This is a genomic window from Cupriavidus sp. GW822-FHT03E04 (assembly GCF_058801495.1).
In genome coordinates, this window is sequence record NZ_JBXANI010000003.1 from 227,634 (window position 1) to 281,182 (window position 53,549).

Below are 53,549 nucleotides of genomic sequence, written 5' to 3' on the forward strand. Positions count from 1 at the left end.
ACGCCGCAGCGGCGTGTGTACGACGGCATCGGCCTGGTCACGCTGTCGCCCACCACGCCGAACACCGGCGCGGGCATCGCCACGCTCAACCCGGTTCCCGAGGTACCGCCGGGCGACATCGACCTGATCGCGCCGCTGGGCACCATCGACGCGGGCGAAGCCGGCATCCGCGTGTCTGGCAACATCAACATTGGCGCGCTGCACGTGGTCAACGCCGAGAACATCCAGGTGCAGGGCAAGGCCACCGGCATCCCCGTGCTGGCCGCGGTGAACGTTGGCGCGCTGACCAACGCCAGCGCGGCGGCTTCGCAGGCGGTGAGCGCGGCGCAGGACGCGCTGCAGCGCGAGCGCACGGCGGCGCGCCAGGGCTTGCCGTCGATCTTCACCGTGCGGGTGCTCGGCTTTGGCACGGATGCGGATGAGGCAGCGCCGAAGGCGAGGGAAGGCGCCAAGGTGGTGCCGGCCAGCTACGACCCCAACGGGGTGGTGCAGGTGCTGGGCCAGATGGAGCTGAGCGAGTCGCAGCTCAGCCAACTGAGCGCCACGGAGCGCCGCAATCTCCAGCGCTGAGCCCCTGGCGGGGGCGTTCCCGCGCGCGCGCCGGCTGCAATGGCGCCACCCGTGGTGGGCGTGGCAAGTGTTGTCATGGAGCGTGGCGACCTTGGCTGCGCCTACCTTCCTCACCATCGGCGTGCTGTTGATGCAGGACGCGCGCAGCGATCATCCGTTCTTCTGGCCGTCGCTGATGGGGATCGTGGCGGCAGCCAATGCCGTGGCGATCCTGCGCATCAACCACCTGCACCGGCATGCCGCCTTCACCGGACGCGCGGCACTGGCGCTGCGGTATTCGTGTGCCGGCATGTCGGCGGGCTGCGCCATGTTCCTGGTCCTGGGCTGGGGCACGGGCGTGCTGCCGGAGATGGTGGCGCCGATGGCGGGCACGGTCGACGCGGCCGCGCCCGTGGTGGCGACGGCGCCGTGGAGCGCGGCGATTGCCGTGCTGTTCGGCGTTGGCTCCTTCGCGCATGCTGGCGTGCTGCATGCATGGATCGGCTTTTGCCATGCGCAGGAGGGAGCCGGCTAGCGGATGGCTAGCCAGACTTGCGCACCACCGGCCGCGTGAAGATCAGCGCGGTCTCGGTGCCGGCGGTGTCGGGGTCGTAGAGGTCCCAGTCCAGCCCGCACAGCGAGAATCCCAGCGCGCGGTAAAAGCCGATGGCCGGGTAGTTGGTGTTTTGCGTTTCGGCGCGCAGGCAGCGGGCCGGCGTTGCTAGCAGCAGGCGGTTGATTTCCCCCAGCAGCACGCGGCCGATGCCGGTGCCGCGGAACGCGGGCGCGACGATGATGGCGCTCAGCAGCGCGGACCGGTTCCAGGCTTCGAGCCTGACGGCGGCAAAGCCGCCGATGTCGCCGCTTGCGCTCTCGAACACCAGCGCGTGGTCGGCCTCGGCGCAATCCTGCTCGAAGCCGGACGGGTCGTAGTGGTTGAGCACGGGCTGGCCCAGCACCTGCTCCACGAGCCAGATGCCCAGCGGGCCGCTTTTGACCGCGTAGATGCGATCGGTCTCGTAGGTGGTGTCGAGCTTGAGGATGCCGGCGCCGTCACGCGCCCAGTCGAGCGGTCTGATAGTCATGCGGTGATGCTTTCAAGTGCGGTGCGTGCCGGCCTTGACCCGTTTCCCATTCTAGGCGTACCGCCCTGGTTGTGCATTGCTGATGCGCCGCCCGGGCGCCGATGCCCTCAACGCCGGCGCAGCAGCGCCTCAAGCTCACCCGCGGCGTGCTTGAGCGCCGGCAGGTAGTGCTGCTCCAGGTGCGCCGCGCCACGGCTGCCCAGCACCATGCTCAGGCCCAGTCCCGCCACCACCTTGCCGGACTCGGCGCGCACCGGCACCGAGATGCCGGCGAAGCCGTCCACCAGTTCGCTGATCAGCGTGCAGTAGCCGTCGCCGCGCACTTGCTTGAGTGTGCGCGCCAGTGCCGTGCGCGAGCTGACCGTAAACGGGGTGAGCTTGCGTAGCTGCGCGGTGGCAAGGTAAGCCTCGAGCGCCTTGTCGTCCAGCCCGGCCAGCAGCACGCGGCCGAGCGAGTGGGCGTAGGCCGGCATGCGCCGCCCCACGCCCATGTCGACGCGCAGGATCTGCGGCGGCTCTTCGCGCGCCACCAGCGCCACCGATTCACCGTCCAGCACGCCCAGCGAGCAGGTTTCCCCCGTCTGCTCGGAGAGCGCCTTGAGGTAGGGCGCGGCCAGTTGCGGCAGGTTCATCGATGCAAAGTACGCGTAGCCCAGGTCCATCACGCGCGGGGTGATGGAAAAGTCCCGGCCGTCCTGCGCGACATAGCCATTGTGTTGCAGGGTCAGCAGCAGCCGCCGCGCCGCGGCGCGGGTCACGTCGAGCTGTTCCGCCACGTCCTGCATGGTGAGGCTCCCCGCGCCGGAGGCGAACAGGCGCAGCAGCGCCAGGCCATTGGTCAGCGAATCGAGCAGTTCTTCCTTTTTCTGCGGGTTGGCCAGGGGCGTGTCGGGGCTGTTCATAGCGTGAGGAGACGGAGACAGGGTGATTTTAGTGCGCTGAACGCACTTGCGCGATGTCGGCATGACTACGTATGATAGGTGTTTTGCGAACAAATGTTCGCGGAATATGTGGTGTGCAGCGCGGAGTGCGGTCCGGCGCAATGCGTGCAGGCAGCACGCCGCACGCCGCGCCGAGAAGAACACGATGGAGACAGCCATGAAGGTCATCAGCGCGCAGCAGGCGGCTGCGCTCGTGCAATCCCGGTGGACCGTGGCCAGCGCCGGTTTCGTGGGCGCCGGCCATGCCGAGGCGGTAACGGACGCGCTTGAGCGCCGTTTCCTGGACGCCGGCATGCCGCGCGACCTGACGCTGGTGTATTCGGCGGGGCAGGGCGACCGCGGCGCGCGCGGCGTGAACCACTTCGGCAACGCGGGCATGACCGGGCGCATCGTGGGCGGGCACTGGCGCTCCGCCACGCGCCTGGCCTCGCTTGCCATGGCCGAGGCGTGCGAGGGCTACAACCTGCCGCAGGGCGTGCTGACCCACCTGTACCGTGCCATCGCCGGCGGCAAGCCCGGCGTGCTGACCAAGATCGGCCTGCACACGTTCGTGGATCCGCGCACCGCGCAGGACAGCCGCTACCACGGTGGCGCCATCAACCGCAGCGCGCAGGCGGCAATTGCCGAGGGCCGCGCGAACTGGGTCGAGGCGGTCGATTTTCGCGGTGACGAATACCTGTTCTATCCGAGCTTCCCGATCCACTGCGCGCTGATCCGCTGCACCGCCGCCGATACGCGCGGCAACCTGAGCACGCACCGCGAGGCCTTTCACCACGAACTGCTGGCGATGGCGCAGGCGGCGCACAACTCCGGCGGCATCGTGATCGCGCAGGTGGAGTCGCTGGTGGATCACCACGACAACCTGCAGGCCATCCACGTGCCCGGCATCCTGGTCGACTACGTGGTGGTGAGCGAGAACCCGGCGCATCACCAGATGACGTTCGCGGAGCAGTTCAATCCGGCCTACGTGACGCCGTGGCAAGGAGAAGCTGCCGGCACTGTCAACGTCACCAGCGCACCGGCGCCAGCGGTGCCGGCAGTGCCCCCGGTGCTTGATGCCCGCACCATCGTGCAGCGGCGCGCGGTGCTGGAGCTGGCGCGCAGGCAGCCGCGCGTGGTCAACCTCGGGGTTGGCATGCCCGCCGCCGTCGGCATGCTGGCGGTGGAGGCCGGCGTTGACGGCTTCACGCTCACGGTGGAAGCCGGCCCGATCGGCGGCACGCCCGCGGATGGCCTCAGCTTTGGCGCATCCGCCTATCCGGAAGCGATCGTCGACCAGCCGGCGCAGTTCGATTTCTATGAGGGCGGCGGCATCGATCTCGCCATCCTCGGGCTGGCCGAGCTGGACGGGCACGGCAACGTCAACGTCAGCAAGTTTGGCGAAGGCGCTGAAGCGCTGATCGCCGGCGTCGGCGGCTTTATCAACATCACGCAGAGCGCCAAGGCCGTGGTCTTCGTCGGCACGCTCACCGCCGGTGGCCTGGAGGTGCGCGCCGAGAACGGCGCCCTGCGCATCGCGCGCGAAGGCCGCGTGAAAAAGATCGTGCCGCAGGTCTCGCACCTGAGTTTCAACGGCCCTTATGTGGCTTCGCTCGGCATCCCCGTGCTCTACATCACCGAGCGTGCGGTCTTTGAGATGCGCCCCGACGCCATCGGCGCGGAGCACCTGACCCTGATCGAGATCGCGCCGGGCATCGACCTGCAGCGCGATGTGCTGGACCAGTGCGCCACCGCGGTCACCGTGGCGCCCGACCTGCGCACCATGGATGCGCGATTGTTCCGCTCAGGTCCATTGAAGCTCTGAAGCTCTGAGGCGCGCCGCCGCCCGATAACAAACGACCGGCCATGACCGGTCATGGAGGAGGCCATCGAAGCTTTGTCCTGTCTTTCCCGTTAGTGTTGCTGGATCGCCGACGCGCGCGCGGGCTGTCAAGCCGGCACGCGTCATTGCTGGATTACGTTTCATACTCATCATGCAGAAGACAAGCCGTCGTATTTTCTCGCGCCGCCTGGGTGCGGCCATCCTGGGCGTTTCGCTGCCGCTGTGCGCGCCGCAGGCCTTCGCGCAAGCCTATCCGTCCAAGCCAATCCGCCTGGTGGTGCCGTTCCCGCCGGGCGGCCCGACCGATACCGCCGCGCGCATCATCGGCCAGAAGATGGGCGAATCGCTCAAGCAGACGGTGGTGGTGGACAACCGGCCAGGCGCTTCCGGCACGATCGGCGCGGAAGCCGTCGCCAAGAGCGCGCCGGATGGCTACACGCTGATGGTGCTGGCCACGCCCACGCTGCTGGCGCCGCACCTGATCAGCCGCAAGGGCTACGACATCTTCAAGGATTTCACGCCGATCGGTTCCGCCTACGACCTGCCCATTGTCATGGTGGTCAACCCGCAGGCCATGCCCGACGTGACCGACCTGCAGCAATACATCGCCCGCGCCAAGGCCAAGCCTGGCGCGCTCAACTACACCAGCGCCGGCAATGGCAGCTTTGGCCATCTGTCCACCGAACTACTCAAGAGCACTGGGCATTTCGACGTGCAGCACGTGCCCTACAAAGGCAGCGCGCCGGCGATCTCCGATCTGCTGGCCGGCCAGGTGCCGATGATGTTCTCCGACATGATCGCGGCGCTGCCGCACATCAAGGCCGGCAAGCTGCGTCCCATCGCCGTGGGCTCGGCCAAGCGCGTGAGCTTCACGCCCGATGTGAAGACGGTGGCGGAGCAGGGCTTCCCCGGTTTCGAGGCCACCGCCTGGGGCGGCCTGCTGGCCCCCGCCGGCACGCCCAAGGATGTGATCGCCAGGTTGTCGGCCGAGCTGAAGGCGGCGCTGGCCGATCCCGTGGTGCAGGAAAAGATGCTCGGCGCGGGCACGGTCGCTGCCTACCAGCCGCCAGAACAACTGGCAGCGCGCATGCGCAACGACTACAAGAAGTGGGGCAATGTGATCCAGGACAGCGGCATCAAGAGCGACTGAGTCTGGCAGGTGCCATCGAACGTTGCCGGCCAGGATTGGATCGGTAGTGGAGAAGGGCCGGACGCACGGGGTGTCCGGCCCTTATTCTTTTTGCTCCGCTTTGGGCGGCTACGAGGCGGGCAAGTCGGACAGGCCGGGCAGAGGCAGCTTGTCGTGCATCGCGGGCGGCCCCGGCAGGATCTGGTGAACCAGGCCGACCAGCGCCTGCGCCGCCGGCGACAGCGAGCGCCCGGCGAGCGAGACCAGCCCATACGCGGCCTTGAGATCGATTGGCGGCGTGACCTGCAGGGCCACGAGCGCGCCGCTGGCTTGCTCCGCGGTCATCATGGCCCTGGGCACCAGGCCGATGGCGTCGGTGTTGAGGATCAGCGTGCGCAGCGTGTGCATGTCGTCGCAGGTCACCGTGAGCAACTCGCGCGCGCCCTCGCCAGCCTCCGCCCGGATGCGCTCGCGAAAGAAGTCCGCCACCCGCGCCGGGATGCGCGGGCCGGCCACGGGAAACGCCAGCAGGCCGGTCAGCGCGGCCGCCCCGCGCGCGGCCAGCGCATGGCCGCTGCGCACGAAGAAGCTGGTCTCCAGCGAGCGCAGGCGGTCGATCCGCAACTGCGCTTCATCCTTCAGGCTCTGGCTCTCGCCCACAAAAAAATCCAGCTGCTCGGCCTTGAGCTTTTGCACCATCGAAGGCGTGTCCGCGATCTCGATGTCGATTCGCAGCTTGGGATAGCGCGCCAGCAGCGCCGTCAGCACGGGCTCCATCAGGATGGCCGCGGCAAACGGGCCAAAGCCTACGCTCACTTCGCCCATCTCCACGTCGCGCAGCAGTTCCAGGTCGCGCCGCAGCTCGCGGCCTTCGCGCAGCATGCGGCGCGCCCGCTCCAGCACGATGCTGCCGGAGGCCGTGGGGCGCGCCTTGCCGTAGCTGCGGTCCAGCAGCTGGCTGCCGAACTCGTCTTCCAGGCCCTGGATGCTGCGCGAGAGCGCCGGTTGCGACAGGTGCAGCGCGGTGGCGGCGCGGGCAAAGCTGCCTTGCTCGATCAGGGTGACGAAATGATGCAGGCGGCGCAGGCCCATGATTTTGCTTTTTCTGCATGGAAAACTGAAAAATATTGCATTGGACGTATTTTCTCAAGTCGGTAAGCATGTCCCGACCAATAAAAGAAGATTTCTGGAGACTAGGCATGGTTCGACGCGCTTTGCTTGCGCTTGCCCTTGGCGGCACTTCCCTGATGACTTCCCACGCCATGGCTGATGCTTACCCGGCCAAGCCGGTGCGCGTGGTGGTGCCCTATGCAGCCGGCGGCGGCAGCGATATCGTGGCGCGCGCGCTGGGCGAGAAGCTGAGCAAGAAGCTCGGCCAGCCCATCATCGTGGACAACAAGGCCGGCGCCTCCGGCATCATCGGCACGGACGCGGTGGCCAAGGCGGCGCCGGACGGCTACACGCTGCTGGTCACGATCACGCAGTCCGTGCTGACCAACCAGTTCCTCTACAACCGGCTGCCCTACGATCCGCGCAAGGACCTGACGCTGGTCAACGTGATCGCCGATGCGCCGCTGGTGCTGGTCACCACGCCATCGCTGCCGGTCAAGTCAGTCAAGGAGTTGGCCGACTACGGCCGCGCTCACAAGGGAAAGGTCAGCTATGCCTCCTGGGGTGTCGGCTCGTATCCGCACCTCGCCGGCGCGTATTTCAGCAAGGTCACGCATGGCGATATGGTGCACGTGCCGTACAAGGGCGAGGCCCCCATGCTGCAGGACCTGCTTGGCGGCCAGGTGCAGTGGGCCGTGGCCAGCGTGCTGTCGGCCAAGCCTTACATCCAGAGCGGCAAGCTCAAGGCCATCGCGGTGACGGGCACGCAGCGCAGCCCGGTGCTGCCGGACCTGCCGACCTTCGCCGAGGCGGGCATGGACGACAACGCGTTCAAGGTGTTGGGCTGGATTGGGTTGCTGGCGCCGGTCGGCACGCCCGCGCCGGTGGTGGCGAAGCTGGATGAAGAGGTGCGCGCGCTGATCCAGGCGCCGGACATGCAGGCGCGTTTCGCCGCGCTGGGCCTGCGCCCGGTGGGCAGCACGCCTGCCCAGTCGCAAGCCATCTTTGCGCGGGAATGGCCGGTGTGGAAGACGCTGGTGGCGGAGTCGGGCGCGAAACTGGATTAAGCCGCAATGGAAAAAAGGGCCGCATGCAGTGAATGCATGTGGCCCCCCGCTTGGCCGGTAAGCCTCTTAGCCCATTAGCCCATTAGCCCATTAGCCCATTAGCCCATTAGCCCATTAGCCTATTCGCCGGTCGGCCAGCCGTCAGTTGCTGGCGTTGCTTCCCGGTTCGATCTCCGGCGCGTTGGCGGCATGGCTGGCGTGCTTCAGCGGCAAGACCTGCGCGTCGTCCGTGTGCGATGCCGCTTGCGCGGCCGCGAGGCTGGGAACCAGGCCCTGCAGCGAGCCGCCGGCCAAGCCCACTTCCTTGAGCAACGAATCGATCAGCGGCGCATGCGCGCGGTAGGACAGCGCGGCGGACATCGCCTGCTCCGCGAGATTGCCGTTGCCATTTCCATTGCCGCCACCGTTGCCTGCGCCGCCGGCTGGCGCCGCGCCGCCGCGGTTGAGGCCGTCGACCTGGATGATCTTGATGCCATCGATCGCCTTCATCGGCTCCACGCTCTGCTGGATCACGCCCGGCAGCGCCTGCAGCAGCGCCAGCTTGAACTTCAGGCTGGTCTGGTCCGACGACAGCGCGTTGATGGCGTCGTTGAGCGCGCGCTGCGCCTCGGCTTCGGCCAGGCCCTTCTTGCGTGCGGCCTCGGCCAGTTCGACGATGGCGGTGGCCTGCATCTGCGCTGCCTCGCGCTCGGCGCGCGCCTGCGTGGTGACGTGCACCGCCTGGGTCTCGGCCTCCTGCGCGGCCTCGATCAGGGCCACCTGCTTGGCCCGGTCGGCTTCAGCGGTGCGCCGTGTGGTCTCCACCATCTGCTCTGCCTTGACCGCTTCAGCCAGCGCCTCGTTGGCGCGCCCCTGCGCCTGCGATTGCGCTTCCGATTTGGCGGCGATCACGATGGCCTTTTCCTGTTCGGCGATTTCCGTCACCTTGGCCTGCTCGATGGCCGCCATCTGGGTGACGCGCTGCTGCTCGATTTCCTTGACCCGCACGTCGCGCTCGGCTTCCACCTTGCGCGTGCGCACGGCCTGCTCGCGCTGGATCTCGGACTCCTGCACCTGGCGCTCGGCGGTGATGCGGCTTTGCTCGGCCTCCTGCTTGCGCTCGGCCTCGTAGGACGCGATGCGCGCGTTCTGCTCGGCGGTGCGGGTCTTCACCTGCTGTTCCTGCTCGAGCTTCATGAACGATTCCTGCTGCTCGATCTCCAGCTTCTTGGCCAGCGCGTCGCGGTTCTTCTCGCGCACGGAGACCTCGGTGTCCTGCTCGACTTCGTTGCGTTCCTTGCGGCGGCGCTCGGTTTCCTGCGTGAGCTTGGTCAGGCCCTCGGCATCGAAGGCGTTGTTGGGGTCGAAGAACTCCTTCGAGGTCTGGTTGAAGTTGGTGAGCGACACGCTCTCCAGTTCCAGCCCGTTCTTGGTCAGGTCTTCGGCCACGGTGTTCTGCACGCCCTGCACGAACTGCTCGCGCGCATCCTGCAGGTCCTGCATGCTCATCTGCGCCGCGGTGGAGCGCAGCGCGTCGACGAACTTGTCGTCCACCAGCGCGCGCAGGCTCTCCGGCGCCAGCGTGCGCTGGCCCAGCGTTTGCGCGGCGGTGGACACGCCTTCCACGGTGGGTTTGACGCGCACGAAGAACGCCACCACCACATCCACGCGCATGCGGTCCTTGGTGATCAGGCTGTCGCGTGAGGCACGGCTGACCTCCAGCTTGAGCGTGTTCATGTTGATTGGGATGATTTCATGGAACACCGGCAGCACGATGGCGCCGCCGCTCATGATCACCTTTTGCCCGCCCAGCCCGGTACGCACGAAGGCGCGCTCGGCCGATGCGCGCGTGTACAGGCGCGAGAAGATCAAGCCGATGATGCACAGGCCGAGTACGCCGGCCAGGCCGATGACACCCCAGAAGATGATGGAATCCATATTGGTTCTGATGCTCCCTTGGAACTTGGAAAAAATACCGCGGACGGCTTGCGTCCGCGTGTGGCCTACAGCAGATCGGGCCGCGGGTTGACGATGGCGCGATACAAGGTGCCGGAGGTGCGCGCGACGATCAGTACGGTTTCGCCGCGCGGAAAACGCTGGCCAGGCTCGTCCGGCTCGACGCGCAGGTAGTGGGCCTGGCCATACTCATCCACCAGGCGCGCTTGCGCCGGATTGCCGGCCGAGGCCTCGCCGAGCGTGACCTGGGCAACGCGCCCGACGAAGTCGAGTTCGGAGATGGCGGAGGATTCATCCTGCGGAAAATAGCGACCCACCACGCCGCCGGTGGCGCGCACGAAGGGCAGGGCGCCCAGCGTGGCGAGCACCACCGCGAGCGGCACGGGCAGCAGGTGGCCGGCCACGGCAGCGATCACCCATTGGAGGATCAGGCCGACGATGGCAAAGCCCATCAGGAACAGCACAATCAGCATCAGCAGCGGCACGCGGCCCACGTGCAGCCAGCCGAGAAACTGGCCGATGGCGCCGGCATCGGCCGCGCTGGCGTCGGTGTGGTCCAGCGCGAAATGCGTGACCAGGAAGCTGTCGGCCTGCTGCGACAGGGCGAGGCCAAGCAGCAGGGCCAGCGCCTCCAGCACGCCGATGACTACCATCAAGCCAATCGCCACCACGAACGGGGCATTGCCCGGCAATAACAGCTGATTCATTTCGGCTTTCTTATTGTGCTGAAGCGGTCGGGATCGGCGGAGCCGGTGTTTGGTGTGCGGCGCTCAGGAGCGCGCCGCGCCGCGTGCGGCCTTCAGGCGCTCGAGGCGCTCGTTGATGCGCTGTTCCTTGTGCAGTGTCTCCAGCCGCTTGAGCAAGGAGGCATCGGCGCTGGAGCTGCCGGCGCCGAGCCCGGCCACGCCGGTGGCGCCGGTCATGGCGCGGTTGAAGCCTTGCTCGAGTTGTTCGGCACGCGCGCCGGCGCTGGTGCCTGGCGCGGCGCCAACGCCCGCGCCCGCGCGCTCGGCGGCTGCGCGCGCGGCCACCATGCCGGCCAGCGCCTGCTCCATCTCGGCGCGCTTGGCGCGCAGGCCAAGCAGGTCGGCTTCGGCCGCCTCGGATTTTTCAACGGCTTCCTGCAGGCTGCCGTTGAGCGTGCCGAGCTGGTCCTCGAGGTCGATCTGGCGCTCGGTGCCCGCGCGCGCCGCGGCGTCGTCGCCGTGGTGGAGCGCCACCGTGACTTGTTCGTCGAGCCGCTCGATCTCGTTGTTGAGCCGCGCGATGGCCTTGGCGGCCTGATGCTTGGCGGCCTCGTGCTGGCCCAGCCCGACCCGCGCCTGCGCGATCACCTCGTCAAACTCGCGCAGGTACTGCTCGAGCACGGCTTGCGGCGTGCGCGCCTCCAGCGAGCTGACCAGTGCGTGCACATTGGCGGTCAGCAGTCGTTTCACACGGTTACCCAGGCCTTCTGTCGTCATGGTGTGTTTCCTCGGCAAATCGATAAGACGCCGCCCAGGCGGCGATGGCGCAACACGAAAAATTGGGATATTAGGTGGTTTTTCGTGCGTTATTGATCGTTTTTGTTATTTTTAACATTTACGGGACGCCGGCGTCCAGTTCGGCGGACTCGTAGGCCGGCCGCGACTTGACCGCAACACGGCGAGCACGCGCCCGGTGACATAAAGTTGAAATCCGCGGCGCCGAAACTGGCGTAGCCGCCACACCCGCACTACCCTTAAATGGGCCGCTAATGCTACAATCTAAGTCTTTGATTTACATGAGCTATTGATCGCGCGGCGGAATTGCCCGCAGAGGCACGGACAGACGACGGCTTGCAGTGGCGTGCGGCAACACAGCGCGCCCCACGCGGCCGGCCCCTAAATCCATGCGCAGATCTCCCCCGCTCGGTTCAAGACGCGTGTCCGTTGGCGCCGGGTTCGCCTCCTGCAAGACACGGAAACCATGACGACTACGACCACTGACCAGACCACCCCCGAGATCACCTTCGACAGCTTCGGGCTGGATGCGCGCATCCAGCGTGCGCTGTCCGAGCAGGGCTACACCAAGCCCACTCCCATCCAGGAGCAGGCGATTCCCGTGGTGCTGCTGGGCAAGGACGTGATGGGCGCCGCCCAGACCGGCACCGGCAAGACCGCCGGCTTTGCGCTGCCGATCATCCAGCGCCTCTTGCCGCTGGCCAGCGCCAGCGCCTCGCCGGCCCGCCATCCGGTGCGCGCCCTGATGCTCACCCCCACCCGCGAACTGGCCGACCAGGTCTACGACAACGTGGCCCGCTACGCGCGCTTCACGGACCTGCGCAGCACGGTGGTGTTCGGCGGCGTGGACATGAACCCGCAGACCGAGGCCCTGCGCCGCGGCGTGGAAATCCTGGTGGCAACCCCGGGCCGGCTGCTCGACCACGTGCAGCAAAAATCGGTGAACCTGTCGCAAGTGCAGATGCTGGTGCTGGACGAGGCCGACCGCATGCTCGACATGGGTTTCCTGCCCGACCTGCAGCGCATCATCAACCTGCTGCCGGCACAGCGCCAGACGCTGCTGTTCTCGGCCACCTTCTCGAACGAAATCAAGCGGCTGGCCGCCAGCTACCTGCGCCAGCCGGTCACCATCGAAGTGGCGCGCAGCAACTCGGCCAACGAGAACGTGCGCCAGACCGTGTTCCAGGTCGAAGACGGCCACAAGCAGGCCGCCGTGGTGCACCTGCTGAAGACGCGCGCTGCCGAAGGCCTGTCGCGCCAGTGCATCGTCTTCGTCAACAGCAAGATCGGCTGCTCGCGCCTGGCGCGCCACCTGGAGCGCGAAGGCATCAACGCCGCCGCCATCCACGGCGACAAGACCCAGACCGAGCGCATGCAGACGCTGGATGGCTTCAAGCAAGGCAATATCGATGCGCTGGTCGCCACCGACGTGGCGGCGCGCGGCCTCGACATTCCCGACATGCCCTGCGTGATCAACTTCGACCTGCCGTTCAGCGCCGAAGACTACATCCACCGCATCGGCCGTACCGGCCGTGCCGGCGCCAGTGGCGATGCCCTGTCGATCTACGTGCCGGCCGATGAGCGCCTGCTGGTTGATATCGAGAAGCTGCTCAAGCGCAGCCTGCCGCGTACCGCGCTGGTGGGGTTCGACCCCACCGGCGCCGGCGCCCGCGCAGACGAGAATGACCGCCGCCGTGCCCGCACCGAAATGCGCCGCCCGCGCGCCAATGGCGACGGCGAGGAGCCGCGTGCGCGCCGCAACGATCCGGCCAGCTCGCGCAACACGTTCCGCCCCTCCGACGATTCCTTCTTCTCGCGTCCCTACGAGCCGAGCGCCGCGGCGATTGCCGCGCAGCCCGACGTGACGGACAACAATGCCGCCGCCTTTGGCCGCGGCCGTCCGGCGCCCAAGCGGCAGCTGGCGGCGCTGCTGGGCGGCGTGCCGCGCAAGTCCTGAGCGCCACGGAGCGGCACCGCGCGTAGCGGATCGCTGCCGCCGCAGCCAGCAAGACAGGCGCCTTCGGGCGCCTGTCTTGTTTTGGGCCTCATGCCATTCAGGGGGGCGTCGTCGCTTCGCCGTGCGCCTGGGCGGGCAGGCGTTCCAGCAAGGCCGCCCAGCCGGCAGTGGCATCGCTCAGCCAGCTCTCCACCGATTGCGCCGCGCTCGCCAGTCCCAGGTGCGCGCCGGCCGTGCGCAGTGCCGCCAGCGGATCGAGGTCGTCGATGGCCTGCGCGCCGCTTTGCTTGCTGAGCTTCTCGCCCAGCGCGTTGGTCACCACCGGCACGTGCAGGTACGACGGCGTGGGCAGCCCCAGCAGATGCTGCAGGTGGATCTGCCGCGGCGTGGAGTCGAGCAGGTCGGCGCCGCGCACGATATGCGTGATGCCCTGGTGGCCATCGTCGACCACTACCGCTAGCTGGTAAGCCCACAAGCCATCGGCGCGGCGCAGCACGAAGTCGCCGAGCTCGGTCGCGAGGTCCTGGCATTGCCGGCCTTGCCAGCGGTCCTCGAAGCAGATCAGCGCAGCGTCGCCGTCTGGCACCCGCACCCGCCAGGCGCGGGGCAGCTTGCCATGCAGGCCGTCGCGGCAGGTGCCGGGATACCCGAGTGTCTGGTGGCGCTCACGCGCATGCAGCAGCGAGTCGGCGATTTCCTTGCGCGAGCATCCACAGGGATAAGTCCGATGGTCGGCATCGAGCTGGCGCAGCGCTTCGGCGTACAGCGCTTCGCGCCGGCTCTGCCATTGCGGCGGCTCGTCCGGATGCAGGCCGAGCCGCGCCAGGGCGCGCAGGATCTGCTGGTCCGCGCCGCGCACGCAGCGCGGATAGTCGATGTCCTCGACGCGCACCAGCCAGCTGCCTAGATGGGCGCGTGCGTCGAGCCAGCTGGCCAGCGCGGTGACCAGCGAGCCCATGTGCAACGGGCCGGTGGGGGAGGGCGCAAAGCGGCCCCGGTAGCTGGGCGCCGGGCTAGGGCGGGTAGGCATGACGAAAGCAGGTGTTAGGCGGTGATGGGTCCGGCGATGGGTCTGGTGCTTAGTCAGGCTGGCCCGGCTGCTGCTGGAGCAGGGCTTGCGCCAGGCGCGGGTCGTCCAGCTTGTTGGCCCACCATTGCAGCGCCTTGCCGCGCGTGCTGGTGCGCCAGGCTACCTTGAAATTGCCGGGGGCGCGTACCTCCAGGGTCTCGCGTGCCTGCAGCACGCCGCTTTCGATAAAGGGCTGCGCCATGGGCGCCGGCAGCCAGCCGCAGCCCAGGCCGCGGATCTGGGCTTCGAGCTTGTCGCGCATGGTGGGCACCACCAGCACGTCCTGCCCGGCGAGCACGCCATGGGTGCGGGCGGGCAGGTTGCGCGAGGTATCGCCCACGGCCACGATGCGGTGCTTGGCAATCTGCAGGGTGGTCAGCGGGCCGGGCTCGGTCGCCAGCGGATGATGCGCGGCCACCGCGAAGACAAAGGGCATGGAACCCAGCGGGCGCACCTGGAAGCCCTGGGTGCTCGGCGCATCGTAGGCGCCGCCGATCACCAGGTCGGCGCGGCTGCTGACCAGTGCATCCCACGCGCCGCCCAGCACTTCCTTGGCAAAGCGCAGCCGGGTGGCATCGTTCTCGGCATAGAAATCCTGGATGACCGGCAGCAGGGCGCGGAAATTGATCAGGTCGTCGACCACGATGGTCAGGGTGGCTTCCCAGCCGGTGGCCAGCCGCTTGACGCGGCGGGCCAGGTCGTCGGCGGCGTGCAGCAGGTGGCGGCCTTCGTCCAGCAAGGCGCGCCCGGCGGGCGTGAGCTCGGCGCGGTGGCGGCGTCGGTCGAATAGCAGCACGTCCAGGTCTTCCTCCAGCTTGCGCACCACATAGGTGAGCGCGGAGGGCACTTTGCCCATCTCGTGCGCGGCGGCGGCAAAGCTGCCCTTGCGCTCGATGGCGTCAAGAACTTCCAGGGATTCGAGAGAGAGTGCCATGTTCAGAATTTCTGAATGAATGCTTCTAAGATCGGTCCGCCAAATATACGCCTGCCACCCTAAACTGCCTAGCATCGAAACGTTGCGCAAGGCCAGGACTAGGATAAACCCAGCTCCTGCGCCGATGTGGCCTGAAGGAGGGCCGTCAAAATGATTGAAATCAGAAAGGCGGGTGAACGTGGTTATGCCGATCATGGCTGGCTCAAGTCATACCATACGTTTTCCTTCGCGGACTACTACGATCCCAAGCACGTGCAGTTCGGGCCGCTGCGCGTCATCAACGAAGACCGTGTAGCGCCGGGCATGGGTTTTGGCACCCATGGCCACCGCGACATGGAAATCATCAGCTATGTGCTGGAAGGCGAGCTGGCCCACAAGGACAGCATGGGCAACGGCAGCGTGATCCGCCCCGGCGACGTGCAGCGCATGAGCGCGGGCACCGGCGTGCGGCACTCGGAGTACAACCACGCCGCACACGACACCACGCACTTCCTGCAGATCTGGATCCTGCCGGAGAAGTCCGACCTTGAGCCCGGCTACGAGGAAAAGCACTTTCCGGTGGCCGACAAGCGCGGCCGGCTGCGCCTGGTGGGCAGCCGCGACGGCGCCGAGGGCTCGGTGGTGATCCATCAGGACATGCGCCTGTATGCCGGCTTGTTTGACGCAGACGAGTCCGCCACGCTGGCGCTGGCGCCCAAGCGCAAGGCCTATGTGCATGTGGCGCGTGGCCGCGTCACCGTCAATGGCAAGGCGCTGGAAGCGGGCGATGCCGCACAGCTCGAAGGCGCCGAGGCCGTGACCCTGGCGCACGGCGATGGTGCCGAAGTGCTGGTGTTTGACCTGCCCTGAGGCGTTGCTTCGGCAGCCCGCAGCCCGCCCGCTTTGCCGGCGGGCAGCGGCGCTTTGTCTGGGCGGGTTTGCCGTATGCTATCGTCTCGCTATAGATAAGATAAGCGATCAGCCCGGCACACGCGCCGCCTGATGCGCCCTGGCCATCGACACCCAGACCAGAGATGACATTTGTATCCGTTCTCCTCGCGCTGATCGCCGAGCAGTTCCGCGCCCTGGGCCGCAACAATCCGATCTACGACATCGTGCGCGTTCTTGCCGAGCGCGCCGAGCATGCCTTTGACACCGGGCGCCCGCGCGATACCGCGCTGGCCTGGTTCACGGTGGTGCTGCCGCTCACGCTGACCGCCATGGTGGTGCACTACCTGCTGGCCTCCATCAGCGTGGCGCTCACGCTGGCGTGGAATGTCCTGCTGCTCTACCTCACCCTGGGTTTCCGGCAGTTCAGTCACTTCTTCACCGATATCCACGAGGCGCTCAACCGCGATGACCTGCCGCGCGCCCGCGCGCTGCTGCACCAGTGGACCGGTCTCGAAACCATCGAAATGCCGGTCACGGAAATCGTGCGGCATACCCTGGAAGCCGCCATCGTGGCAGTGCACCGGCATGTGTTCGGGGTGTTCTTCTGGTTCCTGGTGCCGATCGGCCCGGGCGGCGTGGTCTTGTACCGCATCGCCGAGTACCTCGCGCGCCACTGGAATATCCCCTCCACGGAGCGCAGCCCCGCGCTGGGCCGCTTTGCCGCGCGTGCCTTCTACCTGCTGGACTGGATTCCCTCGCGGCTGACCTCGGTCGGCTTTGCCATCGTTGGCAATTTCGAGGATGCGGTCTATGCGTGGCGCAACCATGCGCGCAAGTGGAACGATGCCGTCAACGGCATCCTGCTTGCCAGCGGCGGCGGCGCGCTTGGCGTGCGCCTGGGGGTGCCTCTGGCCGAAGAGAGTACTGCCGTGGTGCTGCGCACCAGCCTGGCCGGCCCGGCGGTGGACTATGCACCGGGCATGGAAGACGATAGCGAGCCCGAGGCGGTCGCGCCGGAATTCGGGGTGGAGCCCAACGTGCGTACGCTGCAATCGGCCATCGGCCTGGTGTGGCGTGCCGTCGTGCTGTGGATGCTGCTGCTGGCGATGTTGTCGCTGGCGCTCTGGGTGGGCTGAGCCAACCCCGCTGTATCCGTTGACCGTTGACCATCGACGCCCGCGCTTGCCGCGGGCGTTTCACTTTCAGGGTTGCCGCGGCGCGCCGCATTGCCAGCACGAGCCGAACTGCGCATCGTGCCATTCCCCGCAGGACACGCAGGCCCACCGCGGCCCCGGCGCCGGATTGGCTGCGGCGTGCAATACCTCCCAGGCCTCGGCCTCCCGTTCATCGTCGATCAGCCAGACCTGGGGCGCGCTTTCGCGAAACGGGATGTCGCCCATGGCGCCAGCCAGCCACGTATTGCGCAGGTCGGCGCGGATACCGGCGGCTTCCAGCACGTTCTGGCAGTGCGCGGCATGGACGAGGGAAGGGGTCGATAGCAGTAGTTTCATCGGGATCGGGTGCGCTGCATGCCCGTTTGCCTGCAGGCGGCGCGCCCGATTACCTTACCACGGCTTTTGCTGGCGGGATTCGTGCAGCAGCTGCATGTAGAGCTGGTGGCGCCGGCCGGAGATCTCGCCGGCCTTCATCGACGCCAGCACACCGCAGCCGGGTTCGTTGATGTGGTGGCAATTGTAGAAGCGGCACTCGGTCAGGCGTGGGCGGAATTCAGGGAACGCGCGCTCCAGCATGCCTTCGCTCAGGTGGTGCAGGCCGAACTCCTGGAAACCCGGCGAATCGATCAGGCAGCCACGCTGGCGCGCTTGAGGATCTGCGCCATCCGCGCTATCCACGCCATCGGCCTCGCCATCCACGCTGGCGGGCAGGTGGTAGAGGCGGGTGAAGGTGGTGGTGTGCTTGCCCGAATCCAGCTTGGCGGAGATTTCCCGGGTTTGTGCTTCCACGCCCGGGATCAGCAGGTTCAGCAGGGAGGACTTGCCCATGCCCGACTGGCCGATCAGGATGCTGGCGCGGTGCGCCAGCTGCGGGCGCAACTGCGCCAGCGTATCATCTGGCGAACCGTGCACCGACAGGAACAGCGTCTCGTAGCCAAGCCCGCGGTACAGCGCCAGGCGGCCGCGCGCTTCTTCCAGCCGCTCGGTCAGGTCGATCTTGTTGAGGATGATCAGCGGGCGGATGCCCAGTGCTTCGGCGGACACCAGCGCGCGGCCCAGCAGGTCTTCCGAGAAGCCCGGCTCGGTCGCCAGCACGATCACTACCTGGTCGATATTGGCGGCCAGCAGCTTGGACTTGAACTGGTCCGAGCGATGCAGCAGGTTCTTGCGCGGCTTGAAGCCGGTGATCACGCACTGGTCGGACGCGGCGCGCTCGATGGTGACGCGGTCGCCGACCGCGCATTCGCTGCGCTTGCCGCGCGGGAAGCCGTGCAGGCGGCTGCCGTCGTCCAGCTCGATCACATAGTGGCGCCCGTGCGCGGCGACGATCAGCGCCTCCTCGGCGGCGGCGCCATTGGCATTGGCTTTGGCAGGGCTTGGGGCGCGCTGCGGGCCTCCCCGGCTGGCGGCGCGGCTCATGCGTGCGCCAGCAGGCGGTCGATCCGCTGTGCTGCCGGTGGGTGCGAGTAGTAGAAGGCGCTGTAGATCGGGTCGGGGGTCAAGGTAGAGGCATTGTCCTTGTAGAGCTTGACGAGGGCAGAGACCAGGTGGCCGGCATCGGTCTGGCCGGCCGCAAACGCATCCGCCTCGAATTCATGGCGGCGCGAGGTCTGGCTGGCCAGGGGGCCGAGCAGGAAGGTGAATACCGGCAAGGTCAGGAAGAACAGCACGAGGGCAAGGGCGTGATTGGTGGTGCCGAGGTTGGGCAGCACGCCCAGCCCGGTGTAGAACCACGTGCGGCTGGAAAGCCAGCCCAGCGCGGCGAGGAAGACCAGGCTCAGCGCAAAGCTGACCAGCATGCCCTTGAGGATGTGGCGCCGCTTGAAGTGGCCAAGCTCATGCGCCAGCACCGCTTCGATCTCGTCATCGGCAAGGCGCTCCATCAGCGTGTCGAAGAAAACGATGCGCTTGGCCGCGCCGAACCCGGTGAAGTAGGCATTGCCGTGCGCGCTGCGCTTGCTGCCGTCCATCACGAACAGGCCGCGGCTGCGGAAGCCGCATTTCTGCAGCAGGCGCGTGATGCGGGCTTCCAGCGAGGCATTGGCCAGCGGCTCGAAGCGGTTGAACAGCGGCATGATCACCGACGGGGCAATCATCTGCACAAAGATGGTGAAGGCGATCCACGTCAGCCAGGTCCAGGCCCACCAGTACTCGCCCATATGTGCCATCAGCCACAGCACGGCGAGCAGCAAGGGCAGGCCTAGCACGCAGCCAATGGCGGTCATCTTGAGCATATCGGCCAGGTAGAGCTTCCAGCCCATGCGGTTAAAGCCAAAGCGCTGCTCGATGCCGAACTGCCCGTAGAGCGAGAAGGGCAGGTCGACCAGGCCCCCGATCACGGCCACGCTGGCGATCAGCGCCACGCTGTAGGCGTAGCCCGGGCCGAAGGTGTCGATCCAGAACTGGTTGATCCACTGCAGCCCGCCCAGCATGGTCAGCACGATCAGCAGCGCTGCGCCAGCCAGCACTTCCAGCATCGACAGCCGGGTGCGGGCGATGGTGTAGTCGGCCGCCTTCTGGTGGGACGACAGCGTAATGGTGTCGGCAAAGCGGGCAGGCACCGCATGACGGTGTTGCGCCACATGGCGCACCTGGCGGGCGGCCAGCCAGAGCTTGGTCAGCACCATCAGCATCAGGGCGGCTAGGAACAGAAACGTGAACATCGGGCAGAGCCTTGTCGTGTGAAGCCTTGGCGTACGCGGTGGCGGCCGGACCGCCGAAGCGGGTTTCCGAGCGCGTTGGAACCGGCGGCGGCGGCGGATATGCGAGAATTATAAGTTGTTCGTGCCCGCTGCCCCGTGTTCCTGATCCGGAGCGCGGGCGCGCCCCCTTTTGCTTCTCTTTCGATTGCAGTCCAGATGACCAGCCAAAATACCCACGTCCCCAGCGGCGTCAAATCCGTCAAGAGCGAAAACAACCTGATCTGGCTGGACATGGAGATGACCGGCCTGATGCCCGACACGGACCGCATCATCGAGATCGCCATCGTCGTGACGGACTCCGAACTCAACATCCTGGCCGAAGGCCCGGTGCTGGTGATCCATCAGGAAGACGCCGTGCTCGATGGCATGGACAACTGGAACAAGGGCACCCACGGCCGCTCGGGCCTGATCGACAAGGTCAAGGCCTCGACCCTGACCGAAGCCCAGGCCGAGGTCGAGCTGCTGGCCTTCCTCAAGCGCTGGGTGCCTGCCGGCAAGTCGCCCATGTGCGGCAACTCGATCTGCCAGGACCGCCGCTTCATGGCACGCTACATGCCCAAGCTGGAGGCGTTCTTCCACTATCGCAATCTCGACGTCTCCACGCTCAAGGAGCTGTGCAAGCGCTGGGAGCCGGCCATCCACAAGGGCTTCATCAAGCGCCAGCTGCACACCGCGCTGGCCGATATCCTGGAGTCCGTGGAAGAGCTGCGCTACTACCGCACCCACTTCATCCGCCAGTCGGCACCGGCGGCAGCGGCAGCACCCGCAACCGCAGCCGAGGCGAGCGCGACGCCGGATACCCCGGCCGCCTGATTTTTTCTCCTCCCATGTCACTGCCAAGGCGCCCTGCGGGGCGCTTTGGCTTAACGGCAGCCCGCCCATGCTTGCGCGCATCGTCTCGATCATCACGCCGGTCATCCTGATCATCCTGGTCGGCTGGCTCTACGGGCGCCGCGCGCATCCCGACATGTCCGGGATCAACCGCGCCACGCTCGATGTGATCGCGCCGCTGCTGGTGGTGTCGGCTTTTGTCAGCAAGGAATTCGTGCTGGCCGACCAGCTTGTGCTGCTGGGTTGCGCGGTTGCCGTGGTGCTGGGCTCGGGGTTGCTGGCGTGGCTTGGCGCGCGGCTGCTGGGGGCGGATCCGCGCACCTTCGTGCCGCCGATGATGTTCAACAATTGCGGCAACATGGGCTTGCCGCTATCGGTGTTCGCGTTCGGGCCGGTCGGGCTGGCGCCCGCGGTGGCGCTGTTCGCCGCGTCCAACCTGATGCACTTCACCATCGGCATGAAGATCGTCAACCGGCACGCGTCGATCACGCAGATCGCGCGCAATCCGATGGTGCTGGCAACGGTGGCGGGGGTGGGATTGTCGCTGGCGCGGCCATGGTTCTCGCTGCCGGAGCCGGTGTTCCAGTCGATCAAGCTGCTGGGCGACGCCACTGTGCCCCTGATGTTGTTCGCGCTCGGCGTGCGCATGAAGGACGTGAGCCTGCGCAACTGGGGCATGGGCGCGATCGGCGCCGTGGTCTGTCCGCTGACCGGCATCGCCTGCGCCTTGCTGCTGGCGCAGGTGGTGCCGCTGACCCAGCTCCAGCGCGGGCTGCTGTTCGTGTTCGCGTCGCTGCCGCCGGCCGTGCTCAACTTCCTGGTGGCCGATCATTTCCGGCAGGAGCCGGACCAGGTGGCGTCGATCGTGCTGCTGGGCAATGTGGCTGCCGTGGTGTTCGTGCCGGTGGGACTGTATCTGGGGCTGCGATAGCGTGGCTGCCCCCTGAGGTTCACGCGGCGGGTTTGGCGCGGATCGCGTGCTTGGGGCGCCACACCTTGGCCACGGCTTCGTCAGTGTCGATGTAAGGCCCGCCGATCAGGTCGACGCAGTAGGGCACGGCGGCAAAGATGCCTTGCACGATGGATTTGCCATCCTCGCCACGCAGTCCTTCCAAGGTTTCACGGATGGCGCGCGGCTGTCCCGGCAGATTGATGATGAGGGCGGCGCGGCTGGCGGTTTCGCGAATCACCGCCACCTGCCGCGACAGGATGGCCGTGGGCACGAAGTGCAGGCTGACCTGGCGCATCTGCTCGCCAAAGCCAGGCATTTCCTTGGTGCCTACCGCCAGCGTGGCCTCGGGGGTAACGTCGCGGCGCGCCGGGCCGGTGCCGCCGGTGGTCAGCACCAGATCGCAGCCGGCCACGTCGACCAGCTCGATGAGCGTGCGCGAGATCAGCGCCTGCTCGTCAGGGATTAGCCGCTCCACGGCCTGCCAGGGCGAGCTCAGGGCGCGCCCGAACCAGTCGCGCAGCGCCGGGATGCCCTCGTCCTGGTAGGTGCCGGTCGAGGCACGGTCGGAGATCGAGACAAAGCCAACCAGCAGTTCGTCCGGGTGCCTGCGGGCAACGGGATGGACCAGCGCGGGCGTTGTGGTTTGCGTCATCTTGTCCCCATTTCCTTGGTTGCTGCGTTTTGGATGTCGGCTATATGCCGGTTATTCGCCGGCTTCCGGCTCGGGTTCCTGCTCGCCGGTGGCTGCGGCCTGCTTGCTTTCCAGCGCGGTCTTGACGGCCTGGAACAGCTCGCGGAAGTAGCGCGGCGGCTTGTTCATCTCGTGCTCTTTGCGCGCGTTGCGGATGATGTTGCGCAGTGCCTGGACGTCGCTGGCCGGGTGCTCGGCCAGGAATTTCGTCAGCGCGGCGTCGTCCGCCAGCAGCAGCTCGCGCCAGCGCTCGACCAGGTGCAGCTTAGCCGTCTCGGCCTTGCTGGTGCCCTTGAAGCCTTCCAGCACGCGCTGGATGGCGGCCACTTCGTCATCGTCCAGCCTGCGCATGACCTTGCCGACATACTGCATCTGGCGGCGCTTGCCTTCGTGGTTGGTGATGCGCCGCGCGTCGCGGATGGCGTCGGCCAGCGCTTCAGGCATGGGCACGCGCGCCAGGCGGTCCTTGGGCAGGGCCTCAAGTTCCACGCCCAGGTCTTGCAGGGCGAGCATGTCGCGCTTTTTCTGCGACTTGCTCTTGAGCATGTCGTCGTCGTCGGCCGGCTCAGGGGTGAACGGGTCGGGGAAGCCGGAGGCGTTCCGGGGGGAGGGGCGGGTGTTTCGCGTCATGGTTGGCATTTTATCTTGCTATGATTCTTGTTTGGACTTTTGATGACCGCGCCCACAATGGATCAATCCGCAGACCAGACCACCCACTTCACTTATACCCAGGCCCAGCTCAGCGAGATGGCCGCCGATGTGCTGCGGGTGGCACGCGAGCTGGGCGCCACCGACGCGGCTACTGAGATCTCCGAGGGCAGCGGCCTGTCGGTGTCGGTGCGCAAGGGCCAGGTGGAAACCATCGAGCAAAACCGCGACAAGGTAGTGGGCGTCACGGTCATGATCGGCCAGCGGCGCGGCAACGCCAGCACTTCGGATTTCTCGCCGGCGGCCCTGCGCGCCACGGCCGAGGCGGCTTACAACATCGCTCGCTTCACCGCGGAAGACGATTGCGCCGGCCTGGCTGAAGAAGCGCTGCTCGAGCGCAACCCGCAGGATCTCGACCTGTTCCACCCCTGGAGTATCGACGCTGAGCAAGCCATCGAGCTCGCGCGGCGCGCCGAGGCGGCCGCCTTCGCGGTCTCGCCGCGCATTCGCAATAGCGACGGCGCCAGCGTCTCGGCCCAGCATTCGCAGTTCGTGCTGGCCACTTCGCGCGGCTTCACGGGCGGCTACCCGTATTCCCGCCACTTTATTTCCTGCGCGCCGATCGCCGGCACCGGCAGCGGCATGCAGCGCGACGACTGGTACTCGTCCAAGCGCGCGCCCGGCGCGCTGGCCGCGCCCGAGGACATCGGCCGCTATGCCGCCGAACGCTCGCTGGCCCGCCTGAATGCGCGCCAGTTGTCGACGCGCCGCTGCCCGGTGCTGTTCGAGGCACCTCTGGCCGCCGGCCTGCTCGGCGCCTTCGTGCAGGCCGTGTCCGGCGGCGCGCTGTACCGCAAGTCGACCTTCCTCTACGACACATTGGGCAAGGCGGTGTTCGCGCCGCATATTCATATCCACGAGCAGCCCCACCTGCCGGGCGCCATGGGCAGCGCACCCTTTGACGAAGAAGGCGTGAAGACCCACGCGCGCGATGTGGTGCGCGGCGGCGTGGTGGAAGGCTATTTCCTCTCCACGTACTCGGCGCGCAAGCTGGGCATGACGACCACCGGCAACGCCGGCGGCTCGCACAACCTGACGCTCTCCAGCAAGCTGACCACGCCGGCAGACGACTTCGCCGGCATGCTGCGCAAGCTGGGCACCGGCCTGCTGGTGACCGAGCTGATGGGGCAGGGCGTGAACTACGTGACGGGCGATTACTCGCGCGGCGCGTCAGGCTATTGGGTCGAGAACGGCGTGATCCAGTACCCGGTGGAAGAGATCACCATCGCCGGCAACATGAAGGAGATGTTCCAGCAGATCGTGGCCATTGGCGCCGATGCGCTGGTGCGCGGCACCAAGGAAACCGGCTCGGTCCTGATCGAGCAGATGACCATTGCCGGCGGCAACTAAAACGACAGCGGCGGCCTGAAGACAGGCCGCCGCGCGCGTAAAACGTCAGCGACGTCAGCGACGCTTGAAACTTTCCGTTTGAGGCGGCCGTTATTCCTCGCCCGACGGCGGGCGCTCGTACGTCACGAACGCGTAGTCGAAACCGTTCGCCTCCGAATGATGCCGCTCGCGCTGCGTCGCGACCCACTGCTGCGGGTCGATGGCCGGAAACACCGCGTCGCCCTCCACATCCGCATCGATTTCCGTCACCACCAGCCGGTCAGCGCTGGGCAGGGCCTCGGCATACAGCTGCGCGCCGCCGATCAGGAAGATCTGCGGTGCGCCCACGCATAGCCGCTGCGCTTCTTCCAGCGAGTTCGCCACGTCGCAGCCCTCGATGCGCAGGTCGCTGTTGCGGCTCACCACGATATTGCGCCGGCCCGGCAGCGGCCGGCCGATCGACTCCCACGTCTTGCGGCCCATCACGATGGGCGCGCCCATGGTGGTGCGCTTGAAGTGCGCCAGGTCCTCGGGCAGGCGCCAGGGCAGGGTGTTGTCGCGGCCGATCACGCCGTTGCGGGCTTTCGCCACGATCAGGGTCAGCAACGTCATACGGCCACCGGTGCCTTGATGGCCGGATGCGATTCGTAGCCCACCAGTTCGAAGTCCTCGTATTTGTAGTCGAAGATGCTGTCGGGCTTGCGCAGGATCTTCAGTTGCGGCAACGCCATCGGTGCGCGCGCGAGCTGGGTTGCCACCTGCTCGGCATGGTTGCTGTAAATGTGGCAGTCGCCGCCGGTCCAGATGAAGTCGCCTACCTCCAGCCCGGTCTGCTGCGCGATCATGTGCGTCAGCAGCGCATAGCTGGCGATATTGAACGGCACACCAAGGAAGATATCGGCGCTGCGCTGGTACAGCTGGCAGGACAGGCGGCCGTCGGCCACGTAGAACTGGAAGAATGCATGGCAGGGCGGCAGCTTCATCTGCGCGATCTCGCCCACGTTCCAGGCCGATACGATCAGCCGGCGCGAATCGGGATTGCTGCGGATCTGCGCCATCAGGTCGGTGATCTGGTCGATGTGGCGGCCGTCCGGCGTGGGCCACGCGCGCCACTGCGAGCCATAGACCGGCCCGAGCTCGCCGTTTGCGTCGGCCCATTCGTCCCAGATGCTGACGCCGTTGTCCTTCAGGTACTGGATGTTGGTCGAGCCCTTCAGGAACCACAGCAGTTCGTGAATGATCGACTTCATGTGCAGCTTCTTGGTGGTCACCACCGGGAAGCCTTCGCGCAGGTCGAAGCGCATCTGGTAGCCAAACACCGAGCGCGTGCCGGTGCCGGTGCGGTCGGCCTTTTCGGTGCCATGCTCTTGCACATGGCGCATGAAGTCGAGGTACTGTTTCATCGGCGCGGGTGTTGGGGAAAAGTGACGCGACAGCGGTGTGCGCGTATGGCAGGCAATCTGCTAACCGAATAGCAAATTGCTAAAGGGTTAGCATTTTATCGCAAAGCAAAACGGGCCGCCTTTCGGCGGCCCGTGGCGACCCGTTTTCAGGTTCCAGCTAGCTCGGCGGCGCTGGCGCCGTCGCGCATTACTGCGCGGCCGTAGCCGGAGCCCGGCGCTTTTGCACCAGGTAGCCGCCGCCCAGCACGCCGCCGACGACCACCACGAACAAGCCGTAGTAGGCCAGTGCGTTGCTGTTGAAGAACTCCTTCACCAGCGGCTCGCTGACGATCATCTTGACTGCCGTGAAGGCCAGCACGCCGGCACCCGCGAAGATGATCGAGGGGAAGCGCGACATCAGCTTGAGCACCAGGCTCGAGCCCCACACCACGATGGGGATGCTGATGAGCAGGCCCAGCACCACCAGCAGGAAGCTGCCGTGCGCCGCGCCAGCCACAGCCAGCACGTTGTCCACGCCCATCACAGCATCGGCGATGATGATCGTCTTCATCGCGCCCACCAGGGTGGTTGCGCCCGCGCCATGCTCGTCGCCATTGCCGTCATCGGACAGCAGCTTGTAGGCGATCCACACCAGGGCCGCGCCGCCGATCAGCAGCAGGCCAGGGATCTTGAGCAGCCACACCACGCCGACCGTCATGGCCGAACGGACCACGACCGCGCCGACAGTCCCCCAGATGATGGCCTTCTTCTGCAGGTGGGGCGGCAGGTTGCGCGCCGCCAGGGCGATCACGATCGCATTGTCGCCGGCCAGCACAAGGTCAATGACGACGATGGATAGCAGTGCCGTCAGGAACTGCATCGTGAACAAATCGGTAAACCATTCCATGAAATCTCCTCGAACAACGAATAGCTAAGAGCCGTGCGTACGCACCGGTTTGGCCTGGAGACATGATGTGTGGGAGCTTGGGGCGCCTTTGCAAACCATGAAACCAGGTTGCAAAGGTCTTGCTCGACCGCTGATGGTACTTGGCGCGGTCAGCACAACCGGAGACTGTCAGTCCCGGAATGACGATTGTGCTAAGGGCATGGCCCCGGAGCTACTCCCCTTTGAGGGGCGATCCAATCCGGGCGAGCCCGAAGCAGATACGCTGAGGCGGATTATAAACGATGCTGCGTATTTTTTGTGGGGGCGCTGTGGCGGCATTGCGGCGGCATTGCGGCGGCAAACTGTTGTTGAACAAGGCGCACTTTCTGGTTTTCACTGCACTGAGGATTTTGTGCAATGCGGTAAGCACACTCCGCGCTCGCCAGCTATCCTGAGAAGACTTGCATCGGCTGATGCGCCCCAGACGTCACCGGAGGCGGATCCCTTGCAACTCCCGCGCATGCCGTGACGTGCGGGCCCCTGGGGGTTTTATGCAGTGCCCATCGACCATCAAGGAAACGTCATGCCGGCAGTCCCGACCCCGCTGAATCCACTGAACGTACGCCTCAATCACACCCAAGCCAATCACAACGGCACCTCGGCCCTGAAACCCAACGGCCCCCCCGCCAGCAGCGTCGTCGTCGGCAACGGCCATGCGCAGCCGAACCCGGTGCCCCGGCTGGATTTCATCCAGCAGTACCACGAGGACAGTGGCGCGCTACGCGGCGAGATCACGCGCGGCCTGCTGGCCGGCGCCGCCAGCATCAGCCCCAAGTTCTTCTACGACGTGCTCGGCTCGCGCCTGTTCGAGGCCATCACCGACCTGCCCGAGTACTACCCCACGCGCACCGAGGCCGCGGTCTTTTCTGCATTTGCTCCCGCCATGGCCGCGCGCGCCGGCAGTGGCTGCGTGCTGATCGACCTTGGCGCGGGTAACTGCCAGAAAGCGGCCCGGCTCTTCGGCAGCCTGCAGCCGGCGCAATACGTGGCGCTGGATATCTCGGTGGAGTTCCTGCGCGGCACGCTGTTCTGCCTGCAGCAGCAGCATCCGCAGATTCCCATGCTTGGCTTGGGCGCCGACCTGTGCGTGCCGCTCGATCTGCCGCCCGAGGTCAGGCACGGGCGCCGCCTGTTCTTTTATCCAGGATCCAGCATTGGCAATTTCGCACCAGCTCAGGCGCAGGCCTTGCTGCAGCGGCTGCGGGCCGCGGCGGGCAGGGGGGATGGCGTGCTGATTGGCGTGGACCTGCTCAAGGACGAGCAGGCGCTGGTGGCCGCCTATGATGACCCGCTGGGTGTGACCGCCGCCTTCAATCGCAATGTGCTGCGCAACCTGAATCGCATCGTGGGCAGCGACTTTCAGCTTGAGGACTGGCGTCATGTGGCCAGCTTCGACCGCGAGGGGTCGCGCATCCAGATGCACCTGCAAGCTGAGCGCGAGGTCACCGTGCACTGGGCGGAGGGTAGCCGCGGCTTCCGCGCGGGCGAGCAGATTCATACGGAGGATTCGTATAAATACCGCCCTGACGACTTCGCTGCCTTGCTCGAGGCTGCGGGCTTCGACGATCCGGTCTGGTGGAGCGATCCGCGCGGATGGTTCGCGGTGTTCCACGCCCGGGTCTGAAGTCTGAGGCTACGGGGCCCACCGCGAGGGGGCGGCTGGGCCTGGTGTCATAATGCCCGCATCTATCCGGCGAAAGGTGCGGCGCATGGCGCACGCGGCTCGCCGGATCACGCAACCGGGTGCCAATCCCATTCTCCGGCAGGGTGTTCGATGAGCGGCTTTTCCATGCTTCCCGACCTTCATTTCAACGGCGGCAAGGCCGTCTGGGCCGATGCCCGGCGGCTGCCGCGCGAAGGCCTGGCGCAGGCGCTGGTGGAAGCGCGCAACCGCACCCTGGCCTGGCTGGCCGCTTTTGGCCAGACCCGGCGTGGCTGGGAGGTGCCTCGCCAGGATTTTGCCGACCCGCCGTTGTGGACGCTCGGGCATGTGGCCTGGCACGCCGAATGGTGGTGCCTGCGCGACGTGCGCACGCTCGAGCGCGATGGCGCCTGGCTGCAGGTGGCCAGTGTGCCGTCGCTGCTGCCCGGCGCCGACGAGTGGTTCGATCCCGATCGCATCGATCCCGATGCCCGCTGGGAGGTCACGCTGCCCGACGTGGCCGTGGTCAAGCGCTACGCCGCCGACGTGCTCGATGCCGTCCTGCGCCGGCTGGCGGCGCAACCCGACGATGGCGATAACACGCTCTATGCTTGGCGCCGCGCGCTGTTTCACGAGGACCGCCAGGGCGAGGCCATCGCCGCTCTGCTGCAGGCGCTGGGCGTTGCCCCGGTGGAGCCTGCGGTCGTCCTGCCGTCGGTATCGGTGCCGCACGGCGGTACCTTGCAGTTTCCCGGCGGGCGTTTCATCCAGGGCTGGAACACGCCGGATGGTTTCGCGCTGCCCGACGAGTTGCCGCCGCAGCCTACCTATGTGCCAGCTTTCGAGATGGATGCCGCGCCGGTCAGCAATGCGCAGTTCCTCGATTTCGTAGAGGACGGCGGCTACGAGCGCGCGTCGTGGTGGTCGGCGGCGGGGCGCCAGTGGCTGATGATGCAGGATCGCTCGGCGCCACGCTACTGGGCTCGCCATTCTGAGTCGCGAGCCTGGATGGCCTTGCGCTTCGGCAGTCTGCGCACGTTGAACCCTGACGAGGCGGTACGTCACGTCAGCCTGTTCGAGGCGCAAGCCTGGTGCGCCTGGGCAGGCCGGCGCCTGCCCACGGAAACGGAATGGGAGCTGGCGGCGGTCCAGGATCGGGGCGGCCTGCGCTGGGGCATGGTGCGCGAGTGGACGGCGACGCCGTACGAGCCCTACGCGGGATTCGAGGCGGACCCCACCGATATGGAATACGTGTACTGCTTTGCCAGCCACCAGGCGGTACGGAGCACGTCTTTCGCCAGCCCGGCGCGCCAGCATCATGCGCGCGCGCGCATGGCGCTGCTGCCCGAGGACGATTTCGCGTTCGTCGGTTTTCGCAGTTGTTCGATGTAGCGGGGCGCTGGTTGCCCGTGGCGAGCGCCGTTGGTTGAGGCGGCCAAAGCCAAAGAAAAAGGCACCCGAAGGTGCCTTTTTCTTTGGCTTTGCGAGAGGTCACCGCCTAAGCGGTGAACCTGTTCAGCCTGGCGAATTAACGCTCGAAACGCGAGCGGCCGCCGGTGTTGCCGTTGCCGTTGCGCTGACCGCCGCCGAAGCTGCGGGGGGCGCCATCACGGTTGCCATCGCGGTTGCCGAAGCTGCGGCCTTCGCCGCCACGGTAGCCACCGTTGCCGCCATTGCCGGCTGCACCGCCGCCAAAGCCGCCACGATTGCCGTCGCCGAAGCTGCGGGGAGCCGCGCCGTCACGATTGCCGAAGCCACGATTGTCGCCGCCACGGTAGCCGCCGCCTTCGTTGTTGAAGCTGCGCTGGCCGCCGGCTGCGCCCTGGCCGCCCTGGCCACGATAGCCGGTGCTGTTGCCATTGGGGTTGCCCAGGCCGCTACGGTCGCCGAAGCCACGGTTGCCGTCACGGTCGCCGAACGGGCGATCGCCTGCGGGACGCGGGGCGCCGTCACGGCTGCCGAAGCCGCGGCTTTCGCCGCCGCCGAACTTGCGGTCGCCAAAGCTGCGGTTTTCACCACCGCGATAGCCGCCGCCATTGCTGTTGCCACGGTAGCCACCGCGGTCACCACCCGGCTTGCCGGCGAAGCCCGAACGCGGCTTCGGCGAGCGACGCGGCTCCAGGCCTTCAATCACCGATGCGTCGACACGGTTGTTGGTGAAGCGCTCGATGCGCTTCCACTGGAACATGTCGCCGTGGTTCACCAGGTTGATGGCGACGCCCGAGCGGCCAGCACGGCCGGTGCGGCCGATACGGTGGACGTAGTCTTCCGCTTGCTTGGGCAGGTCGAAGTTGACCACGTGGGTGATGTCGGGCACATCGATGCCGCGTGCGGCCACGTCGGTTGCCACCAGGATGCGCAGGTTGCCGCGGCGCAGCGAGGTCAGCGTGCGGTTACGCGCGCCCTGGGTCATGTCGCCGTGCAGCGCGCCGGCTGCGAAGCCGGTGTCCGACAGGCGCTCGGCCAGCGAATCGGCATCACGCTTGGTCGCGGTGAAGACGATGGCTTGCTTGAGCGTGGTGTCGCGCAGCAGGTGGTCCAGCAGCTTTTCCTTGTGCGACATGTCGTCGGTGAAGTGCAGGCGCTGTTCGATATTGCTTTGGTCGGCGCGGGTCGCGGCGATTTCGATGCGTTGCGGATCGCGCAGCTGACGCGAAGCCAGCTGGGCGATGCGGCCGTCCAGCGTGGCCGAGAACATCAGCGTCTGGCGGGTGGCCGGGGTAGCGGCAACGATGGCGTCGATGTCGTCGGCGAAGCCCATGTCGAGCATGCGGTCGGCCTCGTCGAACACCAGCATGTCCAGCTGCGACAGGTCGATACGGCCGGCTTCAACGTGGTCCAGCAGGCGGCCCGGGGTAGCGACCAGGATGTCAGGCATCTTGGACAGCGCGGCGAGCTGCTTCGGGTAAGGCATGCCGCCCAGGATGCTGGCGCAGACGATGCGGCGCAGGTGGCGGCCGTACTTGGCGGTGGCTTCGGTAACCTGCAGGGCCAGTTCGCGGGTCGGGGTCAGCACCAGCAGCGCGGGTTGCGCCGGCGACGGACGGGGGCGCTTGCCCTTCATGCGCTTGACCGGATCGTCCGAACGCGGGCGATTCGGCGAAGCCTTCTCGCTGATGCGCTGGATCGCCGGCAGGATAAAGGCGCCGGTCTTGCCCGAGCCGGTCTGGCTCGACACCAGCAGGTCGCGGCCAGCCAGGAAGGCGGGGATCGCTTGTGCCTGCACCGGGGTCGGGGTGGTGTAGTTCAGTTCAACCAGGGCGCGAAGAATGGCTTCTTCGAGGCCGAGCTTGGCGAAGCCGTTTTCGGCATCGATGGCAACAGCGGCAGGCGCCGCCACGGCGGCTTCCGGGCTGAGGATGGCGTCGAGCTTGTCGAGCGGGCTCGGTTCCTGGATAGCGGGGGTGGCGATGGCTGCGGCTTCGATCGATGCGTCGGCGGCGGAGGCAAAATCTTGCTCCGCACGAATGTCGTGCTGGGTCATGTCGTAATTTTCTTTAAATGCATGGCACCCCATGCCGAACTAGCGAACAGGGGCGGGCGCAGTGCAAAGTCTTAAAAAGGCTTCGGCGCCAATCGGTGAGGCCGTTACGACAGACACAGCTGGCAGTACGGCGGCAGGCAGGGTGACACCGGGCACAAGGCCGGGCGGCAGTCCCTGGCAGGCAAACAGCTCTATAGAGCTATTCAACAGGATCGGAGACGAGGCGACGTCGGTGAGAAATGCGTTCTGTCGGGTATCACCACTTGGCCTTGATGCAGCAAACAGCGCGGCAACATAAAGCAGGCCAGTCGGCGGGACCGGGGAGCAGAGCTTGAGAGCGGGGGCGGTATCGCCTGCCGGAAGAACCCGGCTGGCGTGTTGCACAACTCACAGTGCGAACTCACGGCGCGAATTATAGCAGAAACAAAAGTAAGTTTGTTGCACTGCGATAGGAATTCCTTTCTGAGGCCGATATGCGGCTGAAGCACGAGATTTTGCGTGCTATCGCGCACTTTTCGAGGCATTTACCCCTGCCGCATTCAAAGTTGCATCCGTAGGCTGCCTGCCTATACTGAAGCCGTCGGGCACACGGTTGCCCGGCACGGTGGCGGACCTGGAATACCCGCTGACCTTCCTCGGCGCTTTGCTTTAAGTGCTGCTAGCCGCTGATATCGCGGCAGTCGGCGTCAGTGCCAGCTTTCCTTCGACTCTCCGGGTGGTCCGGAGGGACGTCCGCGTCATGGGCGGAATCATGGGAAACGCTGCTTGCAACGACTGTTGCCGCGATAGCGCCGGCGTTGACCTGGAAGGTCCGGACCGTCCGCAACCAGCCCGCCAGTTTCCTGGCGGGCTTCTCGTTTGTGGGGCTGGCGGTTCTGCTAACCGCGCCTCGCCTCGCCACGCCGCTGCGTTTCCTTCGCGCGACAAAAGTCATCCATGGATACCTTTGCTAACAGCCAGAAGTTCCGGGTCAGGCTATTCTCGCTCCTGAACAACACAGGCAAGCGAGAGAACAATATGCGAAAGATTCTGTTGTGTGCGGCAGCAGTAGCGGGCTTTGCGGGTGGGTTGGGCGTGGCGCCGGCGGCGCTGGCCCAGGTGTCAATCAATGTGGCGATTGGTGTTCCGCCGCCCGCCCCCGTCTATGAAGCCGTCCCGGTTGCGCGTCCCGGCTACGTCTGGGCCCCCGGCTACTGGGATTGGGACGATCGCGGCCACAAGCACAAATGGAAAAAGGGCAAATGGGAGCGCGAGCGCGCCGGCTACGTCTACGAGGCGCCGCGTTGGGTGCAGGCCAGCGGTGGCTGGGTGTTGATGCCCGAGCGCTGGGACGGACGCGGCGACGGTGGGTATGGCAAGAAAGACAAGGGCTATCACTGTCCCCCGGGGCACGCCAAGAAAGGCGAGTGCTGAATAGGGAGTGGCGCGTTTCTTGGGCGGTGAGGATTTTGATATACTCCGGCCTGCTCCGGGATCCGCGCCGCCAAGGCGCACTCACCGACCCGGGAGTGTCTATCGTCTCGCCGTAGTTCACGGCGCGGAATGATGAGCTAAGTGATTGATTTCAATGCAATTTCCTATTTGCTGTAGCAAATTTGTAGCGGGCGTTGAATGCGAGTTCGGCATCTGAACCCCACTTTCGGATGAGCATTGCGGTATCCGCCCGATAGGAAATGACAATCAAGTTCCCCTGCAAGATCCATATAATCTAGTGGAAGAGTGGGCGTACCTGCACCACACAGAATAGCAATAAGGGAGCAGTCGGGATGCCAGCACATGCGCTTACCGCGCACAACGACATCATCGATGACATCAACGGGCTTTGGCTTGGCTCGCCATTTCTTGATCGCAATGATCTTCAAATGAGGTTGATGTTCAAGCGAGTTGAGGCTGTCAAGAAGATTGATCCTGTGGAAGGATGGGCACTTGCTGGGATTCTCGCGTCAGTCGTAGGCGACAGGAAGAACTGTGACTATGCGTTCCAAAATGCGTTTCGGATTGGCGGGCAGAACGCTCATGTCGTGGGTAACTGGTTCGCCAGTCTCTGCAATTTAGGGCTTTTTTCCCAAGGCCAGGCTCTGTTTGCCGAGTGGGGGCAACCTCGATTCAACTTCTTGGCGACGATGATTCCAGAGGCGATGACCGCTGGGGCGCTCCAGGCGCTCGCAGAATTCATAGCTGAGGGCGAGAGGAAATTTCAGATGGAATTCGACCCGCGCTACAGCGAGCAAGCCATTCGTATGGCGAAATTGACGCAGGAGTTGGGCATTACAGACAAGGATGTTGCCGCGCATCTGGATGCGGCTGGCGATGTTCTGCATAGACATGGATTTGCCACTAAGTTGGTCAACACCCTTATGGATGTTGATGCGCACGCCTTGATCTATCAGATATGCGTTGGTCAGGAGGCTGACATTTTTGGGCTGAATCTTGAGCTCGCCGCCGAGCAGTTTGCTCGAGGTCTGAAAGCGACTCCCAACTTCGATGTTGTTGTTGCGGAATGAGCGCGAACCCTCAAGAGATGCTTGCCTGCGCTGAGGCAATTGCTGCAGCGGCACAGTGTGAAGCGAACTATCGGTCCGCAATTAGCCGCGCTTACTATGCCGGCTATCACGCTGCGAAGCAGTTCCATGATGCTCTTCCCGCGCCTGGCAGCAATAACGGCGTCAATGGCTCCCATGAGATCCTCGTGCAGCAGCTGTACCACCCGGGTGTGAAGGGGGGAAGTCCTGAGCACCTAAAGTCGGTCACGTTGGGGAAATTCTTGAATCAGGCGAAGATGCTTCGCACTGTCAGTGACTATAAGCTGAACGAGGATATCTCGGAGAGGCAGATGGCTATTGTCGTGAATGCCTCGAGAAATATCGTCGCGAACACCTGACTCACCGACAAGGCAGTGACAAGGGCCGACGGCATGTCGGCCCTTTTCCGTTTCATCTTTCGGCGCGTCACGCCGCTCTCAATCCCCTGCCTCGTGCCGCCCGATCCATGGCATCGAGATACTCGGCGACAGCCTGGTATGAGGCAAAGCGGCGCCCCCCTTCCGAATAGGTATGAATTGGGAATGACCTGGCGCTGACCTGGTTCCGAATTGTTCCTTCGGTAATGTCTAGCAGGCTCGCCAGTTGGGCCACACTCAACCGCGGGCCATATTGCTCGAGCAAGTAGGCTTGTGTTAGTAGGCTCATTGCCGTGTCTCCGGATGGCCATCGTGTTGCACTCCGTCGAGCTGGGGTGGTTGGGGTATTCCAATCGAGGCCATGCTACGATGCGGCAAAAAAACGACGCCCCCCACATGCCTGCCAAATTTTTCGACTATCGTGACTTCGAGGTAACTGTCTTTGCGGAGCAAAGCTTCACGGGCCTTTGGGTCGCCACGTACCACGCATTTCCCTTCGCTGAGAGCGCGTCGGAGAACCCGGGGGAAGTCCTGTCCTTCAGATTCCTCTGCGATGGCCGGGAGTACAGGCTGGTCTGGAACGCGCAGGAGGCGATTCACGAAGCGGAGAATTTCGCGCGGGCTGCCATTGACGCCAAGTTGTTGTGCGCTTCGCTGCGCGCCTAGGTGTTTGCTCCCAGCCTTGCTATCTGCCGCCCCGATATGAAGTAAATGGAGAAATTTTTCAGCAAGGAAGTCGCCGACGCCATTGGCATCTGTGCCGCTCTCCAGGTCGCCGATCTCGCCAGGCTGATGCGTGAGACGATGGATCGGTCCAACGCTAGGCTGATCGCTGCCGGACGCCCCACCCTTCAGGAGCAGTGGGCCAAAGTTGAACAAAAGATCGCGTCCAGGAAACGGGGTCGCGAGAAACCGCACGCGCCGCCATGCTAGGATTTTCCTTGAGTTGGGAGGGCGACGATGGAAGAGCAACGGAAAGGTGTTTATCGAGGCTTTGAAATTTCCTCGACAGTCCATGGGGATCCCGCTGCCGGTTTTCACGTCATTGCCCAGCGAGTCCAACTCACGGCTCCAGGGACGTCGGTTCACGTGCCCATCGACGATATCGCGGCCGCGCGATTCGTGGACATTGACAGCGCTCTCGTCGCCTCCTTCGCGTGCATTCAGGCGGCAATTGACAGGCACATCCAAGGATTGGAAGCACGCTAGAGGGTTGTTACGATGACTAAGGAAAAATCCTTCGACAAAGAGCTTTCTGACAAGGTTGGCGTAGGTAAGGTGATCCATGTTGTTCTGCTGAGTCAGGAGACACGCGAATGCCTTGAGAGGATCAATGTCGAACGCGCACTGCTTGGCCTGGAATCTGTTCGGGACCCGGTGGACGCGTTCTTGGACTTCGATAGGATCCTGGGGTTTCCTGGCGACCCGACCAAGTGATCTTTCAGTCATCCTTTAGCTCCAGCGGCGCTAATCAAATCGATGGCGCGCTGCAGGCGAATCAAAGTGCCGCAGCCATGGTCTTCGGGCCTCAGTCGCGTGACAACACGCAAAGCTTCTTCCATTGCTGTGCGACTGACGGCGAGCAGGGCCGTGAGGGCGTCAATGCGGTGGGTCTGGTCGGTAACGCTGCCGCGCAGAAGGGCGCGCATGGCATAGGTGGCAATGGCTTGGTGCGGCACTTCACGAGAGAAAAGAAACGCGGCGAAGTTGGCTATGTGCACCGGATTGCCTTTAACCAGGCTCTCACCGAGGAGTGAGGCGAGACGCTCTGGGGAGCACTCCAGCGGCGAGTCCCACCCCCGTTTGCCATCCTCCGTGCGGCACCTTGCCAACGTTTCTTTCATGGCTGCGGCGAGCTTGTCGACTGCGATGTCATCGATATGGACAGCTGGTGCCAGCTTCACGCGTTTGCTCGATGTGGCGGCGAGGATCATCCCCGTTTCCTCGGGGAGGCGCGCCGCTATGGAGTTCATTGACGCGCCGGGCTGGGTGCGTTTCTTGATCGTGATCTTTTTCATGCGGTGTCTCACTGCACCAGGAATGAATCGATGCTCTGGCCACCCGCCAGCGCGTGGGCGAGCCAGCCCGGCTGTTTGCCGCGGCCGGTCCAGGTGTTGCCGTTTGCATCGCGGTACCGGATGGGTGGCTTGTTGGAATTCGCGCCGTAGGCCTGTGCCGCGGCCGCGGGGTCGCCGTCGTCGGCGGGCCGGCGCAGTACGGCCGGCAGCCAGCGGCGCCCCTCCAGGTACTGCTCAGCCGCGCCGATCATGGCGTCCTTTTTCATGGTGCCGATGCTTGCGGCGGCCTCTTCACTAACCGCCTCGCGTACGGCTTCCATCCGTCGAGATTTGGGTACGCTGGCCAGGTAGGAGCCGGCAGTGGGCTGCCACCAGTCGGCCATGTCCAGACCTACGGCGGCCGCGAGCTGGTTGGCGTGTTCATGCACTGCCGAGTCTTCACGCGTGGCCTGCGTATCGATGGTATGGGCGACGCAGACGGCCAGGAGGTTGAGCTGGTCGGCCTGGCTCAGTGCCTGCAGCCAGGCGAACAGATCCTCTCCCTCGCCGGGAAGACGATCTTCCCAGCTGGCGATGCTGGCCTCCATGCTCTGCCAGGCGCGAGAGGCCTCTAGGTCGTCGGCCGCACGCTGGATCGTGCTGCGCTGGTTACTTGCTTGGATCCTGGCCAGCTGGAGGCGGTGGTCGAGCTTGGCGAAAACCTGCGTCACCATGGCGTGGAGCAGAAGCACCAGGGCGATGCCCGGCGAGCCGGCGACCAGTGCCTGCAGCGCGCCAGTGCGGTGGGCGGTGAGCTTTGCCATCAGGCTTTCGGAAATCGGCCGCTCGGCCGGTTCTTCCGGCACGCCGTCCTGGCCGGCGTGCCGGATCTCCCCACCGTCATCGTTGGAGCGCAGGTTCTTGCCCTTCGCCTTGCCCTTGCTCGGCTTGATGAGACCGCGGTGGACTTCCAACTCGCCGTTATGGGCAATTGTGATGATGGCGCCGGCTTTGGCCTTCTGACGGTCGGTGTAGGTGGCCATGCTGGCTTCGAGCGCCTCTATCTGTTCCTCCACGCTGCCCAGCTCCTCGAGCAGCTCATCGTCTTCAACATCCAGGGCAGCATTGCGCTGGTCGATCTCCGCCGCCCGGGCTTGGAGTTCGGTCAGTTGCGCTTGCTCTTCGTCGGTCAGGGTGCGCTTCTTGGCTTGGCTCTTGCCGAAGGATTCCATGTCGCTGTAGCTGACCTTGCCGAGCGCTTCGACCCAAGACCAACCCTCGGCACGAATGCGCTCGGCCGCAGCTTCGAGCTTCTCCTCGGCCAGCCGCGCCAGCAGTTCCCCGTCGCCGATGAAGCCGCCGCCTTCGCTGAACAGATCCCGCATGACCGAGCCGCCGGCCGCCTCATAGGCATTCAGTCCGACGAAGCGTGCGAGACGGTCCGTCTTAGCGTTAATGGCGCCAGGCATGGCCAGGGCGGCACGCAATTTCGCCGGCGCCTGTTCCCACGGTCCCAGGTCCTTGACGCGCTTCCAGACGCGCTCCTGGGCGGCCTGGTCGTCAGTGATGGCCAGTGCCATCAACTGGTCGAGGCTCATCTCGTCGTCGCGGTAGGACTGCACCAGGTTGGGCGAAACGCTGGCGAGCTTAAGGCGGCGGCGCACCACCAGTGGCGTCACACCGAAGCGGGCAGCGACCTCCTCGGTGGTGCTGCCGGCATTGATCATGTCGCGGAAGGCATCGAACTCGTCGGCCGGGTGCATGGCCTCGTGCATGTTCGCGGCGATGCTGATCTCTTCGGCATGGACAGGATTTTCCAGCTTGCAGAGGAACTCGAAATCATCGGGGAACTTGCCGGCCTCAATATTCTGGAGTGCAGCTAGGAGCCGGCCGCCGCCATCCACGACTTCATGCGTGGGGGCGTTCTTCTTGCGGCTGACGTGCGCGATCACGGACAAATTCTTAATCTGGCCATGGGCGAGCAGGGAGGCGGCCATCTCGTTAATCATCCTGCGTGGCCGGCGGCGGCGGTTGCGCGGTGAAATGATCAGTTGGCGGGCGGGGATGCGGAGAAGGTCTCCGGGTTGGACTTGGGGCATGACGGCTCCGATGTGTTGGGAGAGGGTCGGTGCGCTCAATGCGGTCTACGCGTCGAGCACGCGGTTTCAGGTGCGCGACAAGGTCTCAGCCGCCGCAGAAAGGGCCGCTTGTTCCGCGTCCTTGGCATCCGCCTTGAGTAGGTCGATTTCTTGATGCAGCGTGACGATGGCTTTCAGTACGCGCCGGCCGGTTCGGCTGCTGAACTGACGGGGCAGTGGGGGCTTGAACTCCGCGTACTTGCAGAGGCTGCTCATCTCTTCGATGAGGTTGCAGGCGCGGTGCTGATACCCTGCGATCACCTGCTGTGTTTCTTGCCGATGCCGCCTGCGCTCCTGGCGTTCCTCTTTGGTGAGGCGGCGGACAAACAGCGCATGCGGCCCATCTTCGGTGTCGAAGATCTCCAGCAGGTTCCAGCCCTCGCCGGCCGGGGTGGTCGGGATCCATTCCCGGCAGCTGCTACCCTCCCAAACCTGGTCCATTAGGTCCTCGTTTTGGCAGTCGGACTCCATGTAGACAATGGCTGCGGCGAGGCCGATCGATTCGAGCAGCAGCGCTATATCGGTGTCTTCGGAAAAGCTCGGCAGGGCTGGATGGGTGCAGTGACCATCTGCATCCCGCGGGGCGGTGGGTCGCATGAGGTCATCGGCGAGGTTCTCCAGGTCGATATAGCCCGGTACCTGGGCGCCGGCTTGCGTGCTTCCCGAATACGAGGGTGCGCTGGCAGCGGCTTGCGCTGCGCCCACGCGGCTCTCAGATGGCCAGATCTCCGTGCATTCGGGTTCGCGCACGATCCAAATGAGGAAACCAAAGATGACGCAGCCGGCGACAGCAGATACGGCAAGGATGGTGAGCGCAACTTGAGTGTTGGTCATGGATGAGGTCTCGGGTTGGGCGAACGGATCAGTCAGCTAGCGTTGCGTCCTGCAGCTGGAGCTTGTGCTGGACGATGGCGTTTGCGAAGCAAAAGGCGTCGAGGCGGATGCTGCCGATGGCGGCCTCGATATGTGGTGCGGCGGCGCGTAAGGTCTGCGCATCGTGCGTCGACACGGCGAGCTTGCCGATTCGATCGACGCGGTCGAGGATGGCGACCATCACGCGCCGCGCGGACTGGATTTGCACCAGGTACGCAGTGCCGCGCTGGACCTGCATTGCGATAGCGACCAGGTCGAGGGTCCGCTCCAGCTTAATATAGGCGCTGGGCGTGGGGTCGCTGATGAATGCGACCAGGCTGGCGGAAAACGTCAGGTGCCCGGCGGCGCGCACGAACGGCAGTGAGGTCAGTTGCGCGCGGCGCGGTTGGTGAAGAGGCATGGCGGCGCTCACGACACGGCCCCCACGAACGACTCCTCGCCGATGATGGCGTCGAGCTGGTCATACAGCTGGAACAGCGTGCCATCGTTGTGGATCTCGCGGTCGGATTCCCGCAGGCTTACGCCTGTATCCGTCAGCAATGCGCAGGGTTCATTCGACTTGCGCATTAGGCGAACGATGAATCCACCGTGATCGCGGATGATGGCCGCCTCGACGCTTGAGCGGATCTCTTTGACGACAACATCGATACCGGCGGTCTGGAGGCCGGTCAGCGTGTGATCCCACGATGGGCATTGCGCTGGCGCGAATGCAACCGCAACGAATTTGTGGGCGGAAACAATGTAATCGGCGGCAGTGTCCTTGCCGGCGCCTGCCGGGCCGGTGAGTCCTATCAGCATAATTGCTCCTCAGTCGAGGTCGTTTGCCTGACGGCGTTTGTGGTCGATGACCGTGGGATCGAAGCGGGGACGCGGACGAGGGGGCCGCGCTTGAGTCTTGAGAAAGGCGCGGCGCGACCGCGCTAGCTTTTTGCGGATCGCCGGGATCTCGACTTGTTCTTCGGGCCTGCCGCTACCGCGCACGCGGAGGAATTCCGCAATCAGCTCGGCCTTCGAGATCCGGCGGGCGGTCATGCCGGTACCGCCGACACGGTGCGTGCGCCGCGATCGATGGCATCAAGGATCGCGTCGCAGGTGCTGCGGAACAGGCCGGTATAGGTGAGTCGGCCATCGACGGTGATGCGGAAGCGGATCATTGCGAGGCCTCCGTGACGCTGCGTGCCTGGTGCTCTTTCTGTTTGGCTTCTTCCCGGGCCTTCTCAAGTTCGATGTAGGCCCAGCAGAATTCCTCGATGGCAGCCGCATCCAGGACTACGGTGCGGGGCGATTCGTCGCCCAGTTCGGCCCTGTAGGACTCGATCTCGATGCGGGCACCATCCTCGCGCGCCTCGTGCGCGGTCCAGGTCGTCTCATCCCAGCGGGGGTGCAGCGTGAACCAAATGCGCAGGTCGACCTCGATGCTGAGGCCCAACGGGTGCGCAAATGCGGTTGTCTCGTTGACCGTGTAGGGGGTCGAGGTCGCCCAGCATGCACGCGCGAAGTCGATGTCTTGATGCTCCGACCAGTAGAGATCGCGTCTTTTCGCGTGCGCGCCATCGAATGGCCCGCCAAACTCGCCGCGGTGGAGGGCGTTGTGCGCGGTGCCGAAGTCGTCGATGACGACCCAGTCATCAGGGGCGGAGATCCACTGATTGCCGTAGTGCCGCAGTCGGAAGAATTCGAGATGCATGGCCGGCCTCACGCGCTGCGGATTGCGGTGGTGGTCGGCGTGGCGTGCTGGTCGAATTCGACAGCGCACGCGTGTGCTGCGAAGACTGCGGTGACCAGGGCGAGGTAGCCGAGGCGGCCTCTGATGCGTTTAATGCTGTTCACTGTTATCTCCCGTCGAGTGGTGCGCGCTGCGCAATGACGTGAGGCAGTATGAACTAGAAAAACTAGCAATACAAGAATAACTAGTGGTTTTTGTTTGTGAGGATGCTACCCCTTCAGTGGGGGGCCGTTACTTCCGCGTGGTTAGTGGGCTACACCTTTTGCCAGGTAGCGCTGCGGATTCGTGGTCCAGAAACAGAAACGCCCACCTTGCTGGTGGGCGTCGGTCCTCTGTTCCGATAGAGCTGGTCTAGGCGCGGTTGCGTGAAGGAGCAAAGCTTGCCACAAGGACGATGCCCGCCAAAAAAGCTACCCCGCCAGCGAGCATTGTTCTATTTTTCCATGCATCGAGAGCAACATTTCTGTCCCGAGCATCCCGATTTTCGCGTGTTCGGTCTATTGCTTCCTGGGTTCGGAAATGTTCGGCGCGGCTGGTAACCTTGTCGAGGCATTCGGATAATGGCTCGAGCTTCGAGGTTTCGCATTCTGCTGACAGGCGCTTGTGATCCTCAAGCGTCCGCTCGAGATCCGCGATCATTTCCGAAGTCGAGCGCTTCTCGCTATGCGGCAATGGCTCGGGCTGCACGAGGTATGCGTATCCGCTCAAGCCAAGCCCGCCCACTATCAGAGCTGCGCCAAAGAGAGCCTTAATCATGCGGCGGTGCCTTTCAATGTTACCGCCTGATGGCGGCTATAAGCGGGTCTTGATCTTTCGGGCCGGCACCGGGTGCGCCACGTAATACATCCACGTGATCTGTTCTGGTAGATACGTCAGCAATTCCGGCTCGTTATAGCTACCCAGCCGAATGCCCTGGCGCCGAGAAAGTAGGCGCTTGAGAAGTGTCTCTCCGGTGTCGAGTCGAACCAGAACATCGTCCTCAATTTCGGGTTCCGTGCCAGGCTCCACTAGTCCAAATTCGCCAGGATTGAAGCGAGGCACCATCGACAGTCCGACGATAGGTACAAGGAATGCATGCGGATCAGGGCTAGCGATCTCCGCGTACTGGTCTGTTGCTCCCAAAGGGTAATCACCGTCCGTCCAAATGCGATCTGGTAGGCCGCCTTGCGCCTTACCGATGACGTACACGCGACGGAACTTCGTGGTGTCCGCGGGGTAGGTCAGCGGAATAGGCTGGCGCGCCTTTGAAGGCACATTGTAAGCCTCTGCCGGCGACTTGGATGGCCCTTCCGAAGAGGGGGACCCCTGCCATTCCGCCTCGGGAACCCACTCGGGATCTTGACCGAACATCAGCCATTGCGGCGTCGTCTTTAACGCCTGTGCGACAGCCGCGAGGCGATCTCGCTTTGGTGAAGTGCCATCTACCTTCTCCCATTGCTGCACGGTTTGCCAGGCTTTGACGCCCACCAGGTTTGCGAGCTGCTCCATCGAGAGTCCTAGGAACTCGCGGCGCCGCTTTATCCGGGTATTGATAGTCATGCGCGCATCCTACCCACAAGAAAAAATTGCGGCCACACAAAAGAATCTAGTGGCACTAGAATAACTAGCATAGAATGACGGTCATGAACGGGATCGAGCGCGCCATCAAGCACTTCAACGGACTCTCGGCCATGGCGAGAGCCTTGGGCCTGAGTGGCTATCAAGTTGTTCAGCAGTGGCGGGAAGTTGGTCATGTGCCTCCAAGGTACTGCCCGCAGATTGAGCGCCTCACCAATCGCGAGGTCAGGTGCGAGGAGCTTGATAGCACTGTGGACTGGACATTCATACGGCAGGGCTGCTGCGGTGTCCCGGCTAACCATCTACCTGAGTAACGCCTCACGACACTAAGCGGCTTACGTGCCATGCGTGCTCATTTCGACTTGGTGTGAGGCGCGCTCGTGATCAAGTCCATCGACGCGTGGCCGATGCCACTCGCGTGGAGTCAGGCGGGGTGATTGGGGCGTGCTGGGCCTGAGCGTAGCAATACGCAGTAGGGCGGCGATGCGGCGGCGTTCCAGTGGCGTCAGACGGCGCAATTTTGATGTGGGTTGGAACACAGATTTCATCCCGAAAAGTTCACGCGCTACGGCGCTTTTTACGTTTTGACGGCAGTTTATCTACCGGGGGATTCCAAATCATGCGGCATCAATCTCAGACGTTCATCGGCCTGCTTCGCGGGGCGGTCAATACGTGGCGCACCCGCGATCGGCTGGGGCAGGCCACAGTAGTGGACCTGGTGGTCAGCGTCCATGAGCGTCTCGGCTACGACGATGTGACGGGGATCCGATTCGAGCCAAACACGCGGGACGCCTTCGAGCGCATGAAAGTCAATGGCGAGCGAGTGTTCCGGTGGCTCGATGACGAGACAAAGGACAGCACCTTGCTGCCGACCAACTTCATTCCGTCGATCCTGGCCGCATTGCCGCCGGATCTCCGGCTCGACGTGCTCGATAGCCTCCTGGCCCCATTCGGCCTGGTGGTCCGCGCCGAAGTGGATGAAGGCGACCCGGAGCTGTGCGTGCACGCTGCCCTGGGCAGGCTCATGAGCGAGGACGCCAAGGGGCAGCAGGCGGTGCTTCGCTTGGCCACCGACACCTCCGACGAAGCCGTGCAGGAAGCGCACCGCGAGCTGCGCGAGGCGGTTGGCTTTAAGCGCAGGCTCATGCGTACGCTCGGCAAGCTGCTCACCAAGCGCAAGCGCAAGGTATGACGCCAGGCGCTGCTTTCATTACATCCGGCTGCCGACCTACAAAATCCCCGCGGAAGCGCAAGCCGTTGACGCAGGCGGAGCTGCATCAGCTTTTCGCGCGTATTAAAAGGCGCGTGGTGGCGGGCGGCAAGCCGTTTGGCGTCTTTGCGATCAAGGTGGCCGGCGGCCGGCAGTTCAAGCTGCTAAGCGTGAATAGTAAAGAATACAAGGCGCAACTGCGTGCGGACGAAGCGCTTAAGCACTGCGTTGCTGTCGCCTATGACGGTCGAGCCAATCTCGGCGACGTGTGGGAAGACCTTTGCACGTTCGACCAGGTGTTGGCCGCGTGAAGATGGACATCAGCTTTCAGGCGGACATGACGTGCTGTAAGTCCACGCGCGTCTCGGCTGGCCTGACGTGCCGGCATGCCGTGCACATGTCGTGCGCCTGCCGCCAGGCCGGCGCAATCGCTCTCGCGAAAGGTGGCCGTGGTCTTGATGCCTTTGCACGGCACCTCCTCGTGTTCTGGCCCCTGTGCGACGTGTACTGGGTGTTTGCCGGTGCCGGCCAGATGTCGACCCTGGCCGAGATCTGCAAAGAGCGCTGGCTGCAATTGCCGGCCGCCGCGCGTGGGGCCTATCGCGATGAGGTGGCCGCCGCCACCGCCAAATTCCGCGTGGAATGCGGCTCCCACAATCCGAGCGCCTTTATGGCGACCTTTGACCTTCTATGCGAGACCGCCATGGAGCGGTCGTAAAGAGCTATGGACTATCCAATTCAACCGATTAGCGCGATCGAAGAGCGCGGCATGGCCGACGCACGATCGCATGGTGTCAACGCGGTGAATCCGTATTGCGAGGACAGCCTCCACGGCTGCGCTTGGGAGCGCGGCTACCAGGTCGGCCTCGATGCCCTATGGACAAAGGCGACGCAGCTCGTGGCCAGGAGGGCTGCGGCGTGAGCACGTTCGTCATTGATGACCGGGAGTGGGCTGCGATGCGAATGGTCGACCACCTGGCGCGCGACCTCTATACCGCGTTGCGTCGGAGCATGGACTACGAGACCGGTGTGGTTGGCGGGCCTGCAAAGGCGATCTCCTGGTGGTCGCTGCGCGAAGACACCGAGTTGCCCGGGCGGCCAGGCGTGAAGGCGTACAAGCCCTCCGAGCAGCAGCTGCGCCGGCGCATGGTGCAGCTGGAGAAGGTGGGGCTGGTGCGGTCGATCGGCAGCAAGCTGCGCCTCAAGTTCAAGCTGCTGCTCGCCCGCACGTCTTCATTTGTCCAGAAAATAGCCGACACCAGTGCGAAGGTATCCGGCGCTGCGCGCAAGCCTAAGCCGGTCAAGCGCTCGCCGGGTTATGCACAGGGTAATAGCGAGCCAAAAGCCGGCACACATCTGGTGTCCGATAAAACCAAAACCCAACCCAAGCCGCCACTCGACCCCAATGCCGGTGGGGCAGCCCTCAATCCACCCCCCCACGCCTGCGGCGCGGGAGGCGAGCAGAACCCCCAAAGTCCTCCCGCAGAGGCGCAGCAGCTCGCGGCGGAAGACAGCCCCGCGGCCGGCGCAGCTGAGACAGGCCTTGATCTAGCCCCCCACGCCTACGGCGCGGGAGGCGAGCTGGACCCCCAAACGGCTCCCACAGAAGCGCAGCGGCTCTCAGAGGAACGGCAACGGGGCATCCAAGGTGGCGGGGATGGGCCTCCGGCCCAGCTTGCAGGGGGGCAGGGGTTCGAGTGGCAGGATGATCGAGCGTGGCCGGTGCGCCTGGATGTGAGCCAGAGGCGCCGCCTGAGACGCGAACTGGACGGGCTAGCCAGCAAAACGCTCGGCCAGCGCGTGCTTGACGAACTGAGAGGCGCCATGCGTGCAACCGTGGTCAAAGACCCGTGGGCGTACTTCCATCGATTGTTGCGCGAAGCGAAAAAGAAGGGCGACGCGTGGGTGACGGTATATGCGGAGAAAATCGCCGCAGACCGTGAAATCGTGCGCCAGACCATGGCCAGGCAGAAGGCCGAGGATGCGGCGTTCGCGGCCACGCTCAGGGGCAAGCCTGCGATGAAGCCTGCCGAGCTGCTCCGGTTCATGCGCGAACATAAACGGGCCGAGCAATGACGGCGGCCGAACGAAGCGCCGAGATCGCATATGCCGAGGCGGTCGAGCAGTTGCAGATGCGAGCAGTGAAACGGGACCGCTGGAGTTCGCGGGCTGTGTTCTGGACGGCGGTGCGGTATGGCGTCGACCGCGTGCTGGCCGGCACCACCTGGGTGGAGGCGCGTGCGCATTGGGAATTGCTGTGGGCCGTGGCCATCCGTGAACACCTGCCGCCGATCCCGGGCATTCCCGAGGCCGAGAACATGCCCTTGGATGCCACCGCGGCCGAGCGGGAATTCGCGCGGATGCGCACCATAGTTGGGGGGAGGGCGAAGCGATGACGGTCGGGATCCGAGTGGACAAGCGCGAGCGCGAGCGGTTGGAGTGGGCGGTGGAGCGGTTGCACTCGTGGGGCAAATGGGCGAAGTCCGGCGGTGCACCGAACGGCTACGGCGAGAGCTGCCTCACGCTCGAGGAGATCCGCTCCATGCCGCTGCGGTCTTTCATCCCGATGTCGCCGCCGGAGTGCGAGCAGTTGCACGAGGCGCTGTGGCGGCTGCCGCTGGATCTGCGCAAGCTGGCCATGGCCTGGTACGTCGAGGAACTGACGCGCCAGAAGATCGGGCAGCGGCTGGGCGTGAGCGAGAGCCATGTCCGCCGGCTGCACAACTCGCTGCTGGTCGCGCTCGAGTACTGCCTCAAGAATCCCCAGGCCAAGGTGCTGCCGCTGCATTTGCTGCTGAAGCCCTGACAGAACCCGCAAAACCACTTTTCAAGGTAGCGCCTTTTTTCTTTTATGGATCAAATGGTTAAAGGGGGACCCTGACGCTTGCTATTGAAATCCTGACCGGGTAGGGGTAGATTTCGGCTACGCTGTGGTTTCAGTGCGTGCAGTGAAAGAAGGCCCGATCCGGTTCATACTTGGTCGGGCCTTTTGCATGCCGAAGCATCACGGCTTAGGCACAGGAAGCCGAGTGCCAGCGACAGGAGGCCCGATAGCCCGAATGCGATGCCGACCCCCTCGGGCATAGTATCTCGGAGCGATCTCCAGGCAACAGCGGGAAGTATGACCCCGCCAAGAATGGCGAGCAGGTAGTGTATGAGAGTAGCTGCAAACACCACCGGCTTTTTTATGGCCAGGATTTTCGCTTGCGCTCGCAGTGTCGCCAGTGCATATGCATATCCAATAAAGGCCATGCCCAGCACGTAACCAGCAGAAATCCCGAAAACTATAGCTAGCATTGTTGGCCTCGCGTTAATGCGCTCATCTTCTGCGTTCGAAGAGTACTCGACTTGCGACTGCAACGAGACCAATCCAATGCAGGCCTAGGATCGAGTCCAGGAAGAGGCTCACCAGACTGCGGCTCGGCCACGCTTCCGCTACTCCGAGAAGAGACAGTATCGCCACAAAGTAGAACGTCAAGCGGTGTCGTGCTATCCAACCCAGCAAGGCATCCCAGGTGCCGCTCCCCGTCATTTTGAAGATCAGTAGCAGACAAAGTCCGATCACTACGGTTGTCGCAATTGCTTCGGATACGGGGCTGGTCAGCAACCGGGCAATCAGATAGCAGATGAGAAGACTCACAGTCAGCTTCATGCTGCGCCTCCACTCTTGCATTCAACGGAAGCCTGACGGAGGTCGCACACTGGGTAAGTGCGATTCAGCACATTGTGTTCGTTTTGGAGGGCGGCATGGCAATAATCGGCGTTAATGTGAGCAGCGTGGTACAGGGATTTGACCGCCAGCAGCGGCAGATGCCATTCGCGGTGGCTATCACGCTCACACGCCTAGCCCGCCTGGCGCGTGAGGCCGAGACCACCGAGATCGTGCGGGCGTTCGACAACCCTGTGCCGTTCACGCGCTCGGCCGTGGGCACCACCTCGGCAAGCAAGACGCTGTTGGAATCGACGGTGTTCATCAAGGACCGCCAGGCGCGCTATCTGCGCACCGAGGTCGACGGCGGCCAGCGCGAGCTGAAGACCTTCGAGAAGCTCTTTGGCAAGGGCATCGCGCTGCCTAGTATCGGCGCGAAGCTGAACCAGTACGGCAACTTGACGCGCGCCACCATCAAGCGGATCGCGGCCGAACTCAATTCTTCCGGCAAATCCAAGCGGTATTTCATGGGCAAGCCGCGCGGGCACAACCTGCCCGAGGCCATCTATGCCCGTGTCGATGGAAACAGCAAGATCGTACCGCTGCTGGTGTTCACCACGCGCGCCCAGTACGAGAAGCGGCTGCGGTTCAGCGAGGTGGCTGAGCTGACAGCGCGCGCGAACTTCGAGCGCGAGATGCTGCAGGCCTGGGAACAGGCGCTGGCCACGGCGCGCTAGCCAGAGCCAGTGGGCAGGGCTGGGCGCCCGGTGGGGTGCAGCCGGGCGCACGCGGGTCCTTCCGGCCTCCCGTCTCATGGGGGTCATTCGCACCGCGTTCTTTTTCTAGATAAAAGGCCCTCTAGGGTTAGTTAGTTGGGGATTCCATGGGCAAGAAGGTGAACCTGCAGGAGCTGGCCGAGTTCACCGGCTTCACGGTGCAAACGCTGATTCGATGGCAGGCGAGAGAGGGCATGCCGGTGGAGCTGGCCGGCCAGCGCGGCCGCGGCAATGAATACGACACCGCGGCGGTGCTCACCTGGTATGCGCAGCGTGCGGTGGACCGCGCCGGCCTGTCCAGTCCGAAGGATGATCTGGACCGTGCGCGAAAAATCGAGGTTGAGCTGCGCATCGGCGAAAAGCTGGAACTGCTGGCGCCGGCGGCAAAGTTTGAAGGTCTGTGGACCAGCCATGTCGAGGCGGCCAAGACCGAGATGCTGCTGCTGCCTGGCAAGGTGGCTGATGCCGTGTTCGAGGCTCACGACATCGAGATCGATGAGCAGCTTGTGCTGCCTTTCGTAGAGCAGTGCCTGGCCAAGCTCCAACACCTGGAAGAAGACGATGATGGAGATGGAGATCCCGACTCTGAGCATCTTGACGATGCCGGAGACGATGAGGAGGATGACGAAGACGGCTAAGCGCACGCTGCGCGTTGCCGTGTCGCGATGGGCGCTGCCGCCGCGCATGAATGGCCTGGAATGGGGGCGCCGCTTCCGGTTCCTGTCGAGCATCGAGGCCGACCGGGCCGGCAAGTACGACCCCGAGGTGACTCCCTACCTCTGCTGGCCAGGCAATCCGCTGGAGGCCCTGGACGACCCCGAGGTAATCGAGGTGTGTTGTCAGAAGTCGGCACAGGTGGCGTGGACCTCCGGTGTTCTTGGCAATGCCTTGGGTAAGTGGATCGACCTGGATCCGTCGCCGATTCTTGGCCTGTTTCCGAAAGAGGGCGCTGCCAAGGAGTACATGGCCGAGAAATTCGAGCCTATGGTTGGCGCCACGCCGCGCCTGCGTCGCGCGGTGAACCTGCGCAGCCGCAAGGCGCAGCAGCGCATGCTGTTCAAGCGCTTCCCCGGTGGCTTTCTCAAGCTGGTCGGGTCGAACTCTCCTTCCAGCGTCAAGTCCAGCCCGATCCCGCGCATCTTTATCGAAGAGCCGGACGACTGCAATTTGAACCTGCGCGGCCAGGGCGACTCGATCAAGCTGGCCAAGGAACGGACCAAGACGTTTCGCCGCTCGCGAGTCAAGATCCTCATCGGCGGCACGCCGACGGTGGAAGGCACCTCGACCATCGCGGCCGAGATGGAGCTGTCCGACAAGCGCGTGGGCATGGTTCCTTGCCACCACTGTGGCGCCGAGCACGCGCTGAGCTTCGACAACCTCAAGTGTCCCGAGGAGGATGGGGCTTCGCATCCAATTTTCGGCAAGAAGGTGCCCGAGAAAGCCTACTACGTGTGCCCGCACTGCGAAGGTCACTGGAACGATGCCGAAAAGCGCCGCAACGTAAAGATGGGGCGATGGATGGCCACCGCGCCGTTTAATGGCATCGCCGGCTACTTCATCAACGAGCTGTATAGCCCGTTTCCCGGCTCGGTGATGCCCATCCTGATGGAGAATTGGCTAACGGCGCTCCACCACCTGGCGATGGGCGACGAAAGCAAGATGGTGGCCTTCACCAATAGCTCGATGGGCGTGGCCTATTCGTTCAAGGGGGACCAGCCCAAGGCCGACGAGCTGGCCGAGCGCGCGCTGAAGTACGACGCGGGCACGGTGCCGGCCGGTGGCCTCATGCTGATGCTGTCCGTCGACGTGCAGCCCGATCGCCTGGAGGTGATCATCCGCGCCTACGGCCGTGGCGAAGAGACTTGGCTGGTGCGCTATGACCGACTGTATGGCCAGACCGCGCTCATAACCGATGACGTATGGAACCAGCTCGACAAGCTGCTGTTTGGCAAATACCGCCATGAGCGTGGCTTTGGGCTCAGTATCAGCGCGGCCTCGATCGACAGCTCGGACGGCAACACCTCCGATGCGGTCTACAAGTACGTCCGCACCCGCCAGGGCCGCGGCGTGCCGCATGTGATGGCGATCAAGGGCGCGCGCAGCCCCGATGCGGAGATCTTCCGCAAGCCCAGCGCGGTGATCGATACCAACAAGAAGAACACCAAGGCGGCCAAGTACGGCGTTTCGGTGTTCATGGTCGGTGTGGGCCGCGCCAAGGATCTGCTGATCGGCGAGCGCGGCCGCGTCGGCATGGAGGGCAAAGGACCTGGCCGCTTCCACGTCTACAAAAACGTGATCGCGGACTACTTCGAGCAGCTGCTGGCCGAGGTCAAGGCGCCGGTGCGCCAGCAAAACGGCCACGTCATCCGCGTTTGGCAGAAGAAGGTGGGCAAACGCAATGAGGTGCTGGACTTGGAGGTCTATAACCTGCATGCCTCGCGGGCGGCCAAGGTGCATCTGATGCAGGAGCGAGACTGGTCCATCCTCGAGGCGCGGCTGTCGCAGGGCGGCCTGTTTGATGAGCCGGCGTCGCCCGAGCCAGATCCGACGCCGGCCGCTGTGCCCGTGCCTGCGGCTGCACCGCGCGAGATCGATGCGGAAGAGGACGAAGACGACCAGGACGTACCGCCGGTGCGACATCGACCAGCGCCCGAGCCAGCCACCACCAACGAAACACCCAACTTGCCACCGCGACGCCGGCGCCGATACGGCACCAGCTCGAGTGGCGTGGAGATATGACCCATGATTACAGAGGCACAAGCACAGTCGCAGCTCGATGCCTGGCTCGCTGCCAGCCTGGCTGTGGCCAGGAGCCAGTCCTATGAGATCGAGGGGCGCAAGCTCACGCGTGCGGATGCCGGCGAGATCCGCAGGCAGATCGACTACTGGGAGGCGCGGGTGGCGCAGGCCAAGCGCGGCGGCCGCCGGATGCGCTTCGGCTACGGGGTGGCGGAATGAAGGACCCCAAGCTCGCCGCAATACTGGCCAGCAAGCTGACGCTGCCTGACCGCCTGGTCAACTATTTCAACCCGGCCGCGGGTAACCGCCGTGCGCAAGCCCGCACGGTACAGGCCTACTCCGGCGCCTATGAAGGTGCATCGCGCACCAAGCGTTCGCTGCGCAACTGGTTTGCCTTCGGTGGCTCAGCCGATGCGGATCTGCTGCCGGCGCTGGGCGACCTGCGCAACCGCAGCCGCGACCTGTCGCGCAACAACCCACTGGCGGTCGGCGCCATCAACACCGTGGTGACCAATGTAGTCGGCACCGGCCTGGCGCCGCAGCCGACCATCGATGCCAAGGTGCTCGGCTTGACCGAGGAGCAGGCGGCGGCCTGGCAGCAGCAATCGCAGCGCGAGTTCTCACTGTTCGCGGACAGCAAGGAATGCGACATCACGCTGACGCAGACCTTCTATGAGATGCAGCAGTTGGTGTTCCGCTCAACGCTGGAGAACGGGGACCTTTTTGTGGTGACGCCAATGCTTGAGCGGCACCACACAGCCTATCGCACGCGCCTGCAGTTGATCGAGGGCGATCGTTGCTGCAATCCTGACGGCCAGCGCGATACCGACAAGCTGGCAGGTGGCGTGGAGATGGACGATTTCGGTGCGCCCGTCGCATGTCACTTTTTGCGATCGCACCCGGGCGGCCTCGGGGTTCGGGAACGGAAATGGGATCGTCGCGAAGTGTTCGGTACCAAGACTGGTCGGCGCAACGTCTTGCACTTGTTCGAGCGTCGCAGGGTGGGCCAGACACGCGGCCAGCCCTATTTGGCGCCAGTCATCGACCCACTGCGCCAGCTCGGTGTGTACACGAATGCCGAGTTGGCCGCCGCAGTGGTGTCCGGCATGTTCACGGTATTCATCAAGACCGCCGATGGGGATGGGCCGGAGCCGTTGCCCAATGAGAAGGACAAAGATCCTGAATATCGGCTGGGTACGGGTGGTGTCATCACGGGCATGCCGGGGGATGAAGTGCAAATCATCAATCCGGGGCGCCCCAATGCGCTGTTTGATCCGTTCGTGCAGTCGATCCTGCGACAGATCGGCGTGGCGCTGGAGCTGCCGTTCGAGGTACTGATCAAGCACTACACCTCGAGCTACACGGCGGCCCGGGCAGCCATCCTGGACGCCTGGCGGTTCTTCAAGATGCGCCGTTTCTGGCTGGCCACCAACTTCTGCCAGCCTGTCTACGAGCTGGTGATGGATGAGGCGGTCTCCAACGGCCGGATCTCGGCGCCGGGCTACTTCGAGGACCCGCTGATCCGGCGCGCCTGGCTTGGGTGTCAGTGGGTGGGCGACGCACCTGGTGCGATCGATCCGCTCAAGGAAGCGCTGGCGTCGCAGAAGAACCTGGAGATCGGGCGTACCACGCTGGCCAAGGAAACCATGGCCTACGACGGCAGCAACTGGCCCGACAACCACGCGCAGCAGGCCAGGGAGATCGAGGCGCGCCGGCGGGATGGCTTGCTCGCCGAGGCCACACCGCCGGCACCGCCCGATCCCAACGCGGATCCGCCGCCGGACAATGCCAATCAATAACGCGAACCCGCCTACCAAGGCGGGTTTTGCATTTCAGGAACGATGATGAATCGATTACTCGACGTTGTTACCGCACCCTGGGCCATCCTGCCAGGCAAGCTCATCGAGATCGTCGCCGCCTACGACGCACGCATGTTGGGCGAGCAGGTCGACCTGCAGGCGGTAGCGGCCAGCCTGGGCCGGCCGCTGGGCAATGAGCCGCAGGATTACGAGATCGTCAACGGCGTCGCCGTGATCCCCATCATGGGCACCATCGGGCGGCGCGCCAACCTGTTCAGCGACATCTCCGGCGGTGCCTCGAGCGACCTGGTGGCGCGCGATTTGCGCTCTGCTGCCGCCAACAGCCGTGTGAACTCGATCCTGCTGCATATCGACTCGCCTGGCGGCACGGTGGC

Annotated in this window: 60 protein-coding genes (2 of these 60 cut by a window edge); 29 read left to right on the forward strand and 31 right to left on the reverse strand. The window is 64.7% G+C overall.

Features of this window, described 5'->3' with window-relative positions:
• Both AC1RQC_RS05035 and AC1RQC_RS05040 read left to right on the forward strand, forming a co-directional pair.
• Positions 1-570: the 3' portion of a filamentous hemagglutinin family protein gene (locus AC1RQC_RS05035; protein ID WP_492882667.1), read on the forward strand. It extends 13,029 nt beyond the left edge of the window; 570 of the gene's 13,599 nt are visible here — the last part of the coding sequence; its start codon lies off the left edge, out of view; the stop codon is at positions 568-570.
• A gap of 91 nt (positions 571-661) precedes the next feature.
• Positions 662-1,084 (forward strand): hypothetical protein, encoded by a 423-nt coding sequence (locus AC1RQC_RS05040; protein ID WP_492882580.1) that lies wholly within the window; start codon positions 662-664, stop codon positions 1,082-1,084.
• Positions 1,085-1,091: 7 nt separating this feature from the next.
• Here the strand turns inward: AC1RQC_RS05040 and AC1RQC_RS05045 are convergent, their stop codons facing one another.
• Both AC1RQC_RS05045 and AC1RQC_RS05050 read right to left on the reverse strand, forming a co-directional pair.
• Positions 1,092-1,634 carry a GNAT family N-acetyltransferase gene (locus AC1RQC_RS05045; RefSeq protein ID WP_492882581.1) on the reverse strand — a complete coding sequence of 181 codons (543 nt, stop codon included), beginning with the start codon at positions 1,632-1,634 and terminating at the stop codon, positions 1,092-1,094.
• Positions 1,635-1,741: 107 nt separating this feature from the next.
• On the reverse strand, positions 1,742-2,536 hold the full coding sequence (locus AC1RQC_RS05050; protein ID WP_492375446.1) for an IclR family transcriptional regulator domain-containing protein: 795 nt from the start codon (positions 2,534-2,536) through the stop codon (positions 1,742-1,744).
• 196 nt (positions 2,537-2,732) lie between these two features.
• Here AC1RQC_RS05050 and AC1RQC_RS05055 point away from each other — a divergent pair, with 196 nt between their 5' ends.
• A complete protein-coding gene (locus AC1RQC_RS05055) occupies positions 2,733-4,379 on the forward strand; it encodes an acyl CoA:acetate/3-ketoacid CoA transferase (RefSeq protein WP_492813760.1) in 1,647 nt (548 codons plus the stop codon).
• Between the two features lie 169 nt (positions 4,380-4,548).
• Positions 4,549-5,547, forward strand: coding sequence for a Bug family tripartite tricarboxylate transporter substrate binding protein (locus AC1RQC_RS05060; protein WP_492882582.1), 999 nt, complete (start codon positions 4,549-4,551; stop codon positions 5,545-5,547).
• Positions 5,548-5,655: 108 nt separating this feature from the next.
• Here the strand turns inward: AC1RQC_RS05060 and AC1RQC_RS05065 are convergent, their stop codons facing one another.
• Positions 5,656-6,618 carry a LysR family transcriptional regulator gene (locus AC1RQC_RS05065; RefSeq protein ID WP_492375443.1) on the reverse strand — a complete coding sequence of 321 codons (963 nt, stop codon included), beginning with the start codon at positions 6,616-6,618 and terminating at the stop codon, positions 5,656-5,658.
• Between the two features lie 107 nt (positions 6,619-6,725).
• Here AC1RQC_RS05065 and AC1RQC_RS05070 point away from each other — a divergent pair, with 107 nt between their 5' ends.
• Positions 6,726-7,703, forward strand: a complete 978-nt coding sequence (locus tag AC1RQC_RS05070) for a Bug family tripartite tricarboxylate transporter substrate binding protein (RefSeq protein WP_492375442.1) — start codon at positions 6,726-6,728, stop codon at positions 7,701-7,703.
• 141 nt (positions 7,704-7,844) lie between these two features.
• Here AC1RQC_RS05070 and AC1RQC_RS05075 read toward each other — a convergent pair whose 3' ends face one another.
• The 3 genes from AC1RQC_RS05075 to AC1RQC_RS05085 form a co-directional block, all read right to left on the reverse strand.
• Positions 7,845-9,620: a flotillin family protein gene (locus AC1RQC_RS05075; RefSeq protein ID WP_492827650.1), complete on the reverse strand. Its 1,776-nt coding sequence runs from the start codon at positions 9,618-9,620 to the stop codon at positions 7,845-7,847.
• A gap of 65 nt (positions 9,621-9,685) precedes the next feature.
• Positions 9,686-10,345 carry a YqiJ family protein gene (locus AC1RQC_RS05080; RefSeq protein ID WP_492882583.1) on the reverse strand — a complete coding sequence of 220 codons (660 nt, stop codon included), beginning with the start codon at positions 10,343-10,345 and terminating at the stop codon, positions 9,686-9,688.
• 63 nt (positions 10,346-10,408) lie between these two features.
• The gene (locus AC1RQC_RS05085; protein WP_492882584.1) at positions 10,409-11,101 is read right to left on the reverse strand and encodes a PspA/IM30 family protein; all 693 of its coding nucleotides are present in this window, start codon (positions 11,099-11,101) and stop codon (positions 10,409-10,411) included.
• A 484-nt stretch (positions 11,102-11,585) separates the two neighbouring features.
• On the opposite strand from AC1RQC_RS05085, the gene AC1RQC_RS05090 reads away from it, so the two are divergent.
• Positions 11,586-13,076, forward strand: a complete 1,491-nt coding sequence (locus tag AC1RQC_RS05090; RefSeq protein WP_492831078.1) for a DEAD/DEAH box helicase — start codon at positions 11,586-11,588, stop codon at positions 13,074-13,076.
• Between the two features lie 97 nt (positions 13,077-13,173).
• Here AC1RQC_RS05090 and gluQRS read toward each other — a convergent pair whose 3' ends face one another.
• Both gluQRS and AC1RQC_RS05100 read right to left on the reverse strand, forming a co-directional pair.
• On the reverse strand, positions 13,174-14,106 hold the full coding sequence (gluQRS, locus tag AC1RQC_RS05095) for a tRNA glutamyl-Q(34) synthetase GluQRS (RefSeq protein WP_492882585.1): 933 nt from the start codon (positions 14,104-14,106) through the stop codon (positions 13,174-13,176).
• A gap of 49 nt (positions 14,107-14,155) precedes the next feature.
• The gene (locus AC1RQC_RS05100; protein WP_309403664.1) at positions 14,156-15,079 is read right to left on the reverse strand and encodes a LysR family transcriptional regulator; all 924 of its coding nucleotides are present in this window, start codon (positions 15,077-15,079) and stop codon (positions 14,156-14,158) included.
• Between the two features lie 150 nt (positions 15,080-15,229).
• Between AC1RQC_RS05100 and AC1RQC_RS05105 the strand changes: the two genes are divergently transcribed.
• Complete coding sequence (locus AC1RQC_RS05105; RefSeq protein WP_492882586.1) at positions 15,230-15,928, forward strand: pirin family protein; 699 nt, start codon at positions 15,230-15,232, stop codon at positions 15,926-15,928.
• A 164-nt stretch (positions 15,929-16,092) separates the two neighbouring features.
• Entirely contained in the window at positions 16,093-17,085 is a 993-nt protein-coding gene (locus tag AC1RQC_RS05110) for a CobD/CbiB family protein (protein ID WP_253931787.1), read from the forward strand.
• A 66-nt stretch (positions 17,086-17,151) separates the two neighbouring features.
• On the opposite strand, the gene AC1RQC_RS05115 is transcribed toward AC1RQC_RS05110, so the two are convergent.
• From AC1RQC_RS05115 to AC1RQC_RS05125, 3 genes are read right to left on the reverse strand one after another with little or no spacing between them, the layout of a single operon-like run.
• A complete protein-coding gene (locus AC1RQC_RS05115) occupies positions 17,152-17,460 on the reverse strand; it encodes a putative signal transducing protein (protein WP_150990815.1) in 309 nt (102 codons plus the stop codon).
• A 54-nt stretch (positions 17,461-17,514) separates the two neighbouring features.
• Positions 17,515-18,543: a ribosome small subunit-dependent GTPase A gene (gene rsgA / locus AC1RQC_RS05120; RefSeq protein WP_492882587.1), complete on the reverse strand. Its 1,029-nt coding sequence runs from the start codon at positions 18,541-18,543 to the stop codon at positions 17,515-17,517.
• A complete protein-coding gene (locus AC1RQC_RS05125) occupies positions 18,540-19,787 on the reverse strand; it encodes a M48 family metallopeptidase (protein WP_492375435.1) in 1,248 nt (415 codons plus the stop codon). The genes rsgA and AC1RQC_RS05125 overlap by 4 nt, the downstream gene beginning before the upstream one ends.
• Positions 19,788-19,982: 195 nt before the next feature.
• On the opposite strand from AC1RQC_RS05125, the gene orn reads away from it, so the two are divergent.
• The gene (gene orn, locus AC1RQC_RS05130) at positions 19,983-20,639 is read left to right on the forward strand and encodes an oligoribonuclease (protein WP_492813742.1); all 657 of its coding nucleotides are present in this window, start codon (positions 19,983-19,985) and stop codon (positions 20,637-20,639) included.
• Positions 20,640-20,706: 67 nt separating this feature from the next.
• Positions 20,707-21,588 carry an AEC family transporter gene (locus AC1RQC_RS05135; protein ID WP_043348188.1) on the forward strand — a complete coding sequence of 294 codons (882 nt, stop codon included), beginning with the start codon at positions 20,707-20,709 and terminating at the stop codon, positions 21,586-21,588.
• A 19-nt stretch (positions 21,589-21,607) separates the two neighbouring features.
• On the opposite strand, the gene mog is transcribed toward AC1RQC_RS05135, so the two are convergent.
• On the reverse strand, positions 21,608-22,261 hold the full coding sequence (gene mog, locus AC1RQC_RS05140) for a molybdopterin adenylyltransferase (RefSeq protein ID WP_492375433.1): 654 nt from the start codon (positions 22,259-22,261) through the stop codon (positions 21,608-21,610).
• A gap of 51 nt (positions 22,262-22,312) precedes the next feature.
• Complete coding sequence (gene yjgA, locus AC1RQC_RS05145) at positions 22,313-22,930, reverse strand: ribosome biogenesis factor YjgA (RefSeq protein WP_492813739.1); 618 nt, start codon at positions 22,928-22,930, stop codon at positions 22,313-22,315.
• Positions 22,931-22,987: 57 nt separating this feature from the next.
• Here yjgA and pmbA point away from each other — a divergent pair, with 57 nt between their 5' ends.
• On the forward strand, positions 22,988-24,358 hold the full coding sequence (pmbA, locus tag AC1RQC_RS05150) for a metalloprotease PmbA (protein ID WP_492882588.1): 1,371 nt from the start codon (positions 22,988-22,990) through the stop codon (positions 24,356-24,358).
• Between the two features lie 90 nt (positions 24,359-24,448).
• Here pmbA and AC1RQC_RS05155 read toward each other — a convergent pair whose 3' ends face one another.
• The 3 genes from AC1RQC_RS05155 to AC1RQC_RS05165 form a co-directional block, all read right to left on the reverse strand.
• Positions 24,449-24,949: a dihydrofolate reductase gene (locus AC1RQC_RS05155; RefSeq protein WP_492882589.1), complete on the reverse strand. Its 501-nt coding sequence runs from the start codon at positions 24,947-24,949 to the stop codon at positions 24,449-24,451.
• Positions 24,946-25,740: a thymidylate synthase gene (locus tag AC1RQC_RS05160; RefSeq protein ID WP_174427375.1), complete on the reverse strand. Its 795-nt coding sequence runs from the start codon at positions 25,738-25,740 to the stop codon at positions 24,946-24,948. The genes AC1RQC_RS05155 and AC1RQC_RS05160 overlap by 4 nt, the downstream gene beginning before the upstream one ends.
• A gap of 187 nt (positions 25,741-25,927) precedes the next feature.
• Positions 25,928-26,626, reverse strand: a complete 699-nt coding sequence (locus tag AC1RQC_RS05165; RefSeq protein WP_492376082.1) for a TerC family protein — start codon at positions 26,624-26,626, stop codon at positions 25,928-25,930.
• A 562-nt stretch (positions 26,627-27,188) separates the two neighbouring features.
• On the opposite strand from AC1RQC_RS05165, the gene egtD reads away from it, so the two are divergent.
• Positions 27,189-28,289: an L-histidine N(alpha)-methyltransferase gene (gene egtD / locus AC1RQC_RS05170; RefSeq protein WP_492376083.1), complete on the forward strand. Its 1,101-nt coding sequence runs from the start codon at positions 27,189-27,191 to the stop codon at positions 28,287-28,289.
• A gap of 150 nt (positions 28,290-28,439) precedes the next feature.
• Positions 28,440-29,699: an SUMF1/EgtB/PvdO family nonheme iron enzyme gene (locus AC1RQC_RS05175; protein WP_492882590.1), complete on the forward strand. Its 1,260-nt coding sequence runs from the start codon at positions 28,440-28,442 to the stop codon at positions 29,697-29,699.
• A gap of 136 nt (positions 29,700-29,835) precedes the next feature.
• Here AC1RQC_RS05175 and AC1RQC_RS05180 read toward each other — a convergent pair whose 3' ends face one another.
• Positions 29,836-31,791, reverse strand: a complete 1,956-nt coding sequence (locus AC1RQC_RS05180) for a DEAD/DEAH box helicase (RefSeq protein WP_492376085.1) — start codon at positions 31,789-31,791, stop codon at positions 29,836-29,838.
• A 1,017-nt stretch (positions 31,792-32,808) separates the two neighbouring features.
• On the opposite strand from AC1RQC_RS05180, the gene AC1RQC_RS05185 reads away from it, so the two are divergent.
• The 3 genes from AC1RQC_RS05185 (at position 32,809) to AC1RQC_RS05195 (ending at position 34,672) form a co-directional block, all read left to right on the forward strand.
• Entirely contained in the window at positions 32,809-33,204 is a 396-nt protein-coding gene (locus AC1RQC_RS05185) for a YXWGXW repeat-containing protein (RefSeq protein WP_492376095.1), read from the forward strand.
• A gap of 353 nt (positions 33,205-33,557) precedes the next feature.
• A complete protein-coding gene (locus AC1RQC_RS05190; RefSeq protein WP_492882591.1) occupies positions 33,558-34,295 on the forward strand; it encodes a hypothetical protein in 738 nt (245 codons plus the stop codon).
• Positions 34,292-34,672, forward strand: coding sequence for a hypothetical protein (locus AC1RQC_RS05195; protein WP_492882592.1), 381 nt, complete (start codon positions 34,292-34,294; stop codon positions 34,670-34,672). The genes AC1RQC_RS05190 and AC1RQC_RS05195 overlap by 4 nt, the downstream gene beginning before the upstream one ends.
• A 67-nt stretch (positions 34,673-34,739) precedes the next feature.
• Here AC1RQC_RS05195 and AC1RQC_RS05200 read toward each other — a convergent pair whose 3' ends face one another.
• The 13 genes from AC1RQC_RS05200 to AC1RQC_RS05260 all read right to left on the reverse strand — a co-directional run bounded on the left by AC1RQC_RS05200 (position 34,740) and on the right by AC1RQC_RS05260 (position 42,963).
• Positions 34,740-34,979 (reverse strand): hypothetical protein, encoded by a 240-nt coding sequence (locus AC1RQC_RS05200; protein WP_492882593.1) that lies wholly within the window; start codon positions 34,977-34,979, stop codon positions 34,740-34,742.
• Complete coding sequence (locus AC1RQC_RS05205) at positions 34,976-35,977, reverse strand: hypothetical protein (protein WP_492882594.1); 1,002 nt, start codon at positions 35,975-35,977, stop codon at positions 34,976-34,978. Before AC1RQC_RS05205 ends, AC1RQC_RS05200 begins: the two co-directional genes overlap by 4 nt.
• 158 nt (positions 35,978-36,135) lie before the next feature.
• On the reverse strand, positions 36,136-36,708 hold the full coding sequence (locus AC1RQC_RS05210) for a hypothetical protein (protein WP_492882595.1): 573 nt from the start codon (positions 36,706-36,708) through the stop codon (positions 36,136-36,138).
• A gap of 8 nt (positions 36,709-36,716) precedes the next feature.
• On the reverse strand, positions 36,717-38,786 hold the full coding sequence (locus AC1RQC_RS05215) for an H-NS family nucleoid-associated regulatory protein (RefSeq protein WP_492882596.1): 2,070 nt from the start codon (positions 38,784-38,786) through the stop codon (positions 36,717-36,719).
• Positions 38,787-38,852: 66 nt separating this feature from the next.
• Positions 38,853-39,659 (reverse strand): hypothetical protein, encoded by an 807-nt coding sequence (locus AC1RQC_RS05220; protein WP_492882597.1) that lies wholly within the window; start codon positions 39,657-39,659, stop codon positions 38,853-38,855.
• Positions 39,660-39,687: 28 nt separating this feature from the next.
• Positions 39,688-40,098, reverse strand: a complete 411-nt coding sequence (locus AC1RQC_RS05225) for a hypothetical protein (protein ID WP_492882598.1) — start codon at positions 40,096-40,098, stop codon at positions 39,688-39,690.
• An 8-nt stretch (positions 40,099-40,106) separates the two neighbouring features.
• Entirely contained in the window at positions 40,107-40,496 is a 390-nt protein-coding gene (locus tag AC1RQC_RS05230; protein WP_492882599.1) for a hypothetical protein, read from the reverse strand.
• Positions 40,497-40,505: 9 nt separating this feature from the next.
• A complete protein-coding gene (locus tag AC1RQC_RS05235; RefSeq protein WP_309405552.1) occupies positions 40,506-40,730 on the reverse strand; it encodes a hypothetical protein in 225 nt (74 codons plus the stop codon).
• A complete protein-coding gene (locus tag AC1RQC_RS05240) occupies positions 40,727-40,852 on the reverse strand; it encodes a hypothetical protein (RefSeq protein WP_309405553.1) in 126 nt (41 codons plus the stop codon). The genes AC1RQC_RS05235 and AC1RQC_RS05240 overlap by 4 nt, the downstream gene beginning before the upstream one ends.
• On the reverse strand, positions 40,849-41,385 hold the full coding sequence (locus tag AC1RQC_RS05245; protein WP_492882600.1) for a hypothetical protein: 537 nt from the start codon (positions 41,383-41,385) through the stop codon (positions 40,849-40,851). The genes AC1RQC_RS05240 and AC1RQC_RS05245 overlap by 4 nt, the downstream gene beginning before the upstream one ends.
• 8 nt (positions 41,386-41,393) lie before the next feature.
• The gene (locus AC1RQC_RS05250) at positions 41,394-41,528 is read right to left on the reverse strand and encodes a hypothetical protein (RefSeq protein WP_492882601.1); all 135 of its coding nucleotides are present in this window, start codon (positions 41,526-41,528) and stop codon (positions 41,394-41,396) included.
• A 247-nt stretch (positions 41,529-41,775) separates the two neighbouring features.
• A complete protein-coding gene (locus AC1RQC_RS05255) occupies positions 41,776-42,180 on the reverse strand; it encodes a hypothetical protein (protein ID WP_492882602.1) in 405 nt (134 codons plus the stop codon).
• Positions 42,181-42,216: 36 nt separating this feature from the next.
• Complete coding sequence (locus tag AC1RQC_RS05260) at positions 42,217-42,963, reverse strand: XRE family transcriptional regulator (RefSeq protein ID WP_492882603.1); 747 nt, start codon at positions 42,961-42,963, stop codon at positions 42,217-42,219.
• Between the two features lie 83 nt (positions 42,964-43,046).
• Between AC1RQC_RS05260 and AC1RQC_RS05265 the strand changes: the two genes are divergently transcribed.
• From AC1RQC_RS05265 to AC1RQC_RS05295, 7 genes are all read left to right on the forward strand, one after another.
• Positions 43,047-43,295 (forward strand): YdaS family helix-turn-helix protein, encoded by a 249-nt coding sequence (locus AC1RQC_RS05265; RefSeq protein ID WP_492882604.1) that lies wholly within the window; start codon positions 43,047-43,049, stop codon positions 43,293-43,295.
• A gap of 305 nt (positions 43,296-43,600) precedes the next feature.
• On the forward strand, positions 43,601-44,173 hold the full coding sequence (locus AC1RQC_RS05270; protein WP_309405558.1) for a toxin YdaT family protein: 573 nt from the start codon (positions 43,601-43,603) through the stop codon (positions 44,171-44,173).
• A 65-nt stretch (positions 44,174-44,238) separates the two neighbouring features.
• The gene (locus tag AC1RQC_RS05275; protein WP_492882605.1) at positions 44,239-44,502 is read left to right on the forward strand and encodes a hypothetical protein; all 264 of its coding nucleotides are present in this window, start codon (positions 44,239-44,241) and stop codon (positions 44,500-44,502) included.
• Positions 44,499-44,909, forward strand: a complete 411-nt coding sequence (locus AC1RQC_RS05280; RefSeq protein WP_492882606.1) for a hypothetical protein — start codon at positions 44,499-44,501, stop codon at positions 44,907-44,909. Before AC1RQC_RS05275 ends, AC1RQC_RS05280 begins: the two co-directional genes overlap by 4 nt.
• Before the next feature lie 200 nt (positions 44,910-45,109).
• The gene (locus tag AC1RQC_RS05285; protein ID WP_492882607.1) at positions 45,110-46,267 is read left to right on the forward strand and encodes a hypothetical protein; all 1,158 of its coding nucleotides are present in this window, start codon (positions 45,110-45,112) and stop codon (positions 46,265-46,267) included.
• Positions 46,264-46,587, forward strand: a complete 324-nt coding sequence (locus AC1RQC_RS05290; protein ID WP_492882608.1) for a hypothetical protein — start codon at positions 46,264-46,266, stop codon at positions 46,585-46,587. Before AC1RQC_RS05285 ends, AC1RQC_RS05290 begins: the two co-directional genes overlap by 4 nt.
• Positions 46,584-46,997 (forward strand): sigma factor-like helix-turn-helix DNA-binding protein, encoded by a 414-nt coding sequence (locus AC1RQC_RS05295; RefSeq protein WP_492882609.1) that lies wholly within the window; start codon positions 46,584-46,586, stop codon positions 46,995-46,997. The genes AC1RQC_RS05290 and AC1RQC_RS05295 overlap by 4 nt, the downstream gene beginning before the upstream one ends.
• A 513-nt stretch (positions 46,998-47,510) precedes the next feature.
• Here AC1RQC_RS05295 and AC1RQC_RS05300 read toward each other — a convergent pair.
• The gene (locus AC1RQC_RS05300) at positions 47,511-47,843 is read right to left on the reverse strand and encodes a hypothetical protein (protein ID WP_492882610.1); all 333 of its coding nucleotides are present in this window, start codon (positions 47,841-47,843) and stop codon (positions 47,511-47,513) included.
• Positions 47,844-47,938: 95 nt separating this feature from the next.
• Between AC1RQC_RS05300 and AC1RQC_RS05305 the strand changes: the two genes are divergently transcribed.
• The 6 genes from AC1RQC_RS05305 to AC1RQC_RS05330 form a co-directional block, all read left to right on the forward strand.
• On the forward strand, positions 47,939-48,577 hold the full coding sequence (locus tag AC1RQC_RS05305; RefSeq protein ID WP_492882611.1) for a hypothetical protein: 639 nt from the start codon (positions 47,939-47,941) through the stop codon (positions 48,575-48,577).
• 146 nt (positions 48,578-48,723) lie between these two features.
• Positions 48,724-49,254, forward strand: coding sequence for a terminase small subunit (locus tag AC1RQC_RS05310; RefSeq protein ID WP_492882612.1), 531 nt, complete (start codon positions 48,724-48,726; stop codon positions 49,252-49,254).
• The gene (locus AC1RQC_RS05315; RefSeq protein ID WP_492882613.1) at positions 49,238-51,355 is read left to right on the forward strand and encodes a phage terminase large subunit family protein; all 2,118 of its coding nucleotides are present in this window, start codon (positions 49,238-49,240) and stop codon (positions 51,353-51,355) included. The genes AC1RQC_RS05310 and AC1RQC_RS05315 overlap by 17 nt, the downstream gene beginning before the upstream one ends.
• 3 nt (positions 51,356-51,358) lie before the next feature.
• Entirely contained in the window at positions 51,359-51,574 is a 216-nt protein-coding gene (locus AC1RQC_RS05320) for a DUF6148 family protein (protein ID WP_492882614.1), read from the forward strand.
• Positions 51,571-53,154, forward strand: coding sequence for a phage portal protein (locus AC1RQC_RS05325; RefSeq protein WP_492882615.1), 1,584 nt, complete (start codon positions 51,571-51,573; stop codon positions 53,152-53,154). The genes AC1RQC_RS05320 and AC1RQC_RS05325 overlap by 4 nt, the downstream gene beginning before the upstream one ends.
• A gap of 42 nt (positions 53,155-53,196) precedes the next feature.
• On the forward strand, positions 53,197-53,549 hold the beginning of the coding sequence (locus AC1RQC_RS05330; protein ID WP_492882616.1) for a S49 family peptidase. It continues 1,006 nt past the right edge of the window; the window shows 353 of its 1,359 coding nt (coding positions 1-353); it begins with the start codon at positions 53,197-53,199; its stop codon lies beyond the right edge, outside the window.

Coding starts and splice junctions, on each gene's coding strand:
- AC1RQC_RS05045 (WP_492882581.1), bottom strand. CDS start 1,634: ATGACTATCAGACCGCTCGACTGGGCGCGTGACGGCGCCGGCATCCTC.
- AC1RQC_RS05050 (WP_492375446.1), bottom strand. CDS start 2,536: ATGAACAGCCCCGACACGCCCCTGGCCAACCCGCAGAAAAAGGAAGAA.
- AC1RQC_RS05055 (WP_492813760.1), top strand. CDS start 2,733: ATGAAGGTCATCAGCGCGCAGCAGGCGGCTGCGCTCGTGCAATCCCGG.
- AC1RQC_RS05060 (WP_492882582.1), top strand. CDS start 4,549: ATGCAGAAGACAAGCCGTCGTATTTTCTCGCGCCGCCTGGGTGCGGCC.
- AC1RQC_RS05065 (WP_492375443.1), bottom strand. CDS start 6,618: ATGGGCCTGCGCCGCCTGCATCATTTCGTCACCCTGATCGAGCAAGGC.
- AC1RQC_RS05070 (WP_492375442.1), top strand. CDS start 6,726: ATGGTTCGACGCGCTTTGCTTGCGCTTGCCCTTGGCGGCACTTCCCTG.
- AC1RQC_RS05075 (WP_492827650.1), bottom strand. CDS start 9,620: ATGGATTCCATCATCTTCTGGGGTGTCATCGGCCTGGCCGGCGTACTC.
- AC1RQC_RS05080 (WP_492882583.1), bottom strand. CDS start 10,345: ATGAATCAGCTGTTATTGCCGGGCAATGCCCCGTTCGTGGTGGCGATT.
- AC1RQC_RS05085 (WP_492882584.1), bottom strand. CDS start 11,101: ATGACGACAGAAGGCCTGGGTAACCGTGTGAAACGACTGCTGACCGCC.
- AC1RQC_RS05090 (WP_492831078.1), top strand. CDS start 11,586: ATGACGACTACGACCACTGACCAGACCACCCCCGAGATCACCTTCGAC.
- gluQRS (WP_492882585.1), bottom strand. CDS start 14,106: ATGCCTACCCGCCCTAGCCCGGCGCCCAGCTACCGGGGCCGCTTTGCG.
- AC1RQC_RS05100 (WP_309403664.1), bottom strand. CDS start 15,079: ATGGCACTCTCTCTCGAATCCCTGGAAGTTCTTGACGCCATCGAGCGC.
- AC1RQC_RS05105 (WP_492882586.1), top strand. CDS start 15,230: ATGATTGAAATCAGAAAGGCGGGTGAACGTGGTTATGCCGATCATGGC.
- AC1RQC_RS05110 (WP_253931787.1), top strand. CDS start 16,093: ATGACATTTGTATCCGTTCTCCTCGCGCTGATCGCCGAGCAGTTCCGC.
- AC1RQC_RS05115 (WP_150990815.1), bottom strand. CDS start 17,460: ATGAAACTACTGCTATCGACCCCTTCCCTCGTCCATGCCGCGCACTGC.
- rsgA (WP_492882587.1), bottom strand. CDS start 18,543: ATGAGCCGCGCCGCCAGCCGGGGAGGCCCGCAGCGCGCCCCAAGCCCT.
- AC1RQC_RS05125 (WP_492375435.1), bottom strand. CDS start 19,787: ATGTTCACGTTTCTGTTCCTAGCCGCCCTGATGCTGATGGTGCTGACC.
- orn (WP_492813742.1), top strand. CDS start 19,983: ATGACCAGCCAAAATACCCACGTCCCCAGCGGCGTCAAATCCGTCAAG.
- AC1RQC_RS05135 (WP_043348188.1), top strand. CDS start 20,707: ATGCTTGCGCGCATCGTCTCGATCATCACGCCGGTCATCCTGATCATC.
- mog (WP_492375433.1), bottom strand. CDS start 22,261: ATGACGCAAACCACAACGCCCGCGCTGGTCCATCCCGTTGCCCGCAGG.
- yjgA (WP_492813739.1), bottom strand. CDS start 22,930: ATGACGCGAAACACCCGCCCCTCCCCCCGGAACGCCTCCGGCTTCCCC.
- pmbA (WP_492882588.1), top strand. CDS start 22,988: ATGGATCAATCCGCAGACCAGACCACCCACTTCACTTATACCCAGGCC.
- AC1RQC_RS05155 (WP_492882589.1), bottom strand. CDS start 24,949: ATGACGTTGCTGACCCTGATCGTGGCGAAAGCCCGCAACGGCGTGATC.
- AC1RQC_RS05160 (WP_174427375.1), bottom strand. CDS start 25,740: ATGAAACAGTACCTCGACTTCATGCGCCATGTGCAAGAGCATGGCACC.
- AC1RQC_RS05165 (WP_492376082.1), bottom strand. CDS start 26,626: ATGGAATGGTTTACCGATTTGTTCACGATGCAGTTCCTGACGGCACTG.
- egtD (WP_492376083.1), top strand. CDS start 27,189: ATGCCGGCAGTCCCGACCCCGCTGAATCCACTGAACGTACGCCTCAAT.
- AC1RQC_RS05175 (WP_492882590.1), top strand. CDS start 28,440: ATGAGCGGCTTTTCCATGCTTCCCGACCTTCATTTCAACGGCGGCAAG.
- AC1RQC_RS05180 (WP_492376085.1), bottom strand. CDS start 31,791: ATGACCCAGCACGACATTCGTGCGGAGCAAGATTTTGCCTCCGCCGCC.
- AC1RQC_RS05185 (WP_492376095.1), top strand. CDS start 32,809: ATGCGAAAGATTCTGTTGTGTGCGGCAGCAGTAGCGGGCTTTGCGGGT.
- AC1RQC_RS05190 (WP_492882591.1), top strand. CDS start 33,558: ATGCCAGCACATGCGCTTACCGCGCACAACGACATCATCGATGACATC.
- AC1RQC_RS05195 (WP_492882592.1), top strand. CDS start 34,292: ATGAGCGCGAACCCTCAAGAGATGCTTGCCTGCGCTGAGGCAATTGCT.
- AC1RQC_RS05200 (WP_492882593.1), bottom strand. CDS start 34,979: ATGAGCCTACTAACACAAGCCTACTTGCTCGAGCAATATGGCCCGCGG.
- AC1RQC_RS05205 (WP_492882594.1), bottom strand. CDS start 35,977: ATGGATCACCTTACCTACGCCAACCTTGTCAGAAAGCTCTTTGTCGAA.
- AC1RQC_RS05210 (WP_492882595.1), bottom strand. CDS start 36,708: ATGAAAAAGATCACGATCAAGAAACGCACCCAGCCCGGCGCGTCAATG.
- AC1RQC_RS05215 (WP_492882596.1), bottom strand. CDS start 38,786: ATGCCCCAAGTCCAACCCGGAGACCTTCTCCGCATCCCCGCCCGCCAA.
- AC1RQC_RS05220 (WP_492882597.1), bottom strand. CDS start 39,659: ATGACCAACACTCAAGTTGCGCTCACCATCCTTGCCGTATCTGCTGTC.
- AC1RQC_RS05225 (WP_492882598.1), bottom strand. CDS start 40,098: ATGCCTCTTCACCAACCGCGCCGCGCGCAACTGACCTCACTGCCGTTC.
- AC1RQC_RS05230 (WP_492882599.1), bottom strand. CDS start 40,496: ATGCTGATAGGACTCACCGGCCCGGCAGGCGCCGGCAAGGACACTGCC.
- AC1RQC_RS05235 (WP_309405552.1), bottom strand. CDS start 40,730: ATGACCGCCCGCCGGATCTCGAAGGCCGAGCTGATTGCGGAATTCCTC.
- AC1RQC_RS05240 (WP_309405553.1), bottom strand. CDS start 40,852: ATGATCCGCTTCCGCATCACCGTCGATGGCCGACTCACCTATACCGGC.
- AC1RQC_RS05245 (WP_492882600.1), bottom strand. CDS start 41,385: ATGCATCTCGAATTCTTCCGACTGCGGCACTACGGCAATCAGTGGATC.
- AC1RQC_RS05255 (WP_492882602.1), bottom strand. CDS start 42,180: ATGATTAAGGCTCTCTTTGGCGCAGCTCTGATAGTGGGCGGGCTTGGC.
- AC1RQC_RS05260 (WP_492882603.1), bottom strand. CDS start 42,963: ATGACTATCAATACCCGGATAAAGCGGCGCCGCGAGTTCCTAGGACTC.
- AC1RQC_RS05265 (WP_492882604.1), top strand. CDS start 43,047: ATGAACGGGATCGAGCGCGCCATCAAGCACTTCAACGGACTCTCGGCC.
- AC1RQC_RS05270 (WP_309405558.1), top strand. CDS start 43,601: ATGCGGCATCAATCTCAGACGTTCATCGGCCTGCTTCGCGGGGCGGTC.
- AC1RQC_RS05290 (WP_492882608.1), top strand. CDS start 46,264: ATGACGGCGGCCGAACGAAGCGCCGAGATCGCATATGCCGAGGCGGTC.
- AC1RQC_RS05295 (WP_492882609.1), top strand. CDS start 46,584: ATGACGGTCGGGATCCGAGTGGACAAGCGCGAGCGCGAGCGGTTGGAG.
- AC1RQC_RS05300 (WP_492882610.1), bottom strand. CDS start 47,843: ATGAAGCTGACTGTGAGTCTTCTCATCTGCTATCTGATTGCCCGGTTG.
- AC1RQC_RS05305 (WP_492882611.1), top strand. CDS start 47,939: ATGGCAATAATCGGCGTTAATGTGAGCAGCGTGGTACAGGGATTTGAC.
- AC1RQC_RS05310 (WP_492882612.1), top strand. CDS start 48,724: ATGGGCAAGAAGGTGAACCTGCAGGAGCTGGCCGAGTTCACCGGCTTC.
- AC1RQC_RS05315 (WP_492882613.1), top strand. CDS start 49,238: ATGACGAAGACGGCTAAGCGCACGCTGCGCGTTGCCGTGTCGCGATGG.
- AC1RQC_RS05320 (WP_492882614.1), top strand. CDS start 51,359: ATGATTACAGAGGCACAAGCACAGTCGCAGCTCGATGCCTGGCTCGCT.
- AC1RQC_RS05325 (WP_492882615.1), top strand. CDS start 51,571: ATGAAGGACCCCAAGCTCGCCGCAATACTGGCCAGCAAGCTGACGCTG.